This is a genomic window from Aquitalea magnusonii, from assembly GCF_003202035.1.
Classification (GTDB): Bacteria; Pseudomonadota; Gammaproteobacteria; order Burkholderiales; family Chromobacteriaceae; genus Aquitalea; species Aquitalea magnusonii.
The window spans coordinates 65,097-120,856 of the sequence record NZ_QJKC01000001.1 but is presented as its reverse complement, the minus strand read 5'-3'; the positions used below and the strand labels follow the sequence as shown (position 1 = coordinate 120,856).

The window sequence follows — 55,760 nt, the reverse complement described above, 5'->3', positions numbered from 1 at the left end:
ATGAAATCAACCAGCCGCTGTCGGCAATTGTCAGCTACTGCCAGGCCAGCCTGAGCCTGCTGGCGGAAGAAGACCCCGATCTGCCACTGGTCTGCCGCGCCATGCAGAGTGCTGCCCACCAGGCACAGCGTGCCGGGCAGGTCATCCAGCGCCTGCGCGAATTCGTCAGCAAGCGCAACCAGCACCAGAGCCTGCTGGACCCGAACCAGATCGTGGCCAATGCCCTCGCCCTGCTGGAATTCGAGCTGCAAAGCCACGACATTCACCTGGAACAGTATTTTTCCGACAAGCTCTCCGCCGTTTATGCTGATAACATTCAGCTGGAGCAGGTCATCCTGAATATATTGCGCAACGCCATCGACGCCATGGAAAGCGTCCACCCCTGGGGCAGGCTGATCATCAGCACCGAGCAGGATGCGACGCGAGTGCGTATCATGATCGCCGATAACGGCCCCGGCATCGCCACCGCACTGCAAGACAAGATATTCGACCCCTTCTTCAGCACCAAACCCAACGGGATGGGGCTGGGACTGGCCATCTGCCAGACGGCCATCGACAATATGGGAGGCCAGATCCTGGCCAGCAACCGCCCATCCGGCGGCGCGCAATTCGTGATCGACCTCCCGGCACTTACCACATCGACAGCACAGGCTGTAGCAGGAGAACAAGTTTCATGAAGTACATGATGCCAACCGTTTTCATCGTGGATGATGATCCGGCCGTGCGCGACTCGCTGGCCTTGCTGATCATGGCCCAGGGCATGCGCACGGTGACCTTCGCCAGTGCCATGGAGTTTCTCGAAAACTATACCGAAGGCGAAATCGGCTGCATGGTGCTGGATATCCGCATGCCGCAGATTACCGGCCTGGCGCTGCAGGAAAAGCTGGTGGAACGCGGCATCACCATTCCCATCGTCTTCATTACCGGCCATGGCGACATCGAACAGTGCCGCCGCGCCTTCCAGTCCGGCGCCATCGATTTCCTGACCAAGCCCATCGACCAGAACCGCCTGATCGACAGCCTGCGCAAGGGCATCCGCATGAGCATTCACCAGCAGCAGCAGGAAGAAGAAACCCAGGAAGTCATGCAATTGCTGGACCGCATCAGCGGCCGCGAACGCGAAGTGCTGGAACTGGTGGCCGATGGCCTGTCCAGCAAGGAAATCGCCCGCCAGCTGGACCTGTCGCCGCGCACCATCGAGGTACATCGCGCCAATCTGTTCAGCAAGCTGGGCGTGGATTCGCTGGCCGACCTGATCCGCTTCTACCTCAAGGCACTCGAAGCCACCGGCAAAAAACGCAGCGACGAGTCTTTTTTGAACGAAACGACCGCAAGGCAGTAGAATCGCCCACATGGAACGACTGTTCAAACATGTCTGCCTGGTGGCACGACATAGCAAACCTCAAGTGGTGGAATCGCTACGCACGCTGGCCGACCACCTTGCCGCAGCCGGCATCACCGTGTTCGTCGACAAGGAAAGCGCCACGCCGGCCGAAGCCGGCCCGCACCTGCTGATCGAACGCAGCGACATGGGCAAGCTGGCCGACTTGGTCATCGTACTGGGCGGCGACGGCACCATGCTGTCCATCGCCCGCGTGCTGGCCCCCTACCGCGTACCGCTGGTGGGCATCAACCAAGGCCGGCTGGGCTTCATGACCGACATCCCGCGCCATGAAATGCTGGAAGCCATCGACGCCATCCTCGCCGGCCACTTTGTCCCGGAAAACCGCATCCTGCTGCAAGCCTCGCTGATCCGGGAAGATGCCGAGGTGGCCAATGCGCTGGCTTTCAACGACATCGTGTTCAGCCGTGGCGCTGTCGGCTCGATGATCGAATTCGAAGTCTTCATCGACAACCAGTTCGTCTACAGCCAACGCTCGGACGGGCTGATCGTGTCCACCCCCACCGGCTCCACCGCCTATTCGCTGGCCGCCGGCGGCCCCATCCTGCACCCTACGCTGCAGGCCATCGCCCTGGTGCCCATCTGCCCGCAATCGCTGAACAACCGCCCCATCGCCGTCAACGACTCCTGCGAGGTGGAATTCATGCTGACCCGCGGGCTGGACGCACGGGTTCACTTCGATGGCCAATCGCATTGCGACCTGATGGAAATGGACCGCGTGCTGATCCGCCGCTACCGCAACCCGCTGCGCATCCTGCACCCGGTGGGTTACAACTACTACGACATGCTGCGCCACAAGCTTCACTGGGGCGAGCGACTGCTCTGACACGCACACACCATGCTGCTATCCCTACTGGTCAAAGATTTCGTCATCGTTGACAGCATCGCGCTGGACTTTGCCCCCGGCTTCACCGTACTGACCGGCGAAACCGGGGCTGGCAAATCCATCCTGCTGGATGCCCTCGGCCTGCTGCTGGGCGATCGCGCCGAAGGCTCGCTGGTACGCGAAGGCGCCGAAAAGGCAGAAATCAGCGCCGAGTTCGACAGCCGGCAACGGCCGGAGATCAAAGCCTGGCTGCAGGAAAACGCCCTGTCCGGTGACGACGACATCGTGCTCATCCGCCGCGTGCTGGACAAATCCGGCCGCTCGCGCAGCTTTATCAACGGCCAGCCGGCCACGCTGACCCAGCTCAAACAGCTGGGCGAATTCCTGGTCGACATCCACGGCCAGCATGCGCACCAGTCGCTGGTCAAAGCCGAAGCCCAGCGCGAACTGCTGGACGCCTATGCCGGCAGCAGCTCGCTGGCGCGTGAAGTGCACCAGGCCTGGCAGGAATGGCAAGCCGCGCGCAAGGCGCGCGCCGATGCCGACAAGCTGTCACGCGAATCCGAAGTGGAGCGCGAACGACTCACCTGGCAGATCAACGAACTGACCGAACTGGGCCTGCAACAGGACGAGTGGGCCAGCCTCAACCAAAGCCACTCCCGCCTGGCCAATGCCGCCGAACTGGTGCAGAGCGCCCAATACGCCGTCGACACCCTGTCCGAGATGGAGGGCAACTGCCTGTCCGTACTCACCCAGGTGCAAACCCGCCTGAGCAAGCTGGCCAACCTCGACCCGCGCCTGGCCGACACCCTGTCGCTGCTGGATTCGGTGGACGCCGAACTGCGCGAAGTGGTGTACAGCCTGCGCGACTACGCCAGCGACATCGACGAAGACCCCGGCCAGTTGCAACAGGTGGAAAGCCGCATCGACAGCCTGATGAGCATGGCCCGCAAATACCGCGTACAGCCGCAGGAACTGCCGCTCAAGCTGGAAGACTGGCAAACCCAGCTGGCCGCGCTGGAAGCCTCCACCGACAGCGAAGCCCTGGCGCTGGCCGAAACCGCCAGCCTGTCGCGCTACCGCACCCTGGCCGAAGCCCTGTCCGGCAAGCGCCGCCAGGCCGCCAGCGAACTGTCTGCCCGCATCAGCAAGGAAATGCAGCAGCTGGCCATGAGCAGCGCCCGCTTCGCCATCGAACTGGCCGCACTGGCCGAGCCCGGCGCGCACGGCCTGGAATCCATCGAATACCTGGTGGCCGCCAACGCTGGCACCAGCCTGCGTCCGCTGGCCAAGGTAGCCTCCGGCGGCGAGCTGTCGCGCATCAGCCTGGCCATGCAAGTGGTGATCAGCCAGGTGGCCAGCGTACCGACACTGATTTTCGACGAAGTGGATGTCGGCATTGGCGGGCGCGTGGCCGAAGTCATCGGCCACATGCTCAAGCAGCTGGGCCAGCGCTACCAGGTGCTGTGCATCACCCACCTGCCCCAGGTCGCCTCCTGCGGCGAGCAGCACTGGCAGGTCAGCAAGCGCGAAGAGAAAAAGCGCGTGGTCAGCCGCATCACCCCGCTGGAGCACGAACAGCGCGTGCTGGAAATCGCCCGTATGCTGGGTGGGGCGGAACTTACCCAGACCACCCGCCAGCACGCCGCCGAAATGCTGGAAATGAACCGTGCCACCCCCTAGCCAAAACGGCTTGGGGCGGTTATGATTGCGTCCTCTTTGCCAGCGGCGCCCAGCGCTGATGGCATGGACACTGCGGAGGTTTGGGTGAGTGGTTTAAACCAGCAGTCTTGAAAACTGCCGACGGGAAACCGTCCGTGGGTTCGAATCCCACAGCCTCCGCCACGTATACGCCTAGCAACACCCAGCATTGCCCACAGAACCCCGATAGAACCTAGCTTCTACGGGGTTTTTTGTTATCCATTGCCAACCATGGGCAACGCTGGGAACACCAAAATTTGTGTATAACAATGCGTATAACTAAAATGAAGCATCCAGAAGTTATACACATTGGTCCCCACCATGAAGCTGACAGACCCGGTAATCAAGGCTGCAAAGCCCCAGGACAAGGCTTATACACTTTCCGATGGCGAGGGCCTTGCCCTGCACATTCAGCCTACCGGGGCCAAATGGTGGCGCTTCCGCTACCGCTTCAACGGCAAACCCGGCCTCCTCTCCCTTGGCACCTACCCTGACACCGGCCTGAAAGCTGCCCGGCTGGAGCGCGACCGCCTCAAAGACCTGGTGAAGCAAGGCATCGACCCATCGCAGAACCGGCAAGAGGAAAAGCTGATTGCCAAGATCGTCAGCGAAAACAGCTTCGAGGCCGTGGCCCGCCAATGGTGGAAGGACTGGCGCAGCACACGCACCGAGCGCCACGCCGAGTATGTATTGCGCCGGCTGGAGGCAGATGTATTCCCGGTCATTGGCAACAAGCCGGTGACGGACATCACCACACCCTTGCTGCTGATGACGGTGAAGAAGATCGAGGCCCGCGGCGCACTGGATATTGCCAAGCGCGCACTGCAAACCTGCGGCCAGATCATGCGCTATGCCGTGGCCCACGGCCTGGCCGAACGCAACCCGGCTGCCGACGTGAAGCCGGCCGACGCCCTCAAGTCTGCCAAGAAAACCAACCACGCCCGCCTGAGCGCCAAGGAGCTGCCGGAGCTGCTACGCCTGATTGACGCCTACGACGGCCAGCCGCTGACCCGCCTTGCCCTGCAAATGATGGCGCACACCTTTGTCCGCACCAGCGAACTGATCGGGGCCAAGTGGGAGGAGTTTGATTTGGAGGCCCGGCAATGGCGGATACCGGCCGAGCGCATGAAAATGCGGGAAGAACACATTGTCCCGCTGACTGACCAGTCCCTGGCCATTCTGGAAGACATCAGGAAGCTGTCGGGCAACCGCCCCCTGCTATTTCCCAGTGAGCGCGGAGAAGGCAAGAGCATGAGCAATAATACCCTGCTCTATGCCATCTACCGCATGGGCTACCACAGCCGCATGACCGGCCACGGCTTCCGGGGCATTGCTTCCACCATCCTGCACGAACAAGGCTACCCGCACGACCATATCGAGCTACAGCTTGCCCACGCACCGCGCAATGCCGTCAGCGCCGCATACAACCATGCGCGCTATCTGGAACAACGGGCCAGCATGATGCGTGACTGGAGCAAGTACCTGGATGCAGTCAAGGCCGGGGCCAAGGTGACACCCATTCGCAAGACCGCATAACACCAGCTTTGCCGACACCTAGCCCGACGGGGCGAAAAGCGGAAACCCTTGCCGCCTGGTGTTGGCAAACCCAACAAGGGACGCCGAAGGGGGCGTGATGAATAAACTGTTCAAACTAAAAAAATTTCTAACTCTTGAGGATGCTGCAAAGCGACTGACAGCATCCCTGGGCGAAGACGTTGATATTAAGGATGTCTTACAGCTTGCTATTGATGGCCACTTAAAACTCTCTGTTGATTTTGTTAATCACACTCAAGCCATCCCATGCAATAGGGTTCCCATTGCGGATGCCAAGTTCTCATTATTTATGAACCCAAGCATCAAAGGAGAAATGCTAGAAATTTTCAACAAAGAGTTTCCGAAAACTGCCGAGTATACTTCTGACGAACTATTAAATGAATCCAAAAATTGGATTGACCATTTATCACAGCAACTACTAGATATCTTAAAAGAGTACCCACTAACTGCAATATACAAGGGGCCACGAAATGAAACAGAGGTTTTTGAACTAGAAGACCACATTGTAACACTAAAGGGCTGCTATACCTTACCCATGATTGGTGCAGAGAGACTGGATATTAGGCATGAGTTTCAATTAAAAACTGGAGGCCCTTCCATCACACTGACAAGCATTGACGGGGCTTTTGTCGAAGATGAAAATGGAAAAATTTATCAATTACAAGAATCATTCGACGACAATCAATACCAAAAGGGCTCACTAGCCGCAGGGAAAGAGCTTGAGCGTCAAATAAAACAGAAAAAAATAAAAGAAGATGAAGCAAAAAAAATTAGGGATGAGCATACCAAAAACAGGAAAGAGTACCTAAAAAAAGCAGCATCTCAACCAGAAAAAAATAACTATTACCCTTCATCGGGACTTCCAAGCGACTCCGTACTAATGGTCAAGGCATCAGATATATCCAAATTTGAGGCATCTCTTGAAGACAACGGAGACAGTGGAAATAGCTCTGATTTGCCATCAGATACAACCCTCAAAATGCTAGCGGGGCTTGCTCTGGTACTAGCCGAAAAGGGAGGCAGGTACAAACGAGGTGAGAACCCAAACTACTCGCAAATTAGCCAAGAAATAGAGGTCGTATGCAAGAACCTACCCAATGCCGACACCTTCGGCCTCAGTCCTGAAAACATCAGGAAGTACATTTCCCAAGGCCTCGCCCTACTGGGAAATACCTGATTACCAATTACCAGTTGGGATTACCAGAAAGCCGCCGCCGTGCCGCTTTACATTTGCAGCCATCGCAACCGATGCCCAAGGAGGCAAAACGATGGCAAGCAATACCCAGCATCTCCCCGCCCCTGCAACCCTACCGGCTGACGGCCTAAGCCGGTGGGGACAATTCCAACGCTTCTCCCCTGTCTGCCGCGAAACCTTCCGCCGCCTGAGCATGGAAGGCCGCGCCCCTCAGCCGATCCGCATGGGCATCCGCTGCACCATGTACCGCAATAGCGACCTGCACCGCTGGCTTGCCGATCCGGTCAACTATCAGGCCGACGCGGCATAAGGGGCGGACATGGAACAGCAAGCCCGAAAAGCCCCCAGCCCGACCGGACAGGTCGGCGAAGTCCTCAACCTACTGCGCCAGCATGCCAAGAGTGGCAAACCGCTCTACAGCCTGACGCTGACCGGTAATTACTCCATTCCTGAAGCCGCCTCACGCATCCATGAACTGCGTGGCATGGGCTTCAACATCATCAGCGTGATTCACTCTGCAGTGTACTTCCGTGGCAAAGAGCGCCGCCGTGTCGCCCAGTACGTGCTTGGCACACCGGAATGGCCGCGACCTGGCTACGGCAAAGTGGAGGAAGCAGCATGAGCAAGATCGTGAAAGCAGACTTTGACGGCAGCGTGATGAGCTTCACCGCTGAGGCTTGGTTCAATGCCACCGAGGCAGCCGATAAATACGGCAAGCGCCCAGTTGATTGGCTCAATCAGGACGGGACGCGGGAATACATCACCACCCTGGCCGACATGCTCAAATGTGAGCCTGGCTCACTTTTGAAAACCAAGCGCGGTAATAACGGCGGCACCTGGATGCACCCCAAGCTGGCTGTTGTTTTTGCCCGCTGGCTGGATACCCGTCTGGCCATCTGGTGCGACATGCAGATAGACGGCCTGATCCGTGGCCATGCTGGCGTGAGTGACTGGCAGTCTGCCCGCATCGAGGCCGCCAGCCGCTTCCGTGGCGTCTGCGACATGCTGAACCTGTCCCGGCAGGCCGATGGCAAGACAACGGCACGACACCACTACAGCAACGAGGCCCTGCTAATCAATGAAGTACTGACCGGCCAACGTGCTGCCATAGACCGCAACAGTCTAAGCAGGACTGGCCTGCGCTTGTTGGAGCTGCTGGAAGCCCAAGACATGGTGTTACTGGGCCGTGGCATGGCCTACGACGAGCGCAAGCAAGCCCTGCACACCTTCGCCCAGGAACAGCGCCAGAACCTGGCTGCGAACGATACAAGCGGGAGGCTGACAGCATGAACCGCCTCTATCGGATCTACACCAGTCTGGCACCGTACCTTGCTGACGCCGCCATCCTGCTAACTGGCTTCATGATCGGGAGAATAACCGCATGATTTCCCTTGCTTGCCTACCTACTCAGCGTGATAATAAGCCCGTGCCGTTCAATAGCGGCACCGGGTTTGGCGACCCGAACATAGAGGCGGACAGCCGCCTAGCGGCTATTTTTACGTCCGTCCGCAACACCACTGGTGCGCCCATTTCTATGGCAAGCCGTGGTGGGGATACCTTCGGGTATGCCGGTACCTCTATGCCGGTTCGCCAACCCTGCCACGTGCTTGCCACCCCCGTTTGGCGACGGGAGGCGAGCTTTACGCTCATAGAGGAGGCCACCATGCCCAATCTTTCCCGCGCCCTGACGCGCATGTTCCCCATTGCTCACAACATCGGCACCGCTGCCAATCTGGCCGAAGCCCAAGCCCTTGCCCGCCTGCATCTGGCCCGCACCGGCCACGCTGTACGCATTGCTCCTGCCTCTGTCGGCTTCACCGTTGCGGAGGTGCGCTAATGGCTACCCGTCAAGCAAGCATCAAAGGGCTGGAAGTCACTGAAACCAGCGGTAAAACATCCTTCATCCACCATGCCGACGCCGTGGACCTGCTGACGCAGAAGACCGCACAGCTGCGCGCTCTGCTCAAGATGACCACCGGCCATGAAGGCGACGTTTTCCGGGCCATGTCCGACGACGTGCAAGACACCATCATGTGGATTGCCGACAACCTGGCAGACGAAGTGTCCCTATTGTCCAACGTAGTGACTGGAGGTGAAGCATGACCGAAGTTTCCCGCCTGACTCTTTCCCTGTATGCCAATGGCCGCGCTGGCCTGATGAAAGATGAAAAACTGTCCGAGCTGATGGACGGCTTTCTAGCAAGCGCCCCGGCAGCCATCATTACTGATGACAGCATTGCTGTGCCAGCTGATGGCGCAGAGGTAACCGCCCGCCTTGTCGTTACCATGCTGTCTGATGGTCAGTTCAAGACTGGTATTTATGGGGATGAAGCGGCTTTACGGGCCTGCTCTGAAGCCTTGCTTGCTCATATGCAGCCGCACACCCGCAGGGAGGCCGTGCCATGCTGACCCCGAACCAGATCCACGCCGCCGAGTATGACGGCCAGTCCGCCGCCTTCCGCCTGCTGCTGCTCTTGAATGAGCATCTGCACCCTTCGGCCTATGAAACCCCGGCAGACCGCACAGAAGCCGCGCATACCCTGCTGGAAGCCTTCGCCAGCGTGTTTGCCGGATGCCTGGCTGACGCCCTGGAGCATCAGGGCAGTGACGCCGTGGCCGTGCTCTATCAGCGCATCACCGAACGAGCGCCGGAGCTGCTGACTAGCCTCAACCGCTAACCCTTCCCCAACAATCTGAAATCTTAGGCCGCGTCCCAAGGCCGATAACGGGCAATAGGGCGCGGCACATCTGAAAGGTCAGAACATGACACCTGAAAAGATGAAACAACTGGTGGGCGAGGCCATTGGGCAGTTCTACGCCAATCTGCGCCAGAAAAAAGAAACGGCCCAGGGAGTGGGCCGCGAGAAAATTAAACAGTCGAGCCACTATTCTGGCACAGCACCCGGTCAATTCAAGCGGGATTTGCTGCCAGATCCTCAGTCCTTCTTTGAGGCCCAGGGCATGAAGCTGCGCGGCCAGGGGGAATGGCGCATGACCAAGTGCGTTTTCCACGATGACAGCCACGCCAGCCTGTCGGTCAACGTCCACACCGGGGCCTATCGCTGCCATGCCTGCCAGGCTGCCGGTGGGGATGTGCTGGCTTTCCACCGCCAGCAGACCGGTGCCAGCTTTATCGACGCTGCCAAGGCTCTTGGAGCATGGGAGGTGCAACATGGCTGACCTGACGATAAAACCCAGCGACGAAGCACGGATGGCGGCAAGACGCCTGTCCGCCCAGGCCCAGGCCGCCGGCTACAAGCCCGAAGCCTTGCACACCTATACCGACACCAGCGGCACAGCACTTTACTGGCGCATCAGGGCCAAGCATGACAACGGTGATAAGTGGATCAGGCCCATGTACCACGGCGGCGGCCAATACCGCTTTGGCGAACCGCCAGCCCCTGCTGGTGGAAAACCACTGTACGGCCTGCATGCCCTTGCCCTGCAACCGGATGACGCTGTTTTCCTGGTGGAAGGAGAGAAGGCTGCCGATGCGCTGCTGAGGCTGGGCCATGTGGCAGTCACCAGTGGAGCTGCTGACAGTGCCAATGTGGCTGACTGGACGCCGCTGGTGGGCCGTAGCGTGACAATCTGGCCCGACAATGACGAAGCCGGGGCAAAGTACCTGGCCGACTGCCTGCCGCTGCTACAGGCCGCTGGCGTGGCGGCAATCAGCATTGTGGACGTGTCTGTCCTGTCGCTGCCCAGCAAGGGCGATGTAGTGGACTGGCTGGCCGCCCACCAGCCGGCCGAGCTGGCTGCCTTGCCGCTGATCGAGGTGGAAATGCCCGATACCGGGCCGGAGCCTTTCGAGCGCGACAGTGAGCCGACACCGTGGCCTGCCGATTGCCTGCCGGGGGCCATGCAAGAAGCCGCCCAGGCGATTGCCGAGCATGTGCAGGCCCCTGAGCCGCTGGCCGGGATGGCGGTACTGGCTGCCGTGGCGCACGTTGCCCAGCGCATTGCCAATGCCGACCACCCCAAGATGGGCGCAATGCCTTGCAGCCTGTTTGTGCTGAGTCTGGCCAATAGCGGCGACCGCAAGAGCGCTACTTTTTCGCTGGCCACCCACCCGATTACTCAATCCGAGATTGAGCAGCGCCAGCGTCACAAGACCCAGGCCGAGGCGGTAGAGCGGCAGGCCGCCGCAGCCAGGGGACCAGAGCGTGAAGACATCTTGCAAGACCGGCCACGCGATCCGCGCAGCGTTTACACAGAGGCCACACTAGAGAAAATTGTCAGCGATTTTGTGCGAGGAAGCCGCCCAGCCCTGTCCTGGTCGTCGGACGAAGCTGCGCAGTTTTTCGGTGGGCACACGCTCAAGAGCGATACCCGCGCCGGGGCCTTGGGCGTCCTCACTAGACTGTTTGATGGCCGAGGTGTGGAGCGCGACCGGATCGGGCAGGACTCTGGCAGTGGGGTGCGCTACAACGTCCGCTTTGGCCTCTTCCTGTCTGGCCAGCCCAGCGTCATTGCCTCCTCGCTGACAGATCCGCTGCTGCGGGACCAAGGCTTGCTGCCGCGCTTCCTGCTGAGTAGTCCGCCCAGTCTTGCCGGTGGGCGCTTCCTGGATGAAAGCACACTGACCCAGCGGGCCGATCATGATCAGCGCCTTGGCCGCTATTGGGCTGTGCTGGGGAGGATGAACCAGCAGCCGGAAAACGTGGACCAGTACGGCGGGCTGGAGCTGCCCAGCGCCACGCTATCCACTGACGCCACCGCTCTATGGCTGGCCTTCTACAACGCCACAGAAGCCCGGCAAGCGCCGCTGGATGGTGACCTGACCGGCAGCCTGCAAGCCTTCGGCGGCCGTGCGGGCGAACTGGCGGTGAGAGTGGCCACGGTGTTTGCCGTTTGGCGGCACTTTGAGCAACCGGCAGAGCATTTGCTGGTGTCGGGTGAGGACATGGCCCGCGCTTGCAGCCTGGTGAGCTACAGCCTGGCGGAATGGCTGCGCCTGTCGGAAACCACCCAGCTATCCGCCACAGAGCGCGACGCTCAAGAGCTGCTCAAGTTTTTGCAGAGGGATGATGTGCGATGGAAGACCTTCACAAAATCAGCGATTGCCACCAAAGGCTATGGCCCACTGCGCAAGGACAAAGACCGCCGCAATGCAGCCCTTAATGAGCTAGTCCGCCGCCAGTGGCTGACGTTTGATGGGGCCAGTTTCACCCTGCAAGGAATGCAGCTATCAGGCCGTGCTAATGCTAATTCTGCTAATCCCGCTAATTCGCAGGGTTGGTCAGGGGGTGAAGTTAGCAAAATTAGCACGATTAGCATTAGCAACTCGCCAAAACCGAGTTTTTCAGAGCTGGCATTGAGCAGCCCGCCACCAGTCACGACAGCACCGCCAGTCCCCGCACTGGACAGCCAAAGCATCGACGACTGGAGCGCAGCCTATGAGGCCGCTGACCACCTGCTGACCGGTACTGACGAGGTGAAATTCTGATGACGCCCGAAACCCTCTACAACGCCATTGCCGCCACCGGTGCCAACTGCTGGGCGCAACAAGGCAAGGTGCATCTCAGCCCCCTGTCGATTGTTCCTTCCGCCCTGGTGGAACAGATCAAGCGCAACCGCGATGCCCTGCATGTGTGGCTGGTGGGGACTGGCCGCACTGTGCCGCCTGCACCGAAGCAGACCAGCGCCACGGTCACTGCCATTGCACCGGGAACAGGCCACCCCCTGCCAACCATCCATGAAGACCTGATGCGTGCCATCACGACCACGGCCCGGCTGGATGGCTGGGACCAGCGCAGCATTGACGAGGCCATCCTGTTTGCCCGCCGGCAGATAGCCCGCAAGGAGTCCACCGAGTGGGAGCTGTTCGAGACCTACCGCCGCCACGTCAAAACCCTGCTGATTGGCCGCAACGATGAAAGGAAACGCAAATGAGCAAGCCGCTGAACCTGCAAGACCACTTCATGCCGATTCACGGCGACCCGGACGGCGCTATGCAGTTGAGCATGCCAGCAACGCTGCTAATTCTGTCCGACTGCATTGGAAGCGATGACAGCACACTAGCGGGCCAGCAACGGGCCAAGGCTGCGCTGGTGGAGTTTGTCGCCATGCTGCGCCAGATCCACTACCCACAGGCCGAGTATCTGGAAACGTGGCTGCTACGTGGCAACCCGGATGCCAGACGCTTGCTGCCGGCCTTGGTCAAGGCTGTGGATGCAGTGGGCAAGATGGCCGTGGGCGAGATGATCAGCCGACAGATGCAGGGCATATAACAGGCGGGTGAGCGAGGCGGGGCGACCCGCCTTTTTTGCGTCTGAAACCGCAATCAGACTGATTTTGAAATTAACCCCATGCAATCGGCTGTCAAGGGGCCACTTCCGGCAATCCGACTGTTTTTGAAAACAATCCCATGCAATCCCCATCTGATGCGGCAAGTACGCAGGAAAGGCCATTTCTGTGCCAGCAATCCGCATTGCACGCCCCTGTTATCAATTGTTATGCCTGCATCCCAAGAAATCCTAAGATGGCGCGCACTGGCCACCCGGCCAGCTACTTGATAAACCTTGAGATGCCAACCGGACAACCAGATGAAAAATGACGAAATCAGCCGGCACTGCTACCTGACAAAACCTGACATGCCGACCGGACAGCAGGCCGCCCACCTACTTGTCAAAACTTGACATGCTGGGGGCTGGATTGTTGGCATGGCCATGTTGTCATTTGTTGACGTGCAGACGGTGCAAGCTACTAGGGAAAACTAGAGTTGCGGGCAGAAGCGATACCAAGAAATGCTCAGGTTTCCTGGAGGGTTTGAGCAGACCAGCAGACCAGCAAGGCTGATAAGGAATGATAAGGCTCATGCCTTGCAATCACCCACCAGCAGGCCGGGCAAACTGTTAGTAAATGTTAGTTTTCTGGCGAGTTGGAACGGGGCAAAAAGCCTGGCCACTACTAGGTAAAACTAGGTGCTGGCTGATAACGAAAAATAACGGTGGCTACTCCAGAAAACTCCAGTTTCCGACGAGCCTTGCTGCCCGGTTAACAGTGGGAGTTAACAACGCCGGTTAACAGCAGATGGAGGGCATGTAACAGACGGTGTAACAGCAGAATGGCTGGTTCGCACTGAGCTGGTTTGCACGGGTTCGCACCCGAAGACATGGTAGCCAGTGAGCCGGTTACCACGCTGGTTACCACCCAAAGCATGGAAAGTTGCAGGCTTGGTTGCAGGCTAAAAACCAAAAAAAGGACTGGTTGCCAAAGCAGAGGTTTCCACTCAGGTTTCCACGGAAAAGGCTGGTATCCAGTACGTGGTATCCACTCAGGTATCCACGGATAAGGGGTGTAAACAGTAATCGTGTAAACACTGGTGTAAACACAGAAACGAGACGTTTCCGAAGCAATACACCACACTGTTTTACTGACCATTAAGCAACTGCGCCGTCACGACATCCAGAAGCGGTGCAACAGCTCATCATCGAAGCGACACCACGATAACCCGGTTTTCCCCATCCATATAAATGCCATTTGCCTGTAGAATGCCATACGCCTATTCAAAATAAGATTAAGTGAAGTCAAAATGAAAAAAATCATCGCTGCTGCTATCGCACTATCGACACTTTCAGGCTGCGCGTCAGTGGTAAGTAGCAAGACACAGCCAGTCTCCGTGCAAACCATGCTGGATAACAAGGAAGTGTCTGGCGTCACATGCACACTGCAAAATGACGAAGGGAAATGGTTCGTAACCAGCCCTGGCACAACAGTTGTTCATAAGAGCACTGCTGACATGGCGGTCGACTGCAAAACTGATAGTGCCGCCGGCCATGAGACGGCTGTATCGAAAAGCAATGGTCCAGTATGGGGAAATATTCTCCTTGGTGGAGGCATCGGGTACATCGTAGACCGCAATACTGGTGCAGGGTTTGACTATCCGACCAACATTACAGTTATTTTGAAGAAGATCGAAGCAGCTGTTGGTCTCGCTCCTGCTACCCCTGGAACGACTGAGGTAGCTAAAAAGTAAGCCTGCCGTGTAAGAATTTCATTCTCTATACCCGCTTCGGCGGGTTTTTCATTTCAAACCGGCAACCGTCCGTCGCACTTCCCCAACACTTTTACTTGAATTTGTACGCAATCAGATAGGTACTTTTGCGCTTTCTGGGAAAGTCAGTAAACTACATATGTAATGTTATAACGTAACTAGAGTAAGCTATGCGACTCAGTGAAATACCAGCCCCCAGCCAGGTGCGGGATGCCCTGGTCTACGGCAGGCCCGGTGACTACCAGATAAAGATCAACGGCGACCCGCTGGAAACCAGAACAGGCCACGCCCGACGCTTCCGGCTCTGTGACAGCGCCGTCAATCTGCTCAATCAACACGGCCTGCGGACTATCCGCGTAGAGCTGGGAAGCGAGGCAATAGCATGACCATGACGACCGTAAAACTGGGCGGCCGGCTGGGGCAGGAGTTTGGCCAAGTATGGAAGCTGGACATTGACCGGCCGACAGAGGCCATTCGTGCCATCGAGGCAAACAGGCCGGGGTTTATCAAACGCATTCTGGAACTGTCGGACATGGGGTTGGTTTTCCGGTTGCGGCTGAACAAGCGGGCCATCGACGAAAATGAGTTTGATGCCCTGCATGGAGGCCAGACAGTGACCCTGATGCCGATTGTGCGGGGTGCTGGATCTGTTGGGAGAATTGTTATTGGCGCATCTCTTATCTATGCGGCAATCCAGATGGCCCCAGGAGCAGGACTTTCCGGCCTTACAACAGCATCAGGCGGACTTACCGCATACGGCTCTGTTGCCATGATGGGTGCATCCATGATGCTGGGGGGCGTGATCGAGATGCTGTCTCCACAGCAAAAGATAGGGGTCGCCGCTTCAAGCAGCAACCTATCGTCCTACGCTTTCGGTGGAACTGAAAACGTCGCCGGCCAAGGATATGCAGTCCCGGTCGGCTACGGCCGCATGCTGGTGGGCTCCGTCGCCGTTGCCGCCGGCGTCTACGCCGAAAACATGGGCAGTTACACCAACACCAACCCTACATTGAGCTGATCGTGATGAATCTTTTCCGTAAGCCCACACCAGCCCCTGCCGATGACGCGGCCGAGCTGGAACTGCTCAAGCTGCGCAATGCCCGAGATGACGCGCAGACCCGATACAACCGCGCCAAGGCCGAAGCCGACCGAGTAAGGGCCAATCCCGGTGCAGTCAGCGCCCTGATGCTGCAAGCCGCACTGGTGGAAGAACCAGCAGCGGCCCAGGCGCTGGAGGCGGCACTGTCCGAGTACGACGTGATGGCCTCCCACGTAGAGCAAGCCCGCAAGGATGCCGAGCAGAAGCGACTGGACGAAGAGAAGGCCGAAAAGGTGCGCGCCTACGAGGAGGCACTTGCCGCTTACCGCCAGGCTGCTGATGCACTGGTGGCGGCAGCGCCCAAAGTGCGCAGCCTTGCGGTGGAGGCTGGCGTGTACCTGCCCGACTGGCAAGGAGGCGATGATCTACTGTTTGACCAAAGCGCCGAGCCGCACATCTTAGGCGAGACTGTGGCCGGGTGGCAGACGGTCTAGCGGTGAGTGAGGCCGAGGCCCCCGAGCTGGGGGTTTCGACTGGCCGTCACATCACAGGCTCAAGAGTGCCCAAAATGGGGGGTACTTTTCGAAAAGTGTATAACTTTGCGTATAACTTTTCATTTTTCCAAATCTACATTGCTTAAAAACAAGGCTTTCAGACGTTTTTGTGACTCCCACAGCCACCTAATCTAGCCATCAATTTTGACGGAACCCTTTGAGAAACAAGGATTCCAGACAGAATTGGTGGCTTTTTTGTTGCCTTTTTACGGCTGAATAGCGCCGTTTTACGTGGGAGTGCGTAGCACTCTCTGTCCCAAATTATCCCCAATTACCCCAGCCCACCCTCGCGTGGGCTTTTTTATTAGAGATCACATGACCAAGCTTCACGTAGAGAACGACGCGCTGTTCCATGATCCGGACTGCAACGGGGCGACCAATGGCTGGCAGAGAACGGCTGCAAGCTGAATGTGGTCAGCAGTGCCGGCCGGCAAGGCAAGAAGGTTGCCCAGTGGAAACGAGAAAGGAACGGACGATGAACGACATCATTAAGCAGGTACAGGAGGCGTGCGCGAAGGCATGCGCCGATAAAGCACAAAAGCATTGATTGCTCAGGTTGGTGACCAAAGCGATTTATCTAACATCATACTTCGTCACCATGCATGTACTCATGTTGATTGCGCCGCCGCTATCCGCGCCCTCGACCTGTCTTGGCTGAGCGGGTGGCAGCCGGTTGAGACAGCGCCGAAGGATTTCGTCACCGAGTTTGACGGCTGGAATGGTGAGCGCGTGCCGAATGCAAGCTGGGCCAGGCCGTCCTGAGAGCCTAAAGGCGAATATGACTTTCGCATAAGTAAATATGAAGATGGATGGGGATGGAAAATAGTCCGGGTGCGAAACCTGAACCACTGGATGCCGCTACCCAATCCACCCAAGTCCTCCAAGTGAGGGCTTTTTTATCGAGTCACCCAGCCCTGCTCCGTGGCCACCGGTACGCCATCCACCATGTCGACAAGAATGAATGGCTTCATTTGCCCGTATGGGAATGGGGAGACCTGCACCGCCTCCGCCGCCTTGGCCATGGCATCGGCCTCAGCCTGGGTTTTCGGGTCGTAAGTGCTGTTGACGATACGGTCGTTCATTGCAGTCTCCTGCCGTTATTAATGACTGCATCCTGCCGTATCCGTTCGGATAGCGCCATCATAGATTTTGATGGAGTGATTACTTAATAATCAACATGTTGCGATTATCGAAACAGCCACCAAGACCAAACCCGCGCCAGCTCTTGCACCTCTACAGGCGACGGCGCGACGACTTTACCTGTCTCATTTGGGACACAAACACCAACCGAGCCGCCACTGTGCGGCTCTTTCACTTTGCAGGAGATGAGATGGGACTCGATGACATGCATCCATACGCAGCGCCAATGCTATCTGGGCATCCGGTTATCGTAAGCGAACTCGGTACGCATGTGCCGAAGATTCAAGTCAACCCACAGTTTCAGTGGATTCCCACCACACGGCAGGGACATCCGGGCGGGTAGCGCACTGGCATGCAATTTGCATTATTTGACTGCATACAGATCAGGGATGCCAATCATGCAAATATCCGCCACCACCAGCACTGGCAAGGTTTTCAGCGCCTATCAATCCACGGCCGCAGCGCAGGACAACAGTACCGTTACGGCCGCCCGGACGGCAAATATTGCCGACGTAGTCAGCATTTCCGCCGCAGCGCGGGCACAACTGGCCGCCGATGCAGCCAGCAGTGCCGGCTCCACGGTCAGTCTTGATACTGACAAAGGCAGTGTGGCGCTGAATCTGGATACGTATTTCTCAGCAAAACCCGCCAGCCAATCCGCGGAGCTCCCGCCTTTACTAATGCCGTCCCAGCGCAATATCGATGCACTGACGCAGCATATCAATCAGAAATTCCCGGCTTTCCTGTCCGAGAACGGCATTCCGGCTGCGCCGGCCAGCATCCGGTACGATGCCAATGGACAAGCTCAATTCCCGGCTGATTACCCCTATGCGACACAGCTGAAACAGGCTTTGCAGGACAATCCGGGAATGGCCAGAGAACTGAGCACCGTCAAGGCGCTTGGCGAATTCAAGAATCTACTGGATCAGAGCCAGCCCTTGCAGCAGGCATACTCAGCCGCCAGTACTCCGGCTGCGGTCGATAAGGCGGTCGCCAAAAATGCCTACCTGTTTGCAAACAGTCCGCAATCTGAAAACGCCTTACTGATTTTCGACGGCAATGGCCAGATGCGTATCGTCAGCCGACCAGACATGGCGAGCTGAACGCGATTAAAACAGCCTTGCCGGCCCAAAGCCTGCTGACCGCCAAGGCCGAGGCGCATCCACTCCGGCCCCGGCGCTGGCGCACCATGTGATCGCCGGGCGGCAGGACAGCCATCACTCGGCAACACCCCGCCATTAAAGAAATGCCCGGACAGTGGCAAGCGGGCTGTAACAATCTGAAGAATCGGCAGACTGGCAAGAAGCTCCCGTCTCTTCTGCGCTCCTTATCCTTCCCCTTGCCATGGGCATGGATCATAGAATTCCAGCATCCAACACAAGGGAGGTTTTATGCGATTTGGTCTATTGGTATTGCTGTTAGGATGCGGACTGGCTGGCTGCAGTGGCAAAGAGTCCACCACATCATCGGCAGCCCCTGCCAGCACAGCACCAGCCAATAATACGGCACACGAGCAAGTGGGCAGTCAAACCTTGGCGGAAGAGCGATCTCTTGATCAGATTGCCGCCGCGGAGCCAGTAACAGTCCCGCGTCATCACTATGTGATCGAGGAAAATGGCGAGTACGGCTATGAACCCAGCGTCAGTCAGACCCAACGACAGAACGGGCAGGTTGCGGCAGATATCTCGATGGTCAGATACCGTGGCGTCATCAAGGGCTATCACACCCTGACCTCCACCAAGAACCGCATCACCACAACATTGCGTTGCAAAGACCCCTGCGAGTTTGCCAAAATCAGCAATTCGGTCGGCAACATTACTTCAGATCCGGAAACCATGCGCCTGGCTCAGGGCTCGCTTGGCTGGGCAATGACGCAAGATGCCATGAACGGCCAACTCCAGGTCTACCGCAAACCGTAATACCCAGGATACCTGCCTGAGCGCAGGTATCTCCCAGCACCACTGCCTGCCCACCAGCGGCATCACTCAGCCGGCTGGGCTGGCGCATCACACCGCCAGCGGCTCCAGCTTGCGCAGCCGCAGGGCAATCAGCAGCAGTGCCAGCAAGCCCAGCGCAATCATCGCTGCCACACCATTCCACTTGCCCATGCCCCACAGCAGGCCGGAGAAGGACCCCACCACACTGGAACCCAGATAATAGGCTGTCAGGTAAAACGCCGAGGCCAAGGCCTTGCCGCGCTGCGCACGGCGGCCTATCCAGCTGCTGGCCACCGAGTGCCCGCCGAAAAAGCCAAAGGTAAACAAGGCAATGCCCGGCACCATCAGCCACAGCGAATCCGCCAGCGTGCACAGCAGCCCGGCAGCCATCAGCAGCACCATCAGCCACAGCATATTGCGGCGGCCAAAGCGGTCGGCCATGCGCCCCACCCAGGCCGAGGCCCAGATGCCCACCATGTACAGCGAGAACACAAAGCCCAGCACGCTATGGCTGAGATTGAAGGGCGCGGCCAGCAGGCGGAAACCCAGGTAGTTGTACAGGCTGACAAAGCAGCCCATGAACAGGAAGGCCGACAGGAACAACCAGGGCAGGCCGCCATCGGCAAAATGGCTGGCCACGTCGCGGCGGAACTCGGCCAGGTTGAATGGCAGCGGCTTGAAGTGGCGCGAGTCCGGCAGGCTGCGCCAGAACTCGATGGCACCGGCCACGCCCAGCACACCCAGTGCCAGCACGGCGGCGCGCCAGCCAAAGTGATCGGCAATCACCGCGGCCAGAAAGCGCCCGCTCATGCCGCCCAGCGCATTGCCGGCGATATACAGGCCGATGGAATGTCCCAGCGACAGCGGCTCCACCTCCTCGCTCAGATAAGCCATGGCCACTGCGGGCAAGCCCGCCAGTACCACACCGAACAGGGCACGCAGATAGAGAAACTGCTGAAAGCCGGGCGCAAAGGCCGCCAGCAGCATCAGCAAGGCCGCCAGGCTGAGCGCGATATTCATCACCGGCTTGCGCCCCACCTTGTCCGCCAGAAAGCTGGCCGGAATCAGCGCCAGCGCCAGGCCAGTGGTGGGCACCGACAGCACGCTGCTGGCTGCCGCCGGGCTCAGGGCAAAGTCCTGCGCAAACATCGGCATCAGCGGCTGCATGCTGTACAGCATGGAAAAGGTGCAGAAGCCGCCCACGAACATGGCACGCGCAGTAGCGCGAAATGCGGGCGAACCGGCTTGCAGGCGAGGACTGGCGGAAATGGTGTTCTCCTGTGAGGCAGCGGGGCCTGCATGTAGCGTAGCAGCACAGGAAGCAGAATCGGGAGGCATGATGAAACCGGTAGCAGTGATACAGGGTTTGAGCTTAGCCCTTGACAAAACAGCAGTCCAATATATCTTTACTGAATTATTAATACTTTAAAAGTATCAATATGGAACTGCGCCACCTGCGTTATTTCGTCACCGTTGCCGAAGAACTGCACTTCACCCGTGCTGCCGAACGGCTGCACATGGCCCAGCCACCGCTGTCCCAGCAGATACAGTCCCTGGAAGCCGAGCTGGGCGTGGCCTTGTTTCTGCGGGAAAAGCGCAAGGTGGAACTGACCGCCGCCGGTCAGCAGTTTCTGCTGCGCGCCCGGCGTATTCTGGCCGATACCGAAGAGGCCGCCGAACTGGCCAGACGCGCCGCCCGCGGCGAGGTGGGCGAGCTGCGCATCGGCTTTACCTCCTCGCTGCCGCTTACCCCCATCCTGCCGGCGGCGCTGCATGCCTATCGCCAGCATTACCCGGCGGTGCGGCTGACCTTGCGCGAAATGTTCACCACCGACCAGTTTTCCGCCTTGCAGCAACAGGACATCGACGTCGGCTTTGTCCGCTTCAACGGCCTGTCTCCGGCCGCCAACATCCTGGTGCAGGAACTGCGGCGCGACCCGCTGCTGGTGGTGATCAACAGCAACCACCCGCTGGCGGGTGAGCCCAGACTGTCGCTGGGGCAATTGCGTGACGAGGGCATGATCAGCTATCCGCGCAGTGCCGGTACCGGGCTGCACACGGTCATCCGCCAGCTGTGCGAAGCCTGCGGCTTCGAGCCACGCATCACCCAGGAAGCGGGCGAAGCCACCACCCAGGTGGGGCTGGTGGCTGCCGGGCTGGGCATTGCCATCCTGCCCTCGCCGCTGGAGTGCGTGCAGCTGCCCGGGGTGCGCTATATCCCGCTGACCGACGACGGTGCCTATCTGGCCATGGGCATTGCCACCCGCGAGGGCGACAGCTCGCCGCTGGTGACCGGTTTCATTGCCCACCTGTGGGATGAAATCCCTGCCAGCTGATCCGCTGCTGGCAAGTTGTTGCATTTTGTCTATCCAGAATTGGCAAAAATGGCCGATTTTCCAAGGAGAGCACCCGGATTCTTCGCCAATGGCGGCCCCATCCCTCATTTGCAGGATGGTCAGCCCTGCCTTGCTGCATGACACTGACTCCACAATAAGAGCGACTGACAAACACCCTGCCGCTGCGTTGCGCCTCCTTGCCGTACTCCTGGTACTGTCTGCGTCGGCGCGCCTTGCCCCAGGGACGCTACGCTATTTTGTTAGCCGCTCTACAGGACAGACGGCAGGCCACGCAGCCACCGCACGCCATACAGAGGAGAACACCATGCAGCAGCCATCAGACCGCCAGCCGGACCTGGCCATGTTCAGCGCCATCTTGCTGGAAATCTATCGCCTGGCGCGCGAGGAGTCGCTGGAGCGCTTTCACCACACCGTGCTGGAGTGCCTGCGCCCGCAACTGCACTTCGACAAGGCCTGGTGGGGCCGCGCCGCCCAGGCGGCGGATGGCCCGCACGAGCACAGTTCCTTTCTGTTTGGCCTGCCGGATCACTATATCGATGACTGGAAAGCCATCCGCCAGCACGATATCACCGTGACACGGGTGCATGCCCACCCCGGCCAGGCGGTGGTGGTGGACATGCTGGCCGACGATGCGCCGCCGCAACTGCACTGGCTGGGCCAGCGCCATGGCATTGGCGAATTGCTGTGCGTGATCCACATCGACCCGGTCACCCAGCTGAGCGACCATCTGGCGCTATACCGCCGCCCCGGCGCCACGCCATTTGGCGCTGCCGACAGCCTGTTGCTGTCCTGCCTGATGCCACACCTGGCCTCCACCGTGGCCATCAACCAGATCCGCACCCTGCAGGCGTTGCGCGAAACACTCAGCGGCCCGCGGCTGGCCATGGCGGTGTGTGACCAGCACGGCACCCTGCATTGTGCCGAACCCGGTTTTGTCGACCTGCTGCTCACCGAATGGCCGCAGTGGACCGGCCCCGCCCTGCCCGCCGGGCTGTCACCACAGGGGCATGACGGTGCCCGCCTCAGTATCGAAGCCCGCCGCAGCAGCGACCTCTACCTGCTGACCGCCCGCTACCGCTGCGCCATGGAACAGCTTTCCAGCCGCGAAACCGATGTCGCCCGCCTGTTTGGCGAAGGGCTCACCTACAAGGACATCGCACGCAAACTGGGCCTGTCGCCACATACCGTGCGCCATCACATCCGCGCCATCTACGCCAAGCTGGGTATCAAGGGCAAGGCGGGCATCGCCCATCTCTTGCACCAGCAAGCGCCATTCGGCTGATCTCCCCAGCCTGCTGATTCCACCCCTACGTCGCTGAAGCTGCCATGGTCCGCCATGGCTGGCAGGGACAGCTGCGTCCACGTTTTTTCGCCCACCCACCCATAGGAGCATGCCATGCCCCCGTTTCGCCCCGTTCTGACCGCGCTGGCGGCCAGCCTCTTGCTCGCCAGCCAACCCGGCCATGCCGCCGACACCAATGCCCGTGACTTCTTCAGCGCACCGGTCGGCACCTCGCTGGGCGTGCTGTACCTGCCCGTCACCTGGGCCGACAGCTTTCACTCGGCCAGCGGCAACGACGACCACGCCCGGCTGAATGTAGAGGCCATGGCCTGGCGCCAGCTGTGGTTTTCCGATATCTGCGGCACGCTGTGCACACCGCAGTTCATCATTCCGGCCGCGCACATCAAGACCACCCTGCCCGGCAGCCAGACCAGCCAGCAGGACAGCGGCATTGGCGACCCGCAAGTGGGTGGCACGCTGTTCTTCATCAACCAGCCGGACCAGCGCGAATACAGCGGCCTGCTGACGCTGATCACCCTGCCGGTGGGCAGTTATGACGCGCAGCACCCGGATGTTTCCGCCGGGGCAAACCGCTGGGGCGCCACCTTTCTCTACAACTACACCCGCGGCCTAGGCAAGAACTGGGTGCTGGAGGCCTCGCTGGAAGCCCAGCTCTACGGCAACAACGACAACTATCTCGGCAGCAGCCTGAAACAGCAGCCGCTGTACCGCTTGCAGGCTTTTGCCTCCTACGACTTCACGCCAGCTACCTATGGCGCGCTGCGGCTGTACCACAGCCGTGGCGGCGCCTGGCGCCTGAATGGACAGGAAGTGCCGGACACCCGGCAGAACAGTACCCAGCTCGGCGTGGAACTGGGCCACTGGCTGGACAAGCAAGACCAGCTGCTGCTGATGCTGGCGCGCAACGTCCATACCACCAACAGCTTTGACAGCAGCCAGGCCATGCTGCGGCTGGTACATGTTTTCTGAGCTGGCTGCGCGACAAGAACATCCGCCCGACGGATCACCCACTACCGAGGAAAATCCATGAACACACTCTCCCAGGCCAGGCCTGCCGAGGCCCAGCCCACCGAGCGCTCGGCCATGGCCGCCATTGTCGGCTTTGCCGCCATCGTCCCCGCCGTGCTGATGATGGCCCCAGCGGTGGCCAGCCAGTTGGCCAGCCAGCTGCAACTGGGGCCGATCGACATCGGCAAGCTGTTTTCGGCCGAACTGGGCGCCATGAGCCTGGCCACGTTGCCGGCATGGTTCTGGCTGCCCCGCGTCAACTGGCGCAGCGCCGCCTGGCTGGCGGTGGCGGTCTTCATCGCCGCCAATCTGCTGTCGGCCACCACCGTCAGCTATCCGCTGCTGCTGGGCCTGCGTTTTGTCAGTGCGCTGGCTGGCGGATCACTGATGATTCTGTGCCTGTCCGCTGCTGCCACCCTGCGCAACCCGGACCGGGCCTATGGCCTGTGGGTAATGGGCCAGCTGGCGCTGGGTGCCGCCGGGCTGGTGGCGATGCCATCCTTGTTCGCCCGCTTCGGCATTGCCGCCTGCTATGTTGGCCTGGCCTTGCTGATGGCCTTGTGTGCCCCGTTGGCACGCTGCTTTCCCCAGGGCCAGCAAGCAAGCGCGCAACAAGCCGCACCATCCACCACGCAGCACCGCCGTGGCCGCGCCACCCTGGGCATCCTCGCCACGCTGGCGTTTTACATCAGCCTGAGCGGGGTATGGACCTTCATCGGCCAGATCGCCCGGCAATCCGGCATTGATCCGCAGCAAAGCGGCAATATCTTCGCCATCGCCACCCTGCTGGGCGTGGCCGGTGCCGGCACTGCCTCACTGATTGGCCGCCGCCTGCCGCGCGCCCAACTGCTGCTGGCCGGTTTTGCCATGATGATGGCCGCCATGCTGCTGTTGCTGAATGCCCCGGCGCTGGCGCGCTTTGCCACGGCGGCGCTGCTGTTCAAATTCAGTTGGACCTTCATCCTGCCTTTCATCCTGGCCACGCTGGCCGACATCGACCACAGCGGCAAGCTGATGAATGCCACCAATCTGGTGATCGGTGGCGGCCTGGCCATCGGCCCGGCGCTGGCCGGCCAACTGATTGCCGCCAATGGCGGCAGCCTGCATCTGCTATTGCTGCTGGCCACCCTGGTGGCCGCCCTGTCGCTGGCCTTGTTGCTATCGCTCCAAGCACCCCACCCCAACCCTGCCCACGCCTGAAGCCGAGGAGAAACCATGACTTCCGCTACCGCCTTTTATTTTGATGAAATCTGCATGTGGCACAGCACCGGCCTGCATGCACTGACGCTGCCGGTGGGCGGCTGGGTACAACCCCCCGCGGCTGCCGGCCATGCCGAATCACCGGAAACCAAGCGCCGCCTGAAAAACCTGCTGGATGTGGCCGGCATCAGTCGCCAGCTGCAGCAACGCTCGGCCGAACCGGCCAGCCACAGCGACCTGCTGCGCGTGCATGACGCCGCTTATCTGGATCATTTCAAGCTGGTCAGCGATGCCGGCGGCGGTGAAATCGGCCCGCAAGCCGCCATCGGCCCCGGCAGCTACGACATTGCCTGCCGCTCGGCCGGGCTGGCCATGGCCGCCGTAGAGGCGGTATGGCGCGGCGAGGTGGCCAACGCCTATGTGCTGACGCGGCCACCGGGTCACCACTGCCTGCCGGATGCCGCCATGGGCTTTTGTTTCCTGTCCAATATCGCCATCGCCATCGAGGCGGCCAAGGGGCGCTACGGCATAGAACGGGTGGCGGTGCTGGACTGGGACGTGCACCACGGCAACGGCACCCAGGCCATCTACTACCAGCGCCCCGATGTGCTGACCATGTCCATGCACCAGGATGGCTGCTTCCCGCCGGGCTACAACGGCAGCGAGGACCGGGGCGCAGGGGCCGGGCTGGGCGCCAATATCAATATCCCGCTACTGCCGGGCAGCGGCCACGATGCCTATCTGTACGCCATGCAGCGTATCGTGCTGCCGGCGCTGGCGCGCTATCAGCCGCAGCTGATCATCGTCGCCTGCGGCTATGATGCCAATGCGGTAGATCCGCTGGCGCGCATGCAGGCGCACAGCGACACCTTCCGCCAGATGACCAGCCTGCTGCGCAGCTTTGCCGAACAACACTGTGAGGGGAAACTGGTGCTGATGCACGAAGGCGGCTACTCCGAAGCCTATGTGCCGTTCTGCGGCCTGGCCACCATCGAGGCGCTGTCCGGCCTGCGCAGCGAAGTGGTCGACCCGCTGCTGGACTTCATCAAGCAGCAACAGCCCTGCACGGCCATGCTGCAGTTGCAGCGCCAGTTGCTGGATGGCATGGCCAGCCTGCACGGGCTGTAGCAGGCTCGAATGACCATGCACAAGGCCCGCAAATGGCGGGCCTTGTTGCATTACCGGCTTATTGCCGGAAAACAGCGTTTATTGCTGCTGTTCCGCTGGCTGCGGCATGCTGCTGCCCTGCTCCGGTGATGCATCAGGCAGATTGCCTTGTGGTGCCGAAGCCTCTGGCTGCTCTGACTGTGTCTGCGGCGCGGGCGTGGCGGCAAACACCAGATTGATCAATCCCAGGCTGGCCGGGGGCAGGGAGAGCATGGCAACAACAAGCATGGTCTTTTGCATCGGCTTCTTTCTGTATGGTTGGAAGACCAGCCTGCCATTGCAAGCACCATGCCAGTTGTACATTTTTCTTGTAAAACAACAACTTGCCGGCATAAGCAACCGACCAGGCCCTGCCCTTTGTCGGCAATGAGCGACACCAGCAGCATACCGTGACGCAAGCCATTGAAATGGCAGCATTATTTCCGTCGCCAGATGGCGACAGCCCTGCCCCAGCCGCAGCAGACTGCTGATTTGACAGTGTTTTCCCGCAAGACCGGCATGAAAAAACCCGCCGCAGCGGGTTGGCAGGTGAAACGGAAGGGCTGGTCAGGCTGGTTTGTTACCCAGCTTGAGTTTGCCGGCCAGCCAGGTGTGGTCGTAGCTGACAATCTCGAAGGGGTTGCCAAACGGGTCGACAAAGCTGATGGAACAGAAAAACTGGTGATCCACCACCGAATCGCGCGCCACGGTCTGACCGGCACGGTCAATCACCCGCTCACCGGCCAGCTGGTCTATCCACTCGAGGAAGTCCTGGCCATTGACCAGAAAAGCCACCGAGCCGGGTTCGCATACCGGCTTGTCTTCCTGCGAAATGGCCAGCCGCACCGAGCCATTGCTGTTCATCAGCATCACGACACCATGCGGGCCGCTCTGCATGTGCTTGTAGCGGCTGTCCGGCGCCAGGTTCAACACGCGCTGGTACCAGTTCTGCGCCTTTGCCAGATCGGTGACACGGACATGGATATGGTCAATCTTGCCAAGCGATAGCATTGCATCCTCATCGGGTGTGGGTGACGCGGCCACCAGGTGGCGCGCGCTCATTCTACGGTGTTTGCCGCAGCCGGCAACAATGCGGCTCGCTGCTGCCGGCTGTGGCTTGGTACTGCGCTGCCTGTGCCGCGCTCAGGAGCGCGCTTGCAGCAGCGGCTTGAGATAACGGCCGGTATGGCTGACCGGATTGTCCGCCACCTGTTCCGGCGTGCCGGTGGCAATGATCTGGCCGCCACCCGCTCCGCCTTCCGGGCCAAGGTCGATCAGCCAGTCAGCGGTCTTGATCACATCCAGATTGTGTTCGATCACCACCACGGTATTGCCGTTTTCACGCAGACGATGCAGCACCTGCAGCAACAGGTCGATATCGTGGAAATGCAGGCCGGTGGTCGGTTCATCCAGAATATACAAAGTACGGCCGGTGTCACGCTTGGACAGTTCCAGCCCCAGCTTGACCCGTTGTGCCTCGCCACCGGACAGCGTGGTGGCGCTCTGCCCCAGGCGGATATAGCCCAGGCCCACATCCATCAGGGTCTTGAGCTTGCGGGCGACCGCCGGTACCACGCTGAAGAAGTCCAGCGCCTGTTCCACCGTCATGTCCAGCACTTCGTAAACATTCTTGCCCTTGTACTGCACTTCCAGCGTTTCGCGGTTGTAGCGCTTGCCATGGCACACATCGCAGGGCACGTAGATGTCCGGCAAAAAGTGCATTTCCACCTTGATCACCCCATCGCCCTGGCAGGCTTCGCAGCGACCGCCCTTGACGTTGAAGCTGAAGCGGCCCGGACCATAGCCACGCTCGCGTGACAGCGGCACCCCGGCAAACAGTTCGCGGATGGGCGTGAACAGGCCGGTGTAGGTGGCCGGGTTGGAGCGCGGGGTGCGGCCAATCGGGCTTTGATCGACATTGATCACCTTGTCCAGCAGGCCCAGGCCCTCGATGCTGTCGTATGGTGCCGGTTCTTCACTGGCACCATTCAGATCGCGCGCGGCAATCTTGTACAGGGTGTCGTTGATCAGAGTGGACTTGCCGGAACCGGATACCCCGGTAATGCAGACCAGCATGCCCAGCGGCAATTCCAGCGAGACATTTTTCAGGTTGTTGCCGGTGGCGCCATGCAGCTTCAGCACCCGCTCCGGGTTGACCGCGCGGCGCTCACCCGGCCAGTTGATACGACGGCGGCCGGACAGGAAGGCACCGGTCACCGAATTTTCACTGGCGGCAACGTCAGCCGGGGTACCGGCCACCAGCACTTCGCCACCGTGTTCGCCAGCGCCGGGCCCCATGTCCACCAGGTAATCCGCGGCACGGATGGCATCTTCATCGTGTTCTACCACAATCACGCTGTTGCCGATGTCGCGCAGGCGCATCAGCGTGGCCAGCAGGCGGTCGTTATCGCGCTGGTGCAGGCCGATGGACGGTTCGTCCAGCACATACATCACCCCGGTCAGGCCGGAACCGATCTGGCTGGCCAGACGGATACGCTGTGCCTCGCCACCGGACAGGGTATCGGCGGAACGTGACAGGTTGAGGTAATCCAGCCCGACATTATTGAGGAAGGACACCCGCTCGCTGATTTCCTTGACGATTTTCTCGGCCACCGCATGTTTGTGGCCGCTGATGCTCAGCTGGGCAAAAAAGGCCGCGGTTTCTTTCAGCGGCAGCTGGTTCAGCTCGTGCAGGGTCCGCCCGCCAATGAAAACGTGACGGGCTTCCAGCCGCAGGCGCGAGCCCTGGCAGTGCGGGCAGGGCTGGTTGTTCTGGTACTTGGCCAGTTCTTCGCGCACCGCGCTGGAGTCGGTTTCACGGTAGCGGCGTTCCAGATTGGGAATGATGCCCTCAAACGGATGAGCGCGGGTAAAGCGCGTGCCCTTCTCCGACATATAGACAAATTCGATGCTGTCGCGCCCGGAACCGTGCAGCACCACATGGCGCACTTTTTCCGGCAGGTCTTCAAAGGCCAGCTCGGTAGGCGAGAAACCGTAATGCTCGCCCAGCGCCAGCAGCATCTGGAAGTAAAACTGGTTGCGCTTGTCCCAGCCCTTGATGGCGCCAGCGGCCAGCGTCAGTTCCGGGTGGGCCACCACGCGTTTGGGGTCGAAAAAGGTGATTTCGCCCAGGCCATCGCACTTGGGGCAGGCCCCCATCGGGTTGTTGAAGGAGAACAGGCGCGGCTCCAGCTCCGGCAGGCTGTAGCTGCACACCGGGCAGGCAAACTTGGCCGAGAACCAGTGTTCCTCACCGCTATCCATCTCCACCGCAATGGCGCGGCCTTCGGCATGGCGCAGGGCGGTTTCAAAGCTTTCCGCCAGCCGCTGCTTCATGTCCTCGCGCACTTTCAGGCGGTCGATCACCACCTCGATGGTGTGCTTCTTGTTCTTGTCCAGCTTGGGCAGGCTGTCGATTTCGTAGACTTCGCCATCCACCCGTACGCGGATGAAGCCCTGGGCGCGCAAGTCGTCAAACAGATCCAGGTTTTCGCCCTTGCGGCCGACAATCACCGGCGCCAGGATCATCACCCGCGTTTCTTCCGGCAGTGCCAGCACATGGTCCACCATCTGGCTGACGGTTTGCGAAGCCAGCGGCACGCCGTGTTCCGGGCAATGCGGCTCGCCCACACGGGCAAACAGCAGGCGCAGGTAGTCGTGGATTTCCGTGACAGTACCCACGGTGGAGCGCGGGTTGTGACTGGTGGCTTTCTGTTCGATGGAAATGGCCGGCGACAGCCCCTCGATCAGGTCGACATCCGGCTTTTCCATCAATTGCAGAAACTGGCGGGCATAGGCCGACAGGCTCTCCACATAGCGGCGCTGCCCCTCGGCATACAGGGTGTCGAAAGCCAGCGAGGACTTGCCGGAACCGGACAGGCCGGTGATGACGATCAACTGGTTGCGCGGCAAGTCCAGATTGACGTTTTTCAGATTGTGCGTCCGAGCGCCACGAATGCGGATGGTGTCCATGTGTGAGAGCGTTACTCAGTCGGTCGGGGAACCTGATAATATACCCGACTTGGCGACTGCCGCTCCAGCTAAGTATGCGCTGCAGCAAAAAACCGGCTCAGCCGAAAGCCGGTGTGGCGGTAAACCGCCCGCCATGAACCGCGTTAAAAGCCTTACTCCTGAATCGATAACGACAACACACATGAATTCGCTTGAATTGCGCGCCAGCCTGGGGCTGGCCGGTATTTACGCCCTGCGCATGCTGGGCATGTTCCTGATCCTGCCGGTGTTTGCCATTTATGCGCAAACCCTGCACGGGGCCGACAACCACACGCTGATTGGCCTGGCACTGGGCAGCTACGGCCTCACCCAGGCCCTGCTGCAACTGCCGCTGGGCATGTTGTCCGACCGCATCGGCCGCAAGAAGGTGATTTACGGCGGACTTCTGCTGTTTGCCATCGGCAGCTTCGTGGCTGCCGGGGCGCATGATATTGTCACCCTCACCATCGGCCGCGTGATCCAGGGCTCCGGTGCCATCTCCGCCGCCATCACCGCCCTGCTGGCCGACCTGACCCGCGAAGAGAACCGCACCCGCGCCATGGCCATGATAGGCATGAGCATCGGCACCACCTTTGCTGTCAGCCTGGTTGCCGGCCCGCTGCTGGCGCAGTACATCGGCGTCAACGGCATCTTTGCCCTCACCGGCGTGCTGTCGCTGGCAGCCTTGGTGGGCGTATGGCTGATCATCCCGAATCCGGCCATCTCGCGCTTCCACTCGGATACCGAAGCCAATACCAAGCGCCTGCCAGCGGTACTGAAAAACCCGCAACTGCTGCGCCTCAATTACGGTATTTTTGCGCTGCATGCGGCGCAGATGGCCATGTTCGTCACCATTCCCTTTGCCCTGATCAAGACCGCCGGTCTCGACAAGGCCCACCACTGGGAGGTGTACCTGCCGGTCACGGTCATCGGCTTTCTGCTGATGGTGCCGGCCATCATCTACGGCGAGAAGAAATCCAAGCTGAAGCAGGTATTCATTGCCGCCATCGCCATCATGACCGTCGCCCAGCTGGGCATGGCGCTGGCACTGGACAGTTTCTGGCAGATCGTGGTGTGGCTGGGCCTGTATTTCATCGCCTTCAATATCCTGGAAGCCACCCTGCCCTCGCTGATTTCGAAAATTGCCCCGGCCGATGCCAAGGGCACTGCCATCGGTGTGTATAATACGGCGCAGTCCTTTGGCCTGTTCATGGGCGCTGCTGCTGGCGGCTGGCTGTACGGCCACTATGGCGCTGCCGGCGTATTCGGCTTTACCAGCGTGCTGATGGCCAGCTGGCTGCTGGCCTCCTTCAGCATGCAGGCCCCGCAGGCCGTGCGTTCGGTGATGTTCCACATCGGCGAAGACTGGCGCGGCAGCCCGCAGCAGCTATCGCAGCAGCTGTCGGCACTGGCCGGTGTCAGCGAAGCGGTGGTGGTGCTGGAGGACCGTGTCGCCTACCTGAAGGTATCGCAACAAAGCTGGGACGAAGCCGCAGTCAAACAGCTGATCCAGGCTACTTATTAATGCCAGCGCGGCTATTGCCACAGCGTGTCTGGCCCTACAATCACGCGTCGGCCGTGTCCGGCGCAGCATCAATGAATCGAATCGGAGACCCCACATGAACAGCATCACTTTTGACGGACGCCTGGCGGCAGACGCCGAACTGCGCTACACCCCCAGTGGCGAACCGGTGCTGAGCTTCCGCGTGGCCAGCGACATCGGCTTTGGCGAGCGCAAGACCACCAACTGGTTTAGCTGCCAGGTATGGGGCAAGCGCGGCGAATCGCTGAAAAACTTCCTCAGCAAGGGCCAGCAAGTGACCGTATACGGCCAGCTCACCCTGCGCGAATGGCAGAACAAGGAAGGCCAGAAACAACTGTCGCCTGATGTGCGCGTAAACGAACTGAGCCTGCAAGGCGGCAAGCGCGAAGGCGGCTCGTCCATGGACGACAACTACGCCTATGGCGAGCCGGCAGCCCAGTCCCGCCCGGCCGCACCGCCGGCGGCACCGCGCCGCATGGAAGCCAAGCCGGCACCCAAGCTGGACGACATGGACGACGACATCCCCTTCTGACTTACACCTGAGAGTTATTTGTAAAGTATCCCCCCAAACCCCCGCCCTGCGGGGGTTTTGCATTCTGCATTGGCTCGCATTGACTGCGCACAAGACAGCAGCCGGGCAACAGGCAGCAGTCCCATGGCTTCACTATCCGCCACCGCCGCGCAGCCTGTTGCGCAAGCAGACCATGCGCGCCAGTCGGCAGGCCGTGCTTCAGCCCATCCCACCCTTCCCCAGGAAAATAAAAAATGGCTGCTTCCACATGGAAAGCAGCCATCTGGCCATCTGGTCGATGCGGCCGGAGCCGTGCTGTTTACCTGCTAGCGCCACTCCGGCCTTATGGTGTGCACACAGATCCGGCTAAATCGACCGGACTTCTTGCAACAAGGCATTGGCGGCCAATTTGCCGATATTGTTGGCGGCCAGTGGGCTATCACCAGTGATCAGCTTTCTATCCTGATAACACTGGCCGCTAATCCCGCTATTCAGTATCTCGACGCCCAGCTTGGCCAGGCTTTCCGCCAAAGGCCAAGGCAAGGGGCCGGGCATGTAGCCGATCTGGATATTGGCGCCTTGATCCAGGGCATCAGGAAAAACACAGATCTTGTAACCCTTGTAAATATAGTCTTCCGGCGCTTCATCCACGGCCGGGGCCAGGAGACAGGCCGGGCCATGGCACAAGGTAATCACGTATTTATCCTTGGCCATCGCCCACAGCAGCAAGTCTTTCACTTCCTTGCTATGTGGAATGCCCACCAAGGCGCCATGACCACCCGGAACAAAGACGGCAATATAGGGAGAGTCGTCATTCACGCTTTGCGCCATCACGTCGGCAAGCTTCAGTGGCGATTTGAATTGATCGCGATACTTGGCGTAGACCCCTTTCACGGTGTCATCTTCGCCCGGCATCGCCCACATTTCCAACTTGACCGGATTGCCCGACAGGGTGGCCACATCGATCTCAAAGCCGGCACGGTCCATGTGATACATGGGGAGCAGCGTTTCAACCGGGTGGTTGCCCGTGGAGAACATGGTGCCGTTTTGCATCAGCACATAGCGCTCGTCGCTTGCCACCATCAAAACCTTCCACTTGCCGCCGCTGTAGGGCTGCGGGTAGTCCGTACCATCAAAGTCCGTTCTGGATGAGGTGTATTGGCTCAAGGAGTATGGCGAAGGGAAAAAGGCATTGTCCTCGGCAGGATCTGGCGTGGGTGCTTTGCTTAATTCAGCGGTTTGATCGGTCATGAGGCTCTCCTGTGATAGATGTGCAAGCACCGTGCCGGGCAGGCCGTGAATGCCGGCAGTGGCAGCTGCGCCATCAATATATAGTTTCTACTGTTATATTGATTGCTTGATAAATGCAACAGAGTGTTTCACCGGCAAGACAGCGCTTGCGGCAGACATCAAGAGGAGGTTTCCGGTATGTTGATCCCATCCATCAACAGGGTGTGCCCGCGCAATGTATGACCTGAATGCACTGTATTACTTTGCCCAGATTGTTGACCATGGCGGGTTTGGAGCGGCCAGCCGCGCCACTGGCGTTTCCAAATCCAGGCTCAGCCGCAGCATCCAGGAGCTGGAAAGCTATCTTGCTGCGCGTCTGATCAACCGTTCCACCCGCCATTTTGCGGTGACTGATCTGGGACAGGAATTTTACGTGCACTGCCAGCAGGTGCTGACTGCCAGCGAAGCTGCCCGGGCATCCGTCGAGAAAAAGCAGGTCGTGCCGCAAGGCACGGTGCGGATCAGCTGCCCCACGGCCTTGTTGAACTTTGTCGTAGCCGGGATGATTTCGCGCTTCATGACACGCTTCCCGCTGGTGAAGGTGCAGATAGAAAGCACCAATCGCGAAGTGGATGTATTAAGGGAAGGGCTGGATTTGGCCTTGCATGCCAAAACGCCGCCATTTGAAGATAGCGGCTTGGTGATGAAGAGACTTTCGCGCAGCCCGCAAGAACTGGTGGCCAGCCCGCAGTTTCTGCAGCAGCATGGCTGCCCGGGCTCAGTGCAGGAACTCAGCCAGCTGCCCAGCCTGCACTGGGGGCTGCAACGTCGCAACTATGCCTGGCAGCTGCAGGGGCCCGCTCAGCAATCGCTGCACATCCCCCACACGCCAAGGCTGGTTAGTGATGACATCATCACCATCCGCCGGCTGGCGCTTGATCATGGCGGGATTGCACAATTGCCACTGCTGGTGTGTTTCAAAGACCTGAACCAGCAACTGCTGGTCCCGGTACTGCCCGACTGGAAACCACCGGAGGCGGTTGTGTATGCGCTGTTTCCATCCCGGCAGGGCTTGTTGCCCTCCGTGCGCAGCTTGCTGGATTTCCTGACTGACAGCTTTGGCGAGATGGACTTTTCAAACTTGCAGGCAAACTACCGACAAAGCGGTGATGCTGATGCCTGCTTCATGCGGGACTAAGGCCGCTCAGCTGCCCGCGGCACCGGCCAAGCCATGCGGGAAGCCGCTATCGACACCCCGACCATGACCGGAAAAGTGCCGGGAGGCTGACGCCTCCCGGCACACCGTCTGGCTGACGATTCGGGCTGAAGAGTATCAGCTCAGGCTGTTGGACAATGCGGCAATGTGCTCCGGCGTGATGCCGCAGCAACCGCCGACAATGCCCGCGCCCTTGCCCACCCAGCGCTCGGCCCAGCCCAGATAGTTTTGCGGGGTCAGGTCGGCGCGGATTTCATCCAGCGTGGCATTGGCCTTGGCATCCTTCGGAGTCGGGGGAAAGGCATTGGCGTACACCCCCAGTTGCAACTGGCCGCCTTGCTGCTGCAGCACCGCATTGGCGGCATCCAGCGCCGCTTCCATCACTTCCGGCTGGCTGCAGTTGAACAGCACCGCCGCCGCACCCAGGCGGATGGCTTCGGCCACGGCTTCGCTGACGGTTTCGCCAGAGCGCAGCCGCGCCACCGCATCAGTATCTTCATCCTGCAGGGTGAAGGACAGCCACAGCGGCTTGTCCTGCTCGCCCAGCGCCTGGCGCACCGCACGCACCTCGGCCAGCGAGCTTTGCGTCTCGGCCAGCCACACATCCACATAGGGTGCCAGGCCGGCAATCAGCACGCGGTGAATGGCCAGCGAGTCGGCCTCGTTGAACAGGTCCGGCCGGTAGGAACCCAGTGCCGGCGGCAAGGAGCCGGCCACGGTCACCGCGTGGCTTGCCTTGTCGGCGCTGCGGCGCGCCAGTTCACCGGCCAGCGCAGCCAGTCGCTCGCCATGCTGTTCGAAACGCTGCTGGCCAATGTGAAAGGGCACCACCGCATAGCTATTGGTGGTAATGACGCGGGCACCGGCATTCACAAAGGCATCGTGTGCCTGCTCGACAAAATGCGGGCCCTCCAGCAAGGCCAGCGCCGACCATTCCGGTTGCTGGAACGGTGCGCCAATGCGTTTGAGTTCGCGGCCCATGCCGCCATCGAGAATAAGGATTTGGCTCATGATGTTATCCATGCATTCCCCACCCATACCGGAAAATTCCGTAGTGATGATGAGAAAATGTTATATTCTTATAAAGAAACAAGTTGGTATTTATTATAATAGTTTGGTATATAGATTAACACCCAAACAGCATCAAGACCATAAAAATGTTCCAACGACAAACCAAGATCACCAACACCATCGCCGCCCTGGCCCTGCTGGCTGCCGGCCACAGCCATGCCGGTGCCACCCTTGACCACGTTCAGAAAAGCGGCGTGCTGCGTGGTGTATTGCTGGAAAGCTACCCACCCTTCTCCTTCCTCAACAGCAAAAACCAGCTGGATGGCTTTGATGTGGATGTGGCCAAGGCCGTGGCGAAAAAACTGGGCGTCAAGCTGAAACTGGACACCCCGTCCTGGGAAGTGATTGCCGCCGGCAAATGGGGCGCTCGCTGGGACATCTGCATCTGCTCGATGACGCCCAACAAGGAACGTGCCCAGGTACTGGACTTCCCGGCGTTTTACTACAATTCGCCGGCGGTGCTGATCGCCAATGTGGCCGACAAGAAAACCAGCAGCATCAAGAGCCTGGAAGGCAAGAAGATTGCCGTACAGCAAGGCTCGTCCTATGAAAGCTATCTGCAGAAGAAGCTGACCATTGAAGCCCCCAACGCCGTGCAACCCGCCTACCCCTTCAACAAGGTGGTGATTGCCCCGTACGACAATGAAGAACTGGCCTTCCAGGACCTGGCACTGGGCGCGGGCAAGCGCGTGGATGCGGTGATTTCCAACCTGGTGACGGCAAACGAGCGCATCAGCAAGACCGGCAAGTTCCGCATCGTCGGCAGTCCGCTGTATCAGGAACCGAACTGGGTGGCCGTGGACAAGGGTGATGCGCAGTGGAATGCCCGCGTCAAACAGGTCATCAGCGAGCTGAAGAAAGACGGCACCCTCAGCGCCATTTCCAAGAAGTGGATTGGCAGCGATATCACCAACTAAGAATCAGCCCCGTGACGGCATGCAGCCGTCCGGGGCTTTCTGTTTTTGTCTGTCCGTATCATGAAACTGGAAAACCGATTCAGGCTGCAAGTCGGCCTGGTCATGTTGTGTCTGTTGGGTGGCTTTGTCTGGTTTGTGCAAGCCTTTGGGCTGGACTACCAGTTTGCCCTGAGCAAGCTGCCCTTGCTGGCCGGGCTGGAGTTAAGCCCGGAAGGCTTTATCCAGGGCATTCCGCTCACCCTGCTGCTATGCCTGCTTTCCACTGTGCTGGCAGTGGCCATCGGCATGCTGTCGGCACTGGGCCGGCTGTCGACCAACCCGCTGCTGTACGGCCTGGCCACCTTCTATAACTCGTTTTTCAAGGGCACGCCGCTGCTGGTGCAGATTCTGCTGATCTACCTGGGCCTGCCGCAGCTGGGCGTGGTGCCCACGGCCATTCCGTCCGGCGTGGCGGCGCTGGCGCTGTGCTATGGCGCTTATCTGAGCGAGGTGTTCCGCTCGGCCATCCTGTCCATCCACCGCGGCCAGTGGGATGCCGGCAAGGCACTGGGGCTGAAACCGCATGCCATCATGCGCTTCATCATCTTGCCGCAGGCAATGAAAGTGGCAGTCCCGCCCACCTTCAGCATGTTCATTTCCATGCTGAAGGATTCCTCGCTGGTGTCGGTGATGGGCTTGTGGGAGCTGATGTTCCTGGCGCAAAGCTATGGCCGCTCGGCTTACCGCTACATGGAAATGCTGCTGACGGCGGCCATTCTGTACTGGCTGCTGTCCATCGTGCTGGAGCTGTTCCAGCACCAGCTGGAACAGAAACTATCCGCCTCCGCCCGGCGCTGAGTCATGCGCAGCCAGCTGGTGTGGCTGCGCATCCCCGCCCAGTGCCTGATACAGCGTCACCTGATTCAGCAGCCGGTTGTAGCGGTTCTCCAGTAGCGACACTTCCGCCTGACGGCGGGTTTCCTGTGCGTCCAGCCAGTCTTTCAGCGCTGCCGCACCGGCCTGGTAGCGCAGCCGGTATAGCTGCTCGGACTGTCCGGCCAGTTGCGCCGACAGCGTCAGCCGCTGCCCTTGCTGCTGATAGTGGCTGCGGGCAGCCAGCGCGTTTTCCACATCGGCCAGCGCCGTGTATAGCGTCTGGCGGAAATTCACCACCGCCAGCTGGTAATCGGCGTCGCTGATGCTGTTGTTCAGCTTCATCTGCCGCACTTGCAAAAATGGCAGGGTCAGCCCGGCCCCCAGCGTGGCCAGCGGATTGCTGAGCACCTGTGCCAGCCGGCTACTGCTGCTGCCCAGGCTGCCGGTCAGGGAAAAATCGGGATAGTAGGATGCGCGGGTGGCGTCGCCATTGGCCAGCGTTTCACGCAGACGCAGTTCGGCGGCGCGCAGATCGGGCCGCCGGGCCAGCAGCTGCACCGGCAGACCGGCCGGCACATCGGGCAGATCCTGCTGCGGCAGGCTGCTGGCAGTGGTCAGCACACCCAGCGGCGGGCCGTCCAGCAAGATGGCCAGCGCATTGCGGGTTTCTGCCAGTTGCTGTTGGTAGTCGTACAGACTGGCCTGCTGGCTGGCCAGGCTTTGCCGTACGGTCAGCACATCCAGCTGCGCCGCCGCACCGGCCTGCTGCTTGGCCAGCACCAGGCGCAAGGCTTGCTGCTGGTAATCGACGCTGGCTGCGCCCAGTTGCAGGCGCTGCTGCAACCAGGCCTGCTTCCAGTACAGCTTGATGGTGCTGCCAATCAGGCTGAGCCGGCTGGCTGCGCGATCCTGCTCGGTGGCGCGCGCCTCCCAGGCTTTGGCATCGCGCAGATGCGACAGCTGGCCCCACAGATCGGCCTCGTAGCTGACCGACAGGCTGGCCGCATGGGTCTGGCTGTTGACGGCAGCCCCACCCAGCCGCTGGCTGGTGGAGCTGGACAGGCTGAAGGCAGGCGTGGGGGCCAGGTCGGTGGCGGCCAGCTCGGCCTTGAGCATGGCCTGCTGCACCTTGATGGCGGCAGCGGCCAGATCATTATTGCGGGACAGCACCAGCGCCACCAGCCGGTTCAGTTCGGCATCGCCAAACTGCTGCCACCAGTTATCGCCACTGATCGGGCCATCATCCGCCGCCGCCGCACCCTGCCACTGGGCGGGCAGGGTGACCACCGGCACCTGATAGGGCGATGCGGTCAGACTGGTGCAGCCGGCCAGCAGCAGGCTGGTCAGCAAGAGCGGGTAAAGCACTTTCATTGCATTCTCATTCTCGTGACAAGGCCACGACAGGGTCCAGCCGCGCCGCATTACGCGCCGGCAGATAGCCAAACAGCACGCCCACCAGGGTGGAGCAGGCAAAGGCCGCCACAATGGAGGTGGGCGAGTACACCATGGTGAAGCTGGCCAGCCGGGCCACCAGCACACCCAGGCCCAGCGACAAGGCCACGCCCAGCGCACCACCCAGCAGGCAGACCAGCACGGCCTCGATCAGAAACTGCTGCATGATGTCGCGCTGGCGCGCACCCACCGCCATGCACACGCCGATCTCGCGGGTACGCTCGCTCACCGACACCAGCATGATGTTCATCACGCCGATACCACCCACCACCAGTGAGATCACCGCGATCAGCGACACCAGCAAGGTCATGGTGGCGGTGGTGCTGGCAATGGTCTGGCGGATGCTGTCGGTATTCATCACAAAGAAGTCCTGCGTGCCGTGACGGCGGGTCATCAGCGCCACCAGGCTTTGCTCGGCAGCAGCGGTGGACACATTGTCACTGACCCGCACCGTGACGGCTTTCAGGTAGTCCTGGCCCAGCATGCGGTACATCACCGTGCTGTAGGGCAGCCACAGATTAAGGTTGTCATCGGTGCCAAAGGCGCTTTTCTGGGTTTGGGTCACGCCCACCACGCGGCAGGGCAGCTTGCCCAGCAGGATCACCTTGCCGATGGGCTCGTCACCCTCGGCAAACAAGGCCTTGCGGCTGTTTTCGTCGATCACCACCTGCTGCGCCTGCTGGCTGACCGCCACGGCATCAAAGGCCCTGCCCTGCGCCATGGACACCCCGCGCACGCGGAAATACTGCTCGCCCACGCCCTTGACCTGCGCCGTCACCGCCACATTGCGATAGCGCAGTGTCACACTGTCGCTGACTTCCGGCGTCACGCTGTCGACAAAACCCTGCTCGGCCAGCACGGTGGCATCACGCGGGGTCAGGGTGTGGATGGCATCGGCCTTGCGGTCGCCAAAATGCTTGCCGGGATAGATATTGATGGTATTGGTGCCCAGCGCGCTGATGTCGCTGAGAATGCGCTGGCTGGAGCCGGTACCCAGTGCCACTACCGACACCACCGAGGCAATGCCGATGATGATGCCCAGCATGGTCAGTGCCGAGCGCAAGCGGTGCGCCATCAACGCACGCCAGGCCATGCCGAAGGCTTCGGCAAATTGTTCGCGCAGCAAGCGCCAGCCAGTGGCCTGCGGGCTGGCCAGGGCTGCAGGCACGGCGGTAACGGCAACGGCGGGGGTACGGCGGGTGTCCGCCACCAGCTTGCCATCGCCAATCTCGATAATGCGGTCGGCATGCTCGGCCACCTTGCTGTCGTGGGTAACCAGGATAATGGTGTGGCCCTCGGCATGCAGTTCACGCAGGATGGCCATCACCTGCTGGCCGCTGGCACTGTCCAGCGCGCCGGTGGGTTCATCGGCCAGAATCACCTTGCCGCCATTCATCAGCGCCCGCGCAATACTCACTCGCTGCTGCTGGCCGCCAGACAGCTGGCCCGGCTTGTGGCCGGCACGGTCGGCAAGGCCAAGGCGTGCCAGCAGGCTGGCGGCACGCGCTGAGCGCTCTGCTGCCGGGCAGCCCGCGTAGACGGCCGGTAACTCGACATTCTGCAAGGCATTCAGCTCGCCCAGCAGGTGGTAGCGCTGGAAGATAAAGCCGAAATGCTCGCGCCGCAGCTCGGCCAGCTGGTCGGCCGACATGTCCGCCACCGCCAGCCCGGCCACCCGATAGCTGCCGCGCGAGGGGGCATCCAGACAGCCCAGGATATTCATCAGCGTCGATTTGCCGGAGCCGGATGCTCCGATGATGGCCACCATTTCCCCGGCCTGAATCTGCAAATGAATGTCGTCCAGCACGGTGACCGTCTCTTCGCCCGCGACAAAATCGCGGCACACGCCTGACAGTTCCAGCAAGGGAGTACGCATGCTTACATCCCCATCGGCGGCGGGCCGTTATGACCGCTGCCACTGCTGCTGACGCTGGCCTCCCCTACAATCACCTGCTCGCCGGCGCGCAGGCCGCTCAATACCTGGGCGTGCACATTATTGTTCAGGCCAATTTTCACCGTCCGCGTCTGCACGCTGCCGTCCGGCTGCAATACCCGCACCTGATAGCGGCCATCCTTGCCACGCACACCCAGCGCATTGGCCGGAATCGCCAGTGCCGCCCTGACCTGGCTGAGCACCACCGTGACCTGTGCCGTCATATTGATGCGCAGCTTGTGCTGCGGATTGGGCACATCAAACAGGCCGTAGTAATAGATGGCAGTGGACGAGGTGGAGCTGCTGGAACTGCTACCGGTCGAGGTGGAGCTGGTGCTGCTGTCACTGGCATCGCTATACGACTGCGGCGCCGGATCGATGGCGCGCAAGCGCGCCTGATAGCGCCGGTCCGGCTCGCCCAGTATGGTGAAGTACACCGGCAGGCCGGGCTTGACCTTGACCACATCGCCTTCCGAAATTTCCGACTTCACCGTCACCGTATCCAGCTGCGCCAGCTTGACGATGGTGGGGGTGGACTGGCTGGCATTCACCGTCTGCCCTTCCTCCACCGGCAAGGCCACCACCACGCCATCGATGGGCGCAGCAATGCGGGTATAGCCCAGATTGAGCTGGGCGGTTTTCAGGCTGATGCGCGCCTGTTGCAGCTGCGCCTGCAGTTGCTGGGTATCCGCTTCGGCACCATCCAGCGCCGCCTTGGCGCTGTCGTAGCTTTCACGCGAGGTAGCCTGCTGCCCCAGCATCTGCTGCTGCCGGGAGAAATCCTGGCGCGCCTTGAGCAAGGCCGCCAGTCTGGACTTCAGCTGCGACTGATAGCTGCTGACCGAAGCCTGGGCATCTTCCAGCGCATTTTCCTGGGTGCGCGGGTCGATTTCGGCCAGTACATCACCCTTTTTCACAGTTTGGCCCAGGACCACCTTGAGTGACTTCACCTGGCCGGATACCTGGGCACCCACGCTGACTTCGCGTAGCGCCTTGATGGTGCCGGTGGCCAGCACGCTGTCTTCCAGATCCAGCTGGCTTACGGTGGCGGTCAGGTAGTGATTGACTGGCGGGCGGGGGTAGAACAGGTAAGCGGCAAGCGCCAGCAGCAAACCGATGACGAGCAGCAGGCTGCGACGGTGCAATGCAATGAAACGAGGCATGAAGGGATAAGGATGCTTGCTATTTTGATAGCGCAGTATCCGGCTTTGGCGGCTGCGTCGCGGTTAATGCACGGTAAATTGATGTTAATTCTGGTAAACGCACTACCGAAGCCGACCAGGCCGACTTCCGCCAGCATTTTTGGCAAAACCGGCACTAAAGGGTAAAGTATGCCGCACTCATGCCAGCCGCTTCTTATTGCACAACGGCCATGGCCATCCCTTACCCCATTGCATACAGGCTTCACATGCAACCGGCTTCCCGCCTTCGACATTTGTCCTTGACCCTGCCAGCCCTGCTGCTCAGCCTGTTCTGCTCACTGGCCATGGCGGCAGCGCCGGCTGCAGGCAACTGGCTGGCCGCCCATCGCGACTGGCGGGTGGGCGTGGTACTGCAAGCGCCCTATGCCCAGATCAACCCGCGCAACCATCTGCTGGAAGGAGCCGACGTCGAGGTGATGCTGCTGCTGGCCAGCAAGATGGGCGTGCAGCTGAGCTGGCGTACCTTTGCCACCCAGCAGGCACTGGACCGGGCGGTGGAGGCCGGCACGGTGGATGTCTCGCCCGGCATGTTGCAAACACCGGCCAGCCTGCATCACTGGCTGTTTTCCCAGCCCTATTTGCGGGTGCCGCACAAGATAGTCGGCTTCCCCGACGGCAGCGGCAATGCGGTCGATCTGGACCGGCTGTCACTCAGCGAGCGGCTGGCGCTGGACGGCAATAGCGATGCCCTGCGCTTTGTCCGGCGCAATTACCCGGAACTGCCCCGCGTCGAAGTGGCCAACGACCGTCTGGCCCTGCAAACCGTACAGCAGCAATATGCCGAATACGCCATCGTCGATGAGGCCCAGCTGGCCACCTTGCTCAAGGAGCCGGAATTCTCCCGCCTGGCGGTGGTGGGCGACCTGGGCTACACCCATCTGCTGCGCATCGGGGTAAGGCGTGACTGGCCGGAGCTGCCCGCCGTACTGGACCGCCAGCTGCAGGACATCCCCGGCAGCCGCATGGAGCAGCTGTACGCCCGCTGGATGCTGCCCAGCTATCCACGGCTGATCGACTCGCTGACCTTCTGGCACCGGCTGAGCCTGGCGCTGCTGCTGAGCAGCCTGCTGCTGGCTGTGGTGTGGAACCATCAGCGGCGGCAACGGCGCTGGGCGGAAAAGCGCCTGCTGGCAGCGCGCATGGAGCTGGAGGCGCGCGATGTAGCCGAAGAATCCTTGCGGCTGACCCAGTTTTCCATCGACAACAGCACGGTCGGCATCCTGTGGGTCAACTGGGACAGCCGCATCCAGTACGCCAACCGGGCGGCGGAAACCATGCTGGGCTATCCGCCAGCCCTGCTGTTGCGCTTGTCCCTGCCCGAACTGCAACCCTCGCTCGACCACGCCCGCTGGCTGGAAATGTGGAACCAGCTGCGCAGCCGCAAGGCCGTCAGCAGCTTTGAAACCCACTGCCTCAAGGCCGATGGCCAGACACTGCCGGTAGGCGTCACCCTCAGCTTTCTCAAATTCGGCCGTACCGAATACCTGGTGGTCTATCTCAACGACATTACCGAACGGCAAAAAGCCCGCGCGGCCCTGGAAGAAAGCGAAGCCCGCTTCAAGGGCATGGCCAGCAATGTGCCGGGCATGGTATTCCGCCTGGAACGCCCGGCAGCGCAAATGCCGGTGCGGCTGGCCTTTGTCAGCGATGCCAGCCAGAGCATGCTGGGCTACAGCCCGCTGGACATGATCAGCCTGCCGGCAGGCTGGCTGGATGTGGTGGCTGCCAGCGACCGCGCCAGCTACCAGCAGGCCTGGCAACAGGCCGACCAGCATAATCACGACCTGGCCTGGCAGGGCCGCATGCTGCATCAGGACGGGCAATTGCGCTGGGTGGACATCAAGGCCACGGTGCGCTGCTTTGACGATGGCCATGTGGTATGGGACGGCATTGTCTGGGATATCTCCGAGAACAAGCACAATGAATTGCAGCTGGCCGAATCGCGTGGCCTGCTGCGCAGCCTGTCGGCCCACCTGGAATCGGTGCGTGAAGAAGAAAAAGCCCGTATCGCCCGCGAAGTCCACGATGAACTGGGACAGATCCTGACCGTGCTGCGACTGGAAACCTCGATGTGCGAACTGAGCTTCGGCCAGAGCGACAGCAAGCTGGCCGAACGGCTGCAGGCGATGAAAAAGCTGATCGAGCAAACCTTCCAGATCGTGCGCGACGTCGCCACGGCGCTGCGCCCGCCGGTGCTGGATGCCGGCATCGGCTCGGCCATCGAATGGCAGGCGCGGCGCTTTGAAAAACGCAGCGGCATCCCTTGCCTGGTCTCCGTGCCCGACACCCCCATCCCGCTGAGCGATGCCCGCGCCATCGGCGTGTTCCGCATCCTGCAGGAAGCCCTGACCAATGTGCTGCGCCATGCCGAAGCCAGCACGGTCAGCGTGGGCCTGACCTGCCAGCAAGGCATGATCACCCTGAGCATTGCCGACGACGGCAAGGGCTTCGACCCGCATGCCCACCGCCAGCTGCGCTCTTTTGGCCTGGTCGGCATCCGCGAACGCGTGCTGCTGCTGGGTGGCGTGCTCGACATCGACAGCCAGCCGGAACAAGGCTGCACTCTCACCATCCGGCTGCCCGCCGAAGCAGGAAAGGAAAACGCGTGATCCGCGTCATCATTGCCGAAGACCACAAAATCGTCCGCGAGGGCATCAAGCAGCTGGTATCGCTGGCCGAGGACATCAGCGTGGTGGGAGAAGCCACCAATGGCACCCACCTGCTGGAACAGCTGCGCCAGATTCCCTGCGACGTGCTGTTGCTGGACATTTCCATGCCCGGCACCAATGGGCTGGAATCCATCCCGCGCATTCGCGCCCTGGACAATCCGCCGGCCATCCTGATGCTGTCCATGCACGATGAAGTGCAGATCGCCGCCCGCGCGCTCAAGGCCGGTGCCGCCGGTTACAGCACCAAGGACAGCGATCCGGCCCTGCTGCTGACTGCCATCCGCAAGGTGGCCGGCGGTGGCCGCTACATCGACCCGCAACTGGCCGACCGCATGGTATTCGAAGTGGGGCTGACCGACTCGCGCCCCGCCCATGCCCAGCTGTCCGAACGCGAATACCAGGTGTTCGAACGCCTGGTACACGGCACCAATGTCAATGAAATCGCCCAGCAGCTCAACATCAGCTCCAAGACGGTAAGCACCCACAAGGTGCGCCTGATGCAGAAGCTGCAGGCGCACTCGGTGGCCGACATGGTGCGCTACGCCATCGAGCACAAGCTGATCTGATCGACTGGCAGCAACTTGGTAAGGAGGTGCGGCAAGGTCCACCTTACAGGCCAGCCTAGCGCTGAATGCAGTCCAGCCACTGCTGGATAGCCGGCTCATAGCGCTGTTTGATCAGCATGCCGAAGTCATCGGCAGGATCCCATTCGGCCGTTCTTGCCGACAGGTGCGCCATAGTGGCATCACATAACTCAAGCGGCAGCAGCGGCAAGGGCGTGGGGCGGTCGCGCTGGCATTGCTGGAAGACCGCACGCAGCCTGTCCATCTCCCTCAGCATTGAGCGGCCACCTTCATCGGCCCGGATGGCGGGCAGATCGGCATAAGCCGGATACTGCGCGACACACAGATAGACCGCCGCAACAGACCACATACCTACGTCACTGCCTGCCACCGCCAGCTCGCATGGCAAAATCAGCAACATAGCGGTCAGCAGTATTTTTTTCATCTTCATGCTCCTCACATTGCCTGGCTGCATGCCAAGCTGCACTAGCCGGCCAGTCGACAATTGCATTACCCTACGCGACTCGCATCAACCCGCCCACGCTGTTACCAGCTATTCAGAAACCAGCCATGCGCATCCAGGATTTTCACCACGCCCTCGCCGCCCTTGGCGCCCGTCCCTGCCACATCGGCCGCATCAGCCGCGCCTGGCTGCAAGGTCTGGCGCTTGATCACGGCACCCGCCACCAGCAAAGCGAGCACTATTTTCCGCTCAGCGTACGGCAGGGCTTGCCGGCACTCAGCCAGCAGCTGGAAGCACTGGCGCGCATCCACACCCGGCATGAGGCCGCCGATGCCGCGCAACGCCTGCTGGTGGAACTGGCCGACGGCCAACTGGTGGAAAGCGTGCTGCTGCCGCGCGACGGGCTCTGCGTTTCCAGCCAGCTGGGCTGTGCCGTGGGCTGCACCTTCTGCATGACCGGCAAATCCGGCCTGCTGCGTCAGCTGGGCAGTGCGGAAATCGTGGCGCAGGTGGTGCTGGCGCGGCGTATCCGCCCGGTGAAAAAAGTGGTGTTCATGGGCATGGGCGAGCCGGCCCACAATCTGGACAATGTGCTGGAAGCGATAGATTTTCTCGGCAGCGAGGGCAATATCGCCCACAAGAATCTGGTGTTTTCCACCGTGGGCGACCCGCGCGTGTTCGAGCGCCTGCCGCAGCAGCGGGTCAAGCCGGCACTGGCACTGTCCTTGCACACCACGGATGCCGGGCTGCGCGCCCACTTGCTACCGCGAGCACCGCGCATCAGTCCGGCCGAGCTGGTGGCACAGGGCGAACGCTATGCCCGCCAGGTGGGCTATCCCATTCAGTACCAGTGGACGCTGCTGGCCGGGGTCAACGACAGCCAGCAGGAAATGGATGCCGCCATCGCCCTGCTCAAGGGCAAATATGGCGTGCTGAACCTGATTCCCTACAACAGCATGGAGGGCGATCACTACCAGCGCCCGGATGCTGCGCACATCCAGTACATGAAACACTATCTGCACCAGCATGGCGTGCTGACCAAGATCCGCGATTCGGCCGGCCAGGACATCGACGGCGGCTGTGGCCAGTTACGCGCCCGCGCCGCCGACATCATCGACAGCAGCCGTCTGCAACGCCGCCAGCGCCACGGCTGAACGGTGCCGGCAGGCAGCCGGCCACAACATTCCTTTGACATGCCATTTGTCCTCTTTGTTATCATGGTTACTTCCGGCCATGCCGGCCAACCACGATTGCAAGGAATCCCTGCGTGCGGCTTCGCTTTGAACAATGGCGTGACTTTCTCGACATGGATGCAGACAGCATCAACACCCTGCGCGAGTTTGGCGGACTGATCCGCCCCCATATGGATCTGCTGATGGATGGGGTATATGCCTACATCCATGCCAATGCGGCGGCCAGCGCCACCTTCAGCGATCCGGCCGCCATGCAGCGCGCCCGTGCCCATCAGCTGCGTCACTGGCAGGACCATGTCTTTGCCGGCAATTTCAACCAGGACTATCTGGAAGCCACCCTGGCCATCGGCCGCACCCATCAGCAACTGGGGGTGGACCTGCGCTTTTACTCCGGCGCCTACGTGGTGGTACTCAATCAGCTGGTGGTGTTGCTGGGGCAGCTGGTGCCGGATGAGGCCCGCCGCAGCCGCTATCTGACGGCAGTGAACCGGGCGGTGTTTCTCGACATGGGGCTGGCTACCTACGCCTACTACGACACCCTGCTGAATGCACTGGAAGACATGGCGCAGGAAGTCACCCTCAGCCTGGCCCGCGCCGGCGAATACCGTGACAACGAAACCGGCAAGCACATTACCCGCATGAGCAAGATGTGCGAGCAGATGGCGCTGGCACTGGGCAAGGACGCCACCTGGGCCCATGCGCTGCGCATGGCCAGTCCCTTGCACGATGTGGGCAAGATCGGCGTGCCGGACCGCATCCTGCTCAAGCCCGGCCGCCTGGACGACAACGAAAGCCAGATCATGCGCGAGCACCCGCGCATCGGCGGCACCATCATTCCCGAGCATCCGGCCCTGGTCATCCGCATGGCGCGCCGCATTGCCCTGACCCACCATGAAAAATGGGATGGCAGCGGCTACCCTGCCGGGCTGTGCGGGGAGGAAATTCCGCTGGAAGGCCGCATTGCCGCCATTTGCGATGTGTACGACGCCCTGGTTTCCACCCGCCCCTACAAGCCGGCATGGTCGCAACAGGCAGCGCTCGACTATCTGCAACAGCAAAGCGGCCTGCATTTCGATCCCCACCTGGTCAGCACCTTCCTGCGCATCGTGCCGGAGGTCGAAGCCATCCAGTCCCGCTACGCGGAAAGCACCAGCTAGCCTATCAGGCCAGGTGCCAGCGAACATCACCAGGCTGTCATCGAAACATGGCACTATTGCTGATTTTGTGGCGCAGCTGGCAGCAATCCGGCCTGCGCCGGCGGCAAGCGGAGGCAAGATGCGCAACAAGGTGATTCTGGTGGTGGTGGACGGATTGGGCTGGCAGGCCGGCCATGACGGCATGGGTTATCTGCAGGGACTGTGCGAGGCCGGCCTGGCCAGCCTGCATCAGCTGCGCTGCGAACTGCCCTCGCTGTCGCGCCCGCTGTACGAATGCATACTCACCGGCGTTCCCCCCATCGCCAGCGGCGTGGTGCATAACGATGTGGTGCGGCTGTCCACCGAGCAGAGCATTTTCAGCCTGGCCCGCGCCGCCGGGCTGCGCACCGCTGCCGCGGCCTATCACTGGATCAGCGAGCTTTACAACCGCGCGCCTTATGATGCCGTGCGCGACCGCCTGACCGATGATGCAAGCCTGCCCATCCAGCATGGCCTGTTCTACCATCTGGACCACTACCCGGACGATCACCTGTATATCGATGGCGAACTGCTGCGCCGCCGCCATGATCCGGATTTCCTGCTGATTCACCCCATGGGCGTGGACGATGCCGGCCACCGCTTTGGTGGTGACAGCATGGAATACCGCAATGCCGCCCGCTACCACGACAAGCTGTTGTCGCAGTATCTGCCGCAGTGGCTGGCCGAGGACTACCAGGTGCTGGTCACCAGCGACCACGGCATGAATGCCGACCGCAGCCACGGTGGCGTGTTGCCCGAGGAAAGACTGGTGCCCCTCTACCTGCTGGGCTCGCGCTTTTGCCATGACAGTACCGCCCGCGTCCGCCAGGTGGAGCTGTGCGGGCTGATGGCCAGCCTGCTGGGCATCGCCCACGACAAGCCGGACAACCCTGCCGTGCTGCGCCAGCCCGACTGAACGCCGGCAGCTTGTCTTGCTCCGGCAAAATGCCGATACTGTAATGGCAATTTGCCGACAATGGAGCCTGCCATGGAAGCCAGCCGCTTTACCCCACGGAGCAAGACCACCCCGCCGCCGCCGCGGCGCAAGGGTGGCCTGCAGCTGGACGGCCTGGCAAAACTGCTGGGCCAACCGCTGCACAGCGAGCTGGAGCTGGCCAACTCGGTGGCCGACGGGCTCTCCACCTCGCTGATCACCAATCTGGGCAAGGCCGGGCTCAGCCGCAGCGAGCTGAGCTTTGTCATCCCCGAGCGCACGCTCAGCCACCGCATCCGCAAGGGTGAGCAGCTCAGCCGCGACGAATCCGAGCGCGGCGTGCGCCTGGCCAATCTGCTGTTGCTGGCCGAGCAGGTACTGGGCGAACAGGAGATTGCCACCGCCTGGCTGCGCCAGCCGCTGCAACGCTTCGCTGGCGCCTCGCCACTGGACACCGCCCGTACCGAACAGGGCGCACGACTGGTGGAAGCCTTGCTGTTGCAGATCGATGAGGGCTATGTGGCGTGATCGCCTGGCGCATCAGCAATTACGCCGACCTGCACGGTCTGGGCGGCCTGCTGGTGGGGGGGCGCTGGCATAGCGCCGGTCAGCCGGTGGTCTACCTGGCCGACCACGCTGCCAGCGCCATGCTGGAAATGCTGGTACACAGCGAACTGCCCAGCCTGCCGCCCGGCTTTCAGCTGCTAAAAGTATCCATTCCCGAGCATTGCGTGATGCAGCTGGACGAAACCGTGCTGGAGGCCGACTGGCGACAGCACGCCGAGCTAAGCCAGGCCATGGGCGACGACTGGCTGGCCAGCGCGCCTTCCGCAGTACTGAGCGTCCCCAGCGCGCTGGTGGTGGATGGCTGCAACTACCTGCTTAACCCGCGCCATCCGGACGCTTCTTTCTGCAAGATCGTCGACATCATCAGCGCCCCGCTCGACCCCAGATTGCGCAGCCGCCACCCGCCATCCACCGCACCCGCCAGCCATACTTAGTACCGGTTGTTGCCTTCTGGTCCGCTGTGCTAGCCATCAAACCGGCGCGCGGCATGGCCGGCTAAGCCGCTGAAATAACACGGCATTTTTCTAACAAATAAACCGGGTTATTAAATAGATATCACTGATAGCAGTGATAAAAATTTCAAAATTCTGCCGCCGCCTCACCCTCCCTAGACTGAAGGCCCTTATCCCTTCAGGACCACCATCATGGCCCATACCCGCCCGGCACTGCGCCTGTGCGCCATTGCGTGCAGCCTTGCCCTGCTTGCCCCGGCACATGCCGCCACCCTCACCCGCGATAATGCCGCCGCTGTCGGCGACAACCAGAATTCGCAAACCGCCGGCCCCAGCGGCCCGGTGCTGCTGCAAGACGTACAACTGGTCCAGAAGCTGCAACGCTTCGACCGCGAACGCATTCCGGAGCGGGTGGTGCATGCCCGCGGCGCCGGTGCTTACGGCGTGTTTGAATCCAGTGCCGACATTTCGGCGCTGACCCGGGCCAAGGTTTTCGCCAAGGGCAGCAAAACCCCGGTTTTCGTGCGCTTTTCCACGGTGATTCACGGCCTGCACTCGCCGGAAACCCTGCGCGACCCGCGTGGCTTTGCCACCAAGTTCTATACCAGCGAAGGCAACTGGGACCTGGTTGGCAATAATCTGCCGGTGTTCTTTATCCGCGACGCCATCAAGTTCCCCGACATGGTGCACTCGCTCAAACCGTCGCCGGATACCAATCTGCAAGACCCCAACCGCTTCTTCGACTTCTTCTCCTACCAGCCGGAAGCCACCCACATGCTGACCCGGCTGTACTCGGACTACGGCATCCCCAAGGGTTATCAGTACATGGATGGCAATAGCGTCCATGCCTGGAAACTGGTAAATGCCCAGGGCCGTTACGTCTATGTGAAATTCCACTGGGCCAGCCGCCAGGGCCAGCACAACCTCACCATGCAAGAAGCCGCCGCCATTCAGGCGCATGACTTCAACCATGCCAGCCGTGCCCTGATGGCAGCGATCCAGCACAAGCACTATCCGCAATGGGACCTGTACATCCAGGTGATGCAGCCGGAGGACATGGCCAGGCTGGACTATAACCCGCTGGACGCGACCAAGATCTGGAGTGGTGTGCCGGAACACAGGATCGGCACCATGACCCTGAACCGCAATCCGGGCAATATCTTCCAGGAAACCGAGCAGAGCGCCTTTGCCCCCTCCAACCTGGTGCCGGGTATCGAGCCCTCGGAAGACCGCCTGCTGCAAGGACGCATCTTCGCCTATGCCGACACCCAGCTGCACCGCGTGGGAACCAACGGCCTGCAATTGCCGGTCAACCGTCCGCAAGCGGTGGTGGACAACAACAACCAGGATGGCGCAATGAATGGCGGCCAGCGCCAGGGCAGCGTCAATTACGAACCCAGCCGCCAGGGCGGCCTGCAGCAGGATGCCAGCGCCCGCTACAGCCAGCTGCCGCTGTCCGGCAGCACCCAGCAAGCCGGCATCAGCAAAACGCTGAATTTCCGCCAGGCCGGCGAGTTCTACCGCAGCCTGAACAAGCAGGAACAGGCCAACCTCATCGCCAACCTCGCCGCCGACCTGGGCCAGGTGCGCAACGAAGCCACCCGCAACACCATGCTGTCCTACTTCTACAAGGCGGACAGCGGCTATGGCCAGGCCATCAGCAAGGTGCTGAATGCCAATGTGGCTGACATCGCCAGACTGGCCGCCCAGCTGCACGAGTAAGCCCGCAGCCATGCCGTGGCAGCCGCCCCTCGGGCTGGCGGCCACGGTCCGACATGGCTATAGTCGCTGGATGATTTTCCTGCGCACCCCCCTGCTGGAACTGGCCGGCATCCAGGCCACGGCGGCCGGCTTTCCCAAACACACCCACGATGAGTACGTCATCAGCGTCAATCTGGGCGGGCTGGAACAGGTATGGCTGGACGGCAGCAGCTTTGAAGTAAAGCCGGACATGCTCACCATCTACCCGCCGGCGGCGGTGCAGGCCAGCCGCAGCCTGAGCGGCGAGGACTGGCAATGCCTGTCGCTGTATGTGGCGCCGGCGGCCTTCCCCGCCTATTTCGACTGTCTGCCGCCTGATCTGCCAAGCCAGCTGCAGCGGCCCGACCTCGCCGCGGCACTGCGCCAGCTGGCCACACAGGACGCCAGCCTGCGTGAAGAAGCCATCATCGCCCTGCTCGCCCGCCTGCCACGGCAAGCATCCTCCGCCCCGGACAAGGCCAGCAGCCGCGGCAGCCTGCTGGTGCGGCGGGTACAGCAACAACTGCTGGATGACCTGTCACAGCCGCTGACCCTGGATGCGCTGGCGCAGCAAGCCGGCATCACCCCGGCCCATCTGGTACGCCGCTTCCACCAGGCTTGCGGCCTGCCGCCACTGGCCTGGCAGATGCAGCAGCGCATGGCCGAAGCCCGCCGCCAGCTGCGTGCCGGCCGCAGCATCATCGAGGTGGCACTGGCCACCGGCTTTGCCGACCAGGCGCACTTCAGCAAGACATTCAGCCGCTTTTGCGGCATGCCCCCCGGCCGCTACCGCCAGATCAATTTTTGACAAGACGCCACCGCCACCATGCCGGTATCATCCCCCATCATTTTCATTGCGGATCTGCTGTCATGCTGGCCATTGCCACCAAGGGTTTCCTGCTGTCGGTATCGCTGTGTCTGGATATCGGCATCGTCAATGCCGCCCTGATCAACACCGGGCTGCGCAAGGGCTTGCGCCCGGCGCTGATGATGGGACTGGGCTCCTGTTTTGGCGACCTGCTCTACGCCCTGCTGTCCTTGCTGGGCATGTCGCTGCTGTTCAGCTTCACCCCGGTGCGCTGGGTGATGTGGCTGGGCGGTGGCAGCGTGCTGCTGTGGCTGACCTGGAAAATGGCCTGCTCCGCCTGGCAGGAGTTTCACCACCCCAGCACGGCTGCCGGCAAGCCTGCGGACAAGGCAGGGGATGATGGCCAGCGCCGCAGCACGGCGGCGGAGTTCTGGCGCGGCCTGCTGATGGCACTGGCCTCGCCCTCCTCGCTGCTGTGGTTTGCCGCGGTAGGCGGCAGCATCATCGCCCAGTCCACCGATGGCAGCTCGCTGGCGGCCAGCGTGTTTCTGGGCGGCTTTTTCCTGGGCGGCCTCGCCTGGTCGTCCTTTCTGGCCTGGCTGGCCAGCCATGGCCAGAAGCTGGTGGGCCACCGCCTGCTGCTGTATTGCAATGCCGCTTCGGCCGCCCTGTTTGCCTATCTGGCGCTGGGGGTCATCGTGCACGGCTATCAGACCTTGCTATAACTCAGCCATCTGCCACCCGCCCAAGCCCCTGCCATGCTGCGACTATTGCGCCTGCTCCTGCTGCCCCTGCTGGGGCTGATCGCCTGCACCGCCCTGGCCGACACCCCCAAACCGGTGTTTGGCGTGGTGCTGATGCATGGCAAGGGTGGCAGCCCGGACAAGCATGTGGCCGGGCTGGCCAATGCCCTGCGGCAACAAGGCGTGCTGGTGGCCAATCTGGACATGCCATGGTCTGGCCGACGCGAATACGATGCCGATGTCGCCAGCGCGGTGGCGCAGGTGCAAGATGCACTGGCGACACTACGCCAACAGGGCGCGCGCAAGCTGGTGGTGGCCGGTCACAGCCAGGGCGGCCTGTTTGCACTGTATCTGGCCGGCCAGCTGCCGCTGGATGGCGTGATTGCCATTGCGCCGGGTGGCAATGTGGCAGCCGGCATGCTGCATGACCGGCTGGCCGATTCCGTGGCCAGTGCCCGCAGCCTGCTTGCCGGCGGCCATGGCGAGGAAAAAACCCGGCTGGCCGATTTTGAAGGCAGCAAGGGGCGCTACCCGGTCAGCACCACGCCGCGCATCTATCTGGACTGGTTCGACCCGGATGGGGCGATGAACCAGGACAAGGCCGTGCAGCAGCTACCGGCCAGCCTGCCGGTACTGTATATCTCGCCGGAAGGTGACTACCCGGCCTTGCAGCGCCTGCGCCAGCACATGTTCGACGCCCTGCCGGCCAATCCGGCCAGCCAGCTGCTGATTCCGCCGGGCAGCCATCTGGAGGCCCCCACCGCGGCCATCCCCGGCATCCTGGCCTGGCTGGGCCGGCTGGCGGCCATGGACTGAACTCAGCCCCCGCTTACCGACAGCGCCGACAGCCCGATGCCGCCGGCGCGCGCCACCCTGATCTGCACCGCAATCCTTTCCTTCATGCCTTCCACATGGCTGATCACGCCTATCATCTTGCCACTGGCATTGAGGCTGTCCAGCGCATCCAGCGCAATTTCCAGCGTTTCGGCATCCAGCGTGCCAAAGCCCTCGTCCAGGAACAGCGAGTCGATGGAAGTCTTGTGGCTGACCAGATCGGATAGTGCCAAGGCCAGCGCCAGGCTGACCAGAAAACTCTCACCCCCCGACAGGGTGCGCGTATCACGGCAGACATCGGCCTGCCAGCTGTCGACGATTTCCAGCTCCAGCTCGCCTTCCGCCTTGCGCCGTAGCTGGTAGCGCCCATGCAGGCGCGCCAGCTGGCGGTTGGCCAGATACACCAGGTGATCCAGTGTCAGCCCCTGGGCAAAGCGGCGGAACTTGTCGCCCTTGGCCGAGCCGATCAGCCCGTCCAGCCGCTGCCATAACTCGCTATCGGCCTGCTGCCGGGCGATCTGTGCCAGCAGTGCCTGCAGGCCGCTGCGACGTTGCGCGTCACTATCCAGCAAGGCCTGCAAGGCGCCGCTCTGCGCGCTCAGTTGCTGGCGTTCACCATCCAGCGCGGCCTGCTGTGCCTGCAGCTCATCCAGGCTCAGTGGGCTGATTGCCGCAGCTTGCAACTCGGCCTGGCGGGTATTGGCCGCCTGCAACAAGGCTTCGGCCTGTTGCAGCGACTTGTCCAGGGCTTGCTGCATGGCTTGCAGGGCGGCGCGCTGACTCTCCGGCAGGCAGGCGGCGGCAAAGGCAGCCTCGTCGGCAAAGGGGCTGTGCTGCAAGGCTTGCTGCCATTGCTGCGCGGCCTCCGCCAGTTGCAGCCCTTGCTGGTGCACATCGTGCGCCACTTGCTGTTGCTGGCCTTGCAGCTGTGCCAGCGTGGCGGCCAGCGCCACCCGCTGTTGCTGACAGGCGGCCAGCTGCGCCGTCAGGTCGGTCAGGTCGACGACTGGCGCGGTCACGGCGGGCAACGGCTCTGGCAGTGCCAGCTGCTGCCAGTATTGCTGCCATTGCTGGCACTGTTCCTCCGCCTGCATGGCTTGCACTTCCAGCCGTGCCAGCTGTTGCTCCAGCTGCTGCATGGCTTGCTGTTGCTGCTGCCAGTCCTGCCATTGCTGCTCGCAATCGGCCAGCCAGCGGGCGGGGTCATCCGGCATGGCATGACCTGCCGCGGCCAGCGACTGCTGCAGGCTCTGCCACTGTGCCTGTGCTTCGGCCACCAGCTGCGTCAGCTGCGCGTCGGCCTGCCGGCATTGCTGCTGCAAGCTGGCCGCTGCCTGTT

Annotated in this window: 57 protein-coding genes and 1 tRNA gene (2 of these 58 cut by a window edge); 46 read left to right on the top strand and 12 right to left on the bottom strand. The window is 61.2% G+C overall.

Going from position 1 to position 55,760, the window contains the following annotated elements; genetic code table 11:
- The 22 genes from DFR38_RS00575 to DFR38_RS21815 form a co-directional block, all read left to right on the top strand.
- Positions 1-677: the 3' portion of an ATP-binding protein gene (locus tag DFR38_RS00575; protein WP_110312850.1), read on the top strand. Its footprint begins 1,594 nt before the window's first position; the window shows 677 of its 2,271 coding nt (coding positions 1,595-2,271); its start codon lies off the left edge, out of view; its stop codon occupies positions 675-677.
- Positions 674-1,342 (top strand): response regulator transcription factor, encoded by a 669-nt coding sequence (locus DFR38_RS00570; protein WP_110312849.1) that lies wholly within the window; start codon positions 674-676, stop codon positions 1,340-1,342. The genes DFR38_RS00575 and DFR38_RS00570 overlap by 4 nt, the downstream gene beginning before the upstream one ends.
- 10 nt (positions 1,343-1,352) lie before the next feature.
- A complete protein-coding gene (locus DFR38_RS00565; RefSeq protein WP_059285503.1) occupies positions 1,353-2,228 on the top strand; it encodes an NAD kinase in 876 nt (291 codons plus the stop codon).
- 12 nt (positions 2,229-2,240) lie between these two features.
- Positions 2,241-3,911 (top strand): DNA repair protein RecN, encoded by a 1,671-nt coding sequence (recN, locus tag DFR38_RS00560; RefSeq protein ID WP_059285504.1) that lies wholly within the window; start codon positions 2,241-2,243, stop codon positions 3,909-3,911.
- 74 nt (positions 3,912-3,985) lie between these two features.
- A tRNA-Ser gene (locus tag DFR38_RS00555) sits at positions 3,986-4,073 on the top strand.
- Between the two features lie 177 nt (positions 4,074-4,250).
- Complete coding sequence (locus DFR38_RS00550; protein ID WP_059285505.1) at positions 4,251-5,465, top strand: tyrosine-type recombinase/integrase; 1,215 nt, start codon at positions 4,251-4,253, stop codon at positions 5,463-5,465.
- Positions 5,466-5,562: 97 nt separating this feature from the next.
- Positions 5,563-6,660: a hypothetical protein gene (locus DFR38_RS00545; protein WP_110312848.1), complete on the top strand. Its 1,098-nt coding sequence runs from the start codon at positions 5,563-5,565 to the stop codon at positions 6,658-6,660.
- Between the two features lie 91 nt (positions 6,661-6,751).
- Positions 6,752-6,988 (top strand): helix-turn-helix transcriptional regulator, encoded by a 237-nt coding sequence (locus DFR38_RS00540; RefSeq protein ID WP_059285507.1) that lies wholly within the window; start codon positions 6,752-6,754, stop codon positions 6,986-6,988.
- A gap of 9 nt (positions 6,989-6,997) precedes the next feature.
- Positions 6,998-7,300, top strand: a complete 303-nt coding sequence (locus DFR38_RS00535) for a helix-turn-helix domain-containing protein (protein WP_059285508.1) — start codon at positions 6,998-7,000, stop codon at positions 7,298-7,300.
- Positions 7,297-7,968, top strand: coding sequence for a KilA-N domain-containing protein (locus DFR38_RS00530; RefSeq protein ID WP_059285509.1), 672 nt, complete (start codon positions 7,297-7,299; stop codon positions 7,966-7,968). The genes DFR38_RS00535 and DFR38_RS00530 overlap by 4 nt, the downstream gene beginning before the upstream one ends.
- A gap of 91 nt (positions 7,969-8,059) precedes the next feature.
- On the top strand, positions 8,060-8,515 hold the full coding sequence (locus DFR38_RS20815) for a hypothetical protein (RefSeq protein WP_146215879.1): 456 nt from the start codon (positions 8,060-8,062) through the stop codon (positions 8,513-8,515).
- Positions 8,515-8,781, top strand: coding sequence for a hypothetical protein (locus tag DFR38_RS00525; protein ID WP_059285510.1), 267 nt, complete (start codon positions 8,515-8,517; stop codon positions 8,779-8,781). The genes DFR38_RS20815 and DFR38_RS00525 overlap by 1 nt, the downstream gene beginning before the upstream one ends.
- Positions 8,778-9,086: a hypothetical protein gene (locus DFR38_RS00520; RefSeq protein WP_059285511.1), complete on the top strand. Its 309-nt coding sequence runs from the start codon at positions 8,778-8,780 to the stop codon at positions 9,084-9,086. Before DFR38_RS00525 ends, DFR38_RS00520 begins: the two co-directional genes overlap by 4 nt.
- Positions 9,080-9,355: a hypothetical protein gene (locus DFR38_RS00515; RefSeq protein ID WP_059285512.1), complete on the top strand. Its 276-nt coding sequence runs from the start codon at positions 9,080-9,082 to the stop codon at positions 9,353-9,355. Before DFR38_RS00520 ends, DFR38_RS00515 begins: the two co-directional genes overlap by 7 nt.
- An 85-nt stretch (positions 9,356-9,440) precedes the next feature.
- Positions 9,441-9,857 (top strand): CHC2 zinc finger domain-containing protein, encoded by a 417-nt coding sequence (locus tag DFR38_RS00510; protein ID WP_110312847.1) that lies wholly within the window; start codon positions 9,441-9,443, stop codon positions 9,855-9,857.
- Complete coding sequence (locus DFR38_RS00505) at positions 9,850-12,126, top strand: DUF3987 domain-containing protein (RefSeq protein ID WP_158527666.1); 2,277 nt, start codon at positions 9,850-9,852, stop codon at positions 12,124-12,126. The genes DFR38_RS00510 and DFR38_RS00505 overlap by 8 nt, the downstream gene beginning before the upstream one ends.
- On the top strand, positions 12,126-12,572 hold the full coding sequence (locus tag DFR38_RS00500; RefSeq protein WP_059285514.1) for a hypothetical protein: 447 nt from the start codon (positions 12,126-12,128) through the stop codon (positions 12,570-12,572). The genes DFR38_RS00505 and DFR38_RS00500 overlap by 1 nt, the downstream gene beginning before the upstream one ends.
- The gene (locus DFR38_RS00495) at positions 12,569-12,910 is read left to right on the top strand and encodes a hypothetical protein (protein ID WP_059285515.1); all 342 of its coding nucleotides are present in this window, start codon (positions 12,569-12,571) and stop codon (positions 12,908-12,910) included. Before DFR38_RS00500 ends, DFR38_RS00495 begins: the two co-directional genes overlap by 4 nt.
- A 1,304-nt stretch (positions 12,911-14,214) precedes the next feature.
- Positions 14,215-14,658: a putative periplasmic lipoprotein gene (locus DFR38_RS00485; protein WP_059285516.1), complete on the top strand. Its 444-nt coding sequence runs from the start codon at positions 14,215-14,217 to the stop codon at positions 14,656-14,658.
- A gap of 400 nt (positions 14,659-15,058) precedes the next feature.
- The gene (locus tag DFR38_RS00480) at positions 15,059-15,694 is read left to right on the top strand and encodes a tail assembly protein (protein ID WP_110312844.1); all 636 of its coding nucleotides are present in this window, start codon (positions 15,059-15,061) and stop codon (positions 15,692-15,694) included.
- 5 nt (positions 15,695-15,699) lie between these two features.
- Positions 15,700-16,209, top strand: a complete 510-nt coding sequence (locus DFR38_RS00475) for a hypothetical protein (protein ID WP_059285519.1) — start codon at positions 15,700-15,702, stop codon at positions 16,207-16,209.
- Between the two features lie 849 nt (positions 16,210-17,058).
- Entirely contained in the window at positions 17,059-17,157 is a 99-nt protein-coding gene (locus DFR38_RS21815) for a DUF551 domain-containing protein (RefSeq protein WP_110312907.1), read from the top strand.
- A gap of 8 nt (positions 17,158-17,165) precedes the next feature.
- Here DFR38_RS21815 and DFR38_RS00465 read toward each other — a convergent pair whose 3' ends face one another.
- The gene (locus DFR38_RS00465; protein WP_059285520.1) at positions 17,166-17,351 is read right to left on the bottom strand and encodes a hypothetical protein; all 186 of its coding nucleotides are present in this window, start codon (positions 17,349-17,351) and stop codon (positions 17,166-17,168) included.
- A 456-nt stretch (positions 17,352-17,807) separates the two neighbouring features.
- Between DFR38_RS00465 and DFR38_RS00460 the strand changes: the two genes are divergently transcribed.
- Positions 17,808-18,512 carry a hypothetical protein gene (locus DFR38_RS00460; RefSeq protein ID WP_146215878.1) on the top strand — a complete coding sequence of 235 codons (705 nt, stop codon included), beginning with the start codon at positions 17,808-17,810 and terminating at the stop codon, positions 18,510-18,512.
- Between the two features lie 288 nt (positions 18,513-18,800).
- Positions 18,801-19,328 carry a hypothetical protein gene (locus DFR38_RS20810; RefSeq protein ID WP_146215877.1) on the top strand — a complete coding sequence of 176 codons (528 nt, stop codon included), beginning with the start codon at positions 18,801-18,803 and terminating at the stop codon, positions 19,326-19,328.
- A gap of 87 nt (positions 19,329-19,415) precedes the next feature.
- Here DFR38_RS20810 and DFR38_RS00450 read toward each other — a convergent pair whose 3' ends face one another.
- Complete coding sequence (locus DFR38_RS00450) at positions 19,416-20,684, bottom strand: MFS transporter (protein WP_110312843.1); 1,269 nt, start codon at positions 20,682-20,684, stop codon at positions 19,416-19,418.
- 101 nt (positions 20,685-20,785) lie between these two features.
- On the opposite strand from DFR38_RS00450, the gene DFR38_RS00445 reads away from it, so the two are divergent.
- The 5 genes from DFR38_RS00445 to DFR38_RS00425 all read left to right on the top strand — a co-directional run bounded on the left by DFR38_RS00445 (position 20,786) and on the right by DFR38_RS00425 (position 26,342).
- Positions 20,786-21,682: a LysR family transcriptional regulator gene (locus DFR38_RS00445; protein ID WP_059286699.1), complete on the top strand. Its 897-nt coding sequence runs from the start codon at positions 20,786-20,788 to the stop codon at positions 21,680-21,682.
- A 325-nt stretch (positions 21,683-22,007) separates the two neighbouring features.
- Positions 22,008-22,985, top strand: a complete 978-nt coding sequence (locus DFR38_RS00440; RefSeq protein ID WP_059286700.1) for a helix-turn-helix transcriptional regulator — start codon at positions 22,008-22,010, stop codon at positions 22,983-22,985.
- 114 nt (positions 22,986-23,099) lie between these two features.
- Positions 23,100-23,975, top strand: coding sequence for a transporter (locus DFR38_RS00435; RefSeq protein WP_110312842.1), 876 nt, complete (start codon positions 23,100-23,102; stop codon positions 23,973-23,975).
- A 57-nt stretch (positions 23,976-24,032) separates the two neighbouring features.
- Positions 24,033-25,214 carry an MFS transporter gene (locus tag DFR38_RS00430; protein ID WP_059286702.1) on the top strand — a complete coding sequence of 394 codons (1,182 nt, stop codon included), beginning with the start codon at positions 24,033-24,035 and terminating at the stop codon, positions 25,212-25,214.
- Positions 25,215-25,229: 15 nt separating this feature from the next.
- Complete coding sequence (locus tag DFR38_RS00425; RefSeq protein ID WP_059286703.1) at positions 25,230-26,342, top strand: class II histone deacetylase; 1,113 nt, start codon at positions 25,230-25,232, stop codon at positions 26,340-26,342.
- Between the two features lie 78 nt (positions 26,343-26,420).
- On the opposite strand, the gene DFR38_RS00420 is transcribed toward DFR38_RS00425, so the two are convergent.
- The 3 genes from DFR38_RS00420 to uvrA form a co-directional block, all read right to left on the bottom strand.
- Positions 26,421-26,621, bottom strand: a complete 201-nt coding sequence (locus tag DFR38_RS00420; RefSeq protein ID WP_110312841.1) for a hypothetical protein — start codon at positions 26,619-26,621, stop codon at positions 26,421-26,423.
- A 306-nt stretch (positions 26,622-26,927) separates the two neighbouring features.
- Positions 26,928-27,371, bottom strand: coding sequence for a VOC family protein (locus tag DFR38_RS00415; protein ID WP_059286705.1), 444 nt, complete (start codon positions 27,369-27,371; stop codon positions 26,928-26,930).
- Positions 27,372-27,503: 132 nt separating this feature from the next.
- Positions 27,504-30,332, bottom strand: coding sequence for an excinuclease ABC subunit UvrA (uvrA, locus tag DFR38_RS00410; RefSeq protein WP_059286706.1), 2,829 nt, complete (start codon positions 30,330-30,332; stop codon positions 27,504-27,506).
- A gap of 181 nt (positions 30,333-30,513) precedes the next feature.
- Here uvrA and DFR38_RS00405 point away from each other — a divergent pair, with 181 nt between their 5' ends.
- The 3 genes from DFR38_RS00405 (at position 30,514) to DFR38_RS20805 (ending at position 32,734) form a co-directional block, all read left to right on the top strand.
- Positions 30,514-31,875 (top strand): MFS transporter, encoded by a 1,362-nt coding sequence (locus tag DFR38_RS00405; RefSeq protein WP_059286707.1) that lies wholly within the window; start codon positions 30,514-30,516, stop codon positions 31,873-31,875.
- A gap of 94 nt (positions 31,876-31,969) precedes the next feature.
- Entirely contained in the window at positions 31,970-32,425 is a 456-nt protein-coding gene (locus DFR38_RS00400; RefSeq protein ID WP_110312840.1) for a single-stranded DNA-binding protein, read from the top strand.
- Positions 32,426-32,548: 123 nt separating this feature from the next.
- Entirely contained in the window at positions 32,549-32,734 is a 186-nt protein-coding gene (locus tag DFR38_RS20805; protein WP_146215876.1) for a hypothetical protein, read from the top strand.
- A gap of 36 nt (positions 32,735-32,770) precedes the next feature.
- Here DFR38_RS20805 and hchA read toward each other — a convergent pair whose 3' ends face one another.
- Entirely contained in the window at positions 32,771-33,655 is an 885-nt protein-coding gene (hchA, locus tag DFR38_RS00395; protein ID WP_059287132.1) for a glyoxalase III HchA, read from the bottom strand.
- Between the two features lie 214 nt (positions 33,656-33,869).
- Here hchA and DFR38_RS00390 point away from each other — a divergent pair, with 214 nt between their 5' ends.
- Positions 33,870-34,832, top strand: a complete 963-nt coding sequence (locus DFR38_RS00390) for a LysR substrate-binding domain-containing protein (protein ID WP_110312839.1) — start codon at positions 33,870-33,872, stop codon at positions 34,830-34,832.
- Between the two features lie 135 nt (positions 34,833-34,967).
- Here the strand turns inward: DFR38_RS00390 and DFR38_RS00385 are convergent, their stop codons facing one another.
- Complete coding sequence (locus DFR38_RS00385; RefSeq protein ID WP_059287135.1) at positions 34,968-35,861, bottom strand: homocysteine S-methyltransferase family protein; 894 nt, start codon at positions 35,859-35,861, stop codon at positions 34,968-34,970.
- A 146-nt stretch (positions 35,862-36,007) separates the two neighbouring features.
- Between DFR38_RS00385 and DFR38_RS00380 the strand changes: the two genes are divergently transcribed.
- A complete protein-coding gene (locus DFR38_RS00380; protein ID WP_110312838.1) occupies positions 36,008-36,838 on the top strand; it encodes a transporter substrate-binding domain-containing protein in 831 nt (276 codons plus the stop codon).
- A 102-nt stretch (positions 36,839-36,940) separates the two neighbouring features.
- Entirely contained in the window at positions 36,941-37,675 is a 735-nt protein-coding gene (locus tag DFR38_RS00375) for an amino acid ABC transporter permease (RefSeq protein ID WP_199051874.1), read from the top strand.
- Here DFR38_RS00375 and DFR38_RS00370 read toward each other — a convergent pair.
- Genes DFR38_RS00370 through DFR38_RS00360 form a run of 3 tightly spaced genes read right to left on the bottom strand, consistent with a single transcriptional unit; the run spans position 37,652 to position 42,241 of the window.
- Positions 37,652-39,064, bottom strand: coding sequence for an efflux transporter outer membrane subunit (locus DFR38_RS00370; protein ID WP_110312837.1), 1,413 nt, complete (start codon positions 39,062-39,064; stop codon positions 37,652-37,654). The genes DFR38_RS00375 and DFR38_RS00370 overlap by 24 nt on opposite strands.
- Before the next feature lie 7 nt (positions 39,065-39,071).
- Positions 39,072-41,021 carry a MacB family efflux pump subunit gene (locus DFR38_RS00365; protein ID WP_110312836.1) on the bottom strand — a complete coding sequence of 650 codons (1,950 nt, stop codon included), beginning with the start codon at positions 41,019-41,021 and terminating at the stop codon, positions 39,072-39,074.
- Between the two features lie 2 nt (positions 41,022-41,023).
- Entirely contained in the window at positions 41,024-42,241 is a 1,218-nt protein-coding gene (locus tag DFR38_RS00360; protein ID WP_110312835.1) for an efflux RND transporter periplasmic adaptor subunit, read from the bottom strand.
- 245 nt (positions 42,242-42,486) lie between these two features.
- Between DFR38_RS00360 and DFR38_RS00355 the strand changes: the two genes are divergently transcribed.
- Together DFR38_RS00355 and DFR38_RS00350 are read left to right on the top strand one after the other, a co-directional pair.
- A complete protein-coding gene (locus tag DFR38_RS00355; RefSeq protein ID WP_204377517.1) occupies positions 42,487-44,889 on the top strand; it encodes a PAS domain-containing sensor histidine kinase in 2,403 nt (800 codons plus the stop codon).
- Positions 44,886-45,515: a response regulator gene (locus DFR38_RS00350; RefSeq protein WP_059286663.1), complete on the top strand. Its 630-nt coding sequence runs from the start codon at positions 44,886-44,888 to the stop codon at positions 45,513-45,515. The genes DFR38_RS00355 and DFR38_RS00350 overlap by 4 nt, the downstream gene beginning before the upstream one ends.
- A 55-nt stretch (positions 45,516-45,570) precedes the next feature.
- On the opposite strand, the gene DFR38_RS00345 is transcribed toward DFR38_RS00350, so the two are convergent.
- Positions 45,571-45,963 carry a hypothetical protein gene (locus tag DFR38_RS00345; protein ID WP_059286664.1) on the bottom strand — a complete coding sequence of 131 codons (393 nt, stop codon included), beginning with the start codon at positions 45,961-45,963 and terminating at the stop codon, positions 45,571-45,573.
- Positions 45,964-46,082: 119 nt separating this feature from the next.
- Here DFR38_RS00345 and DFR38_RS00340 point away from each other — a divergent pair, with 119 nt between their 5' ends.
- The 9 genes from DFR38_RS00340 to DFR38_RS00300 all read left to right on the top strand — a co-directional run bounded on the left by DFR38_RS00340 (position 46,083) and on the right by DFR38_RS00300 (position 54,403).
- Positions 46,083-47,129, top strand: a complete 1,047-nt coding sequence (locus DFR38_RS00340) for an RNA methyltransferase (protein WP_059286665.1) — start codon at positions 46,083-46,085, stop codon at positions 47,127-47,129.
- Positions 47,130-47,242: 113 nt separating this feature from the next.
- Positions 47,243-48,325: an HD domain-containing phosphohydrolase gene (locus tag DFR38_RS00335; protein WP_204377518.1), complete on the top strand. Its 1,083-nt coding sequence runs from the start codon at positions 47,243-47,245 to the stop codon at positions 48,323-48,325.
- Positions 48,326-48,443: 118 nt separating this feature from the next.
- The gene (locus DFR38_RS00330; RefSeq protein ID WP_059286667.1) at positions 48,444-49,259 is read left to right on the top strand and encodes an alkaline phosphatase family protein; all 816 of its coding nucleotides are present in this window, start codon (positions 48,444-48,446) and stop codon (positions 49,257-49,259) included.
- Between the two features lie 72 nt (positions 49,260-49,331).
- On the top strand, positions 49,332-49,805 hold the full coding sequence (locus DFR38_RS00325; protein ID WP_158527665.1) for an antitoxin Xre/MbcA/ParS toxin-binding domain-containing protein: 474 nt from the start codon (positions 49,332-49,334) through the stop codon (positions 49,803-49,805).
- Complete coding sequence (locus DFR38_RS00320; protein ID WP_059286669.1) at positions 49,802-50,278, top strand: RES family NAD+ phosphorylase; 477 nt, start codon at positions 49,802-49,804, stop codon at positions 50,276-50,278. Before DFR38_RS00325 ends, DFR38_RS00320 begins: the two co-directional genes overlap by 4 nt.
- Positions 50,279-50,488: 210 nt before the next feature.
- Positions 50,489-52,018, top strand: a complete 1,530-nt coding sequence (locus DFR38_RS00315; RefSeq protein WP_059286670.1) for a catalase — start codon at positions 50,489-50,491, stop codon at positions 52,016-52,018.
- 70 nt (positions 52,019-52,088) lie between these two features.
- The gene (locus DFR38_RS00310) at positions 52,089-52,844 is read left to right on the top strand and encodes an AraC family transcriptional regulator (protein WP_158527664.1); all 756 of its coding nucleotides are present in this window, start codon (positions 52,089-52,091) and stop codon (positions 52,842-52,844) included.
- Between the two features lie 62 nt (positions 52,845-52,906).
- A complete protein-coding gene (locus DFR38_RS00305) occupies positions 52,907-53,569 on the top strand; it encodes a LysE family translocator (protein ID WP_110312833.1) in 663 nt (220 codons plus the stop codon).
- A 33-nt stretch (positions 53,570-53,602) separates the two neighbouring features.
- Positions 53,603-54,403 carry an alpha/beta fold hydrolase gene (locus DFR38_RS00300; protein ID WP_110312832.1) on the top strand — a complete coding sequence of 267 codons (801 nt, stop codon included), beginning with the start codon at positions 53,603-53,605 and terminating at the stop codon, positions 54,401-54,403.
- Positions 54,404-54,405: 2 nt separating this feature from the next.
- Here the strand turns inward: DFR38_RS00300 and DFR38_RS00295 are convergent, their stop codons facing one another.
- On the bottom strand, positions 54,406-55,760 hold the end of the coding sequence (locus tag DFR38_RS00295) for an AAA family ATPase (RefSeq protein WP_110312831.1). It continues 2,074 nt past the right edge of the window; only the last 1,355 of its 3,429 coding nucleotides appear in the window; its start codon lies beyond the right edge, outside the window; it ends in the stop codon at positions 54,406-54,408.

What these genes read in the sequence shown, in the direction of transcription:
- DFR38_RS00425 (WP_059286703.1), top strand. Translation starts at nt 25,230, where the DNA reads ATGACTTCCGCTACCGCCTTTTATTTTGATGAAATCTGCATGTGGCAC.
- DFR38_RS00415 (WP_059286705.1), bottom strand. Translation starts at nt 27,371, where the DNA reads ATGCTATCGCTTGGCAAGATTGACCATATCCATGTCCGTGTCACCGAT.
- DFR38_RS00475 (WP_059285519.1), top strand. Translation starts at nt 15,700, where the DNA reads ATGAATCTTTTCCGTAAGCCCACACCAGCCCCTGCCGATGACGCGGCC.
- DFR38_RS00440 (WP_059286700.1), top strand. Translation starts at nt 22,008, where the DNA reads ATGCAGCAGCCATCAGACCGCCAGCCGGACCTGGCCATGTTCAGCGCC.
- recN (WP_059285504.1), top strand. Translation starts at nt 2,241, where the DNA reads ATGCTGCTATCCCTACTGGTCAAAGATTTCGTCATCGTTGACAGCATC.
- DFR38_RS20810 (WP_146215877.1), top strand. Translation starts at nt 18,801, where the DNA reads ATGCGATTTGGTCTATTGGTATTGCTGTTAGGATGCGGACTGGCTGGC.
- DFR38_RS00530 (WP_059285509.1), top strand. Translation starts at nt 7,297, where the DNA reads ATGAGCAAGATCGTGAAAGCAGACTTTGACGGCAGCGTGATGAGCTTC.
- DFR38_RS00355 (WP_204377517.1), top strand. Translation starts at nt 42,487, where the DNA reads ATGCAACCGGCTTCCCGCCTTCGACATTTGTCCTTGACCCTGCCAGCC.
- DFR38_RS00385 (WP_059287135.1), bottom strand. Translation starts at nt 35,861, where the DNA reads ATGAGCCAAATCCTTATTCTCGATGGCGGCATGGGCCGCGAACTCAAA.
- DFR38_RS00435 (WP_110312842.1), top strand. Translation starts at nt 23,100, where the DNA reads ATGCCCCCGTTTCGCCCCGTTCTGACCGCGCTGGCGGCCAGCCTCTTG.
- DFR38_RS00550 (WP_059285505.1), top strand. Translation starts at nt 4,251, where the DNA reads ATGAAGCTGACAGACCCGGTAATCAAGGCTGCAAAGCCCCAGGACAAG.
- DFR38_RS00360 (WP_110312835.1), bottom strand. Translation starts at nt 42,241, where the DNA reads ATGCCTCGTTTCATTGCATTGCACCGTCGCAGCCTGCTGCTCGTCATC.
- DFR38_RS00515 (WP_059285512.1), top strand. Translation starts at nt 9,080, where the DNA reads ATGCTGACCCCGAACCAGATCCACGCCGCCGAGTATGACGGCCAGTCC.
- DFR38_RS00380 (WP_110312838.1), top strand. Translation starts at nt 36,008, where the DNA reads ATGTTCCAACGACAAACCAAGATCACCAACACCATCGCCGCCCTGGCC.
- DFR38_RS00565 (WP_059285503.1), top strand. Translation starts at nt 1,353, where the DNA reads ATGGAACGACTGTTCAAACATGTCTGCCTGGTGGCACGACATAGCAAA.
- DFR38_RS00540 (WP_059285507.1), top strand. Translation starts at nt 6,752, where the DNA reads ATGGCAAGCAATACCCAGCATCTCCCCGCCCCTGCAACCCTACCGGCT.
- DFR38_RS00305 (WP_110312833.1), top strand. Translation starts at nt 52,907, where the DNA reads ATGCTGGCCATTGCCACCAAGGGTTTCCTGCTGTCGGTATCGCTGTGT.
- DFR38_RS00520 (WP_059285511.1), top strand. Translation starts at nt 8,778, where the DNA reads ATGACCGAAGTTTCCCGCCTGACTCTTTCCCTGTATGCCAATGGCCGC.
- DFR38_RS00325 (WP_158527665.1), top strand. Translation starts at nt 49,332, where the DNA reads ATGGAAGCCAGCCGCTTTACCCCACGGAGCAAGACCACCCCGCCGCCG.
- DFR38_RS00310 (WP_158527664.1), top strand. Translation starts at nt 52,089, where the DNA reads ATGATTTTCCTGCGCACCCCCCTGCTGGAACTGGCCGGCATCCAGGCC.
- DFR38_RS20815 (WP_146215879.1), top strand. Translation starts at nt 8,060, where the DNA reads ATGATTTCCCTTGCTTGCCTACCTACTCAGCGTGATAATAAGCCCGTG.
- DFR38_RS00390 (WP_110312839.1), top strand. Translation starts at nt 33,870, where the DNA reads ATGTATGACCTGAATGCACTGTATTACTTTGCCCAGATTGTTGACCAT.
- DFR38_RS00465 (WP_059285520.1), bottom strand. Translation starts at nt 17,351, where the DNA reads ATGAACGACCGTATCGTCAACAGCACTTACGACCCGAAAACCCAGGCT.
- DFR38_RS00535 (WP_059285508.1), top strand. Translation starts at nt 6,998, where the DNA reads ATGGAACAGCAAGCCCGAAAAGCCCCCAGCCCGACCGGACAGGTCGGC.
- DFR38_RS00365 (WP_110312836.1), bottom strand. Translation starts at nt 41,021, where the DNA reads ATGCGTACTCCCTTGCTGGAACTGTCAGGCGTGTGCCGCGATTTTGTC.
- DFR38_RS00500 (WP_059285514.1), top strand. Translation starts at nt 12,126, where the DNA reads ATGACGCCCGAAACCCTCTACAACGCCATTGCCGCCACCGGTGCCAAC.
- DFR38_RS00345 (WP_059286664.1), bottom strand. Translation starts at nt 45,963, where the DNA reads ATGAAGATGAAAAAAATACTGCTGACCGCTATGTTGCTGATTTTGCCA.
- DFR38_RS00375 (WP_199051874.1), top strand. Translation starts at nt 36,941, where the DNA reads ATGTTGTGTCTGTTGGGTGGCTTTGTCTGGTTTGTGCAAGCCTTTGGG.
- DFR38_RS00460 (WP_146215878.1), top strand. Translation starts at nt 17,808, where the DNA reads ATGCAAATATCCGCCACCACCAGCACTGGCAAGGTTTTCAGCGCCTAT.
- DFR38_RS00505 (WP_158527666.1), top strand. Translation starts at nt 9,850, where the DNA reads ATGGCTGACCTGACGATAAAACCCAGCGACGAAGCACGGATGGCGGCA.
- DFR38_RS00480 (WP_110312844.1), top strand. Translation starts at nt 15,059, where the DNA reads ATGACCATGACGACCGTAAAACTGGGCGGCCGGCTGGGGCAGGAGTTT.
- DFR38_RS00495 (WP_059285515.1), top strand. Translation starts at nt 12,569, where the DNA reads ATGAGCAAGCCGCTGAACCTGCAAGACCACTTCATGCCGATTCACGGC.
- DFR38_RS00450 (WP_110312843.1), bottom strand. Translation starts at nt 20,684, where the DNA reads ATGCCTCCCGATTCTGCTTCCTGTGCTGCTACGCTACATGCAGGCCCC.
- DFR38_RS00340 (WP_059286665.1), top strand. Translation starts at nt 46,083, where the DNA reads ATGCGCATCCAGGATTTTCACCACGCCCTCGCCGCCCTTGGCGCCCGT.
- DFR38_RS00485 (WP_059285516.1), top strand. Translation starts at nt 14,215, where the DNA reads ATGAAAAAAATCATCGCTGCTGCTATCGCACTATCGACACTTTCAGGC.
- uvrA (WP_059286706.1), bottom strand. Translation starts at nt 30,332, where the DNA reads ATGGACACCATCCGCATTCGTGGCGCTCGGACGCACAATCTGAAAAAC.
- DFR38_RS00300 (WP_110312832.1), top strand. Translation starts at nt 53,603, where the DNA reads ATGCTGCGACTATTGCGCCTGCTCCTGCTGCCCCTGCTGGGGCTGATC.
- DFR38_RS00370 (WP_110312837.1), bottom strand. Translation starts at nt 39,064, where the DNA reads ATGAAAGTGCTTTACCCGCTCTTGCTGACCAGCCTGCTGCTGGCCGGC.
- DFR38_RS00330 (WP_059286667.1), top strand. Translation starts at nt 48,444, where the DNA reads ATGCGCAACAAGGTGATTCTGGTGGTGGTGGACGGATTGGGCTGGCAG.
- DFR38_RS00445 (WP_059286699.1), top strand. Translation starts at nt 20,786, where the DNA reads ATGGAACTGCGCCACCTGCGTTATTTCGTCACCGTTGCCGAAGAACTG.
- DFR38_RS20805 (WP_146215876.1), top strand. Translation starts at nt 32,549, where the DNA reads ATGGCTTCACTATCCGCCACCGCCGCGCAGCCTGTTGCGCAAGCAGAC.
- DFR38_RS00525 (WP_059285510.1), top strand. Translation starts at nt 8,515, where the DNA reads ATGGCTACCCGTCAAGCAAGCATCAAAGGGCTGGAAGTCACTGAAACC.
- DFR38_RS00430 (WP_059286702.1), top strand. Translation starts at nt 24,033, where the DNA reads ATGAACACACTCTCCCAGGCCAGGCCTGCCGAGGCCCAGCCCACCGAG.
- hchA (WP_059287132.1), bottom strand. Translation starts at nt 33,655, where the DNA reads ATGACCGATCAAACCGCTGAATTAAGCAAAGCACCCACGCCAGATCCT.
- DFR38_RS00405 (WP_059286707.1), top strand. Translation starts at nt 30,514, where the DNA reads ATGAATTCGCTTGAATTGCGCGCCAGCCTGGGGCTGGCCGGTATTTAC.
- DFR38_RS00315 (WP_059286670.1), top strand. Translation starts at nt 50,489, where the DNA reads ATGGCCCATACCCGCCCGGCACTGCGCCTGTGCGCCATTGCGTGCAGC.
- DFR38_RS00545 (WP_110312848.1), top strand. Translation starts at nt 5,563, where the DNA reads ATGAATAAACTGTTCAAACTAAAAAAATTTCTAACTCTTGAGGATGCT.
- DFR38_RS00510 (WP_110312847.1), top strand. Translation starts at nt 9,441, where the DNA reads ATGACACCTGAAAAGATGAAACAACTGGTGGGCGAGGCCATTGGGCAG.
- DFR38_RS00570 (WP_110312849.1), top strand. Translation starts at nt 674, where the DNA reads ATGAAGTACATGATGCCAACCGTTTTCATCGTGGATGATGATCCGGCC.
- DFR38_RS00400 (WP_110312840.1), top strand. Translation starts at nt 31,970, where the DNA reads ATGAACAGCATCACTTTTGACGGACGCCTGGCGGCAGACGCCGAACTG.
- DFR38_RS00420 (WP_110312841.1), bottom strand. Translation starts at nt 26,621, where the DNA reads ATGCAAAAGACCATGCTTGTTGTTGCCATGCTCTCCCTGCCCCCGGCC.